The following is a 57,671-nucleotide window of genomic DNA, read 5'->3' as shown; positions in this document are numbered from 1 at the left end:
CGGTCCAGCCCGGCCACGCTCTCGTGCGCGGTCAGCACGCCGCCCTGCGGATCGGCGACGAACCCTAAGCCGTGCAGCCGCCCGTTGAGATCGCGGATCCGCAGCAGGTAGCGCCCCGGATCGCGCTCCAGAAACCCCGGCATGACTGGCCCCCTCGACCGTCGTTCGCTCACCGCCGGGAGCCTGCCCGCCGGGGCAGCGCCCCGACCGCGCCCGCGCCGCTCACCACGGGCGTTCACCTCGTGCGCTCCCCCGTGCGGGTGAGCGCCCCGGCCTGGTGCGGGTGTCCCCGGAAACGGCGAAACCCCCGCCGGACTCGACGGGGGTTCCGAGGCTCAGCCGACCGCGGCCGGGCTCAACCGATCTCGACCGGGCTCAGCCGACGAAGACCGCGACCGGCTTCGCCTGCCCGCCCGTCTCCTCGACCAGCGCGAGGAAGCGCCCGTCCGGCCCGAACACCGCGATCGGCCCGTCCACGCCCATCCCGGGCGCCTTGAGCCGGGCGCCGTGCGACAGCTTCTGCGCCGCCGCCTCGTCCAGGTCCCAGCGCGGGAAGGCGGCCGCCGCGGCCTCCCCGATCGGCAGCACCTGCAGCCCCTCGGCGGACTCGCCGGTCACGGCGGCCTCCAGCTGCTCCAGGGTGTGCGCCGACTCCACCGAGTACGGCCCGACCTTGGTGCGCCGCAGCGCGGTCAGGTGCCCGCCCACGCCCAGCCCGGCGCCCAGGTCCCGGGCCAGCGCCCGGATGTAGGTGCCGGAGGAGCACTCGACGGTGACGTCCAGGTCGATCACCGGCGTGCCGTCCTCGGCGACCGCCGCGCGCTGCTCGTGCACGGTGAAGGAGTGGATCGTGGTCGGCCGGGCGGCCAGCTCGAAGTCCTCGCCCTCGCGCACCCGGGCGTACGAGCGCTTGCCGTCGATCTTGATCGCGCTGACCTTGGACGGCACCTGCATGATCTCGCCGGTCAGCGCTGCGATCCCGGCGTCGATCGCCTCCCGGGTGACGCCGTCGGCCGGGGCCGAGGAGGTGACCTCCCCCTCCCGGTCGTCGGTGACGGTGGTCTGGCCGAGCCGGACGGTCGCCTCGTACGTCTTGGCGGTGAGCATCAGGTGGCCGAGCAGCCGGGTGGCCCGCTCGACGCCGATCACCAGTACGCCGGTGGCCATCGGGTCCAGCGTGCCGGCGTGACCGACCTTGCGGGTCCCGGCCAGCCACCGCAGTTTCGCGACGACCCCGTGCGAGGTGATGCCCTCGGGCTTGTCGACGATCACCAGGCCGTCCGGGCCGGTGCCTTTGCGCTTCATCGAGCTCTTTCTCTCAATAACGTCAGGAGACGGTCAACGCGGAATGATCAATTGTGGGGCCGCAGTGCGCCCCGGAACCGCTCGACCACCGCGGCCACATCCTCCCGGACGCTGAATCCGGCCGCGAACACGTGCCCCCCGCCGCCCAGTTCGGCACAGGCCGCGGCGACGTCCACCGCGCCCTTGGAGCGCGAGGAGCCGCGCAGCGTGCCGTCCGGGTCCTGCTTGAGCACCAGCGCCACCTCGGCCTCGGCCGGGCGGCGCAGGATGTCGATCAGCCCCTCGATCTCCTCGACCGTGACGCTGAACAGCGCCAGGTCCTGGTACGGCACCCAGGTCCACACCAGGCCCAGCCCGCCGGCCGCCTCGGGCTCGTAGACGGCCCGGTCGAGCGCGCCCGCAAGCACCTTGAGGTAGCCGAAGGAGGAGGTGTCCCACAGCTGCCGGGAGATCAGGTCGTGCCGGATGCCGGTGGCCAGCAGCCGGCCGGCCAGCTCGTGGGTGGCGGGCGTGGTCGCCCGGTACTTGAACGAGCCGGTGTCGGTGGCGACGCCGGTGTAGAGGCAGGTGGCCAGGGACTGGTCGAGCTCGACGCCGAGCCGGCGCAGCAGTTCGTCGACCAGGACGGCGGTGGCCGGCGCGGTCGGGTCGATCAGCTGGTGGGTGCCGAAGCCCGGGTTGGAGGCGTGGTGGTCGAACACCACCAGGACGGGCGCGGCGAAGGCCTTGTCGTGCAGCAGGCCGAGCCGGCTCTCCGCGGCCACGTCGAAGCAGAGCACCAGCTCGGGCACGTCCGGGACCTCGGCGGCCGGCACGATCAGCTCCTGGCCGGGCAGGAAGGCCAGCGACTCGGGCACGATCTGCGGGTCGTCGCCGAAGGAGACCCGCACCTGCTTGCCGAGCGCGCGCAGTGCCAGCGCGGCCGCCAGCGAGGAGCCCAGCGCGTCGCCGTCCGGGCAGATGTGGCAGATCAGGTCGATCGAGCGGGCCCGCCCGATCTCCGCCACCACCTGCTGCCAGAGCAGCTCGAAACCGCTCTCCTCGGCGCGTGGGCCCGGGAGCGCCGCGAGGGCACCCTCCACCGTGCTGGTGGAGGACGCCCCCGTGGTCGTTCCGGCTCGCGAGGCGGCCTGCGCCGGCTCACCCGCCATGACTACTCGTCCTCGTCGTCACGCTCGGACGCCGGAGCCCGGTACGGGTCCACGTCGCCGGCGTAGGTCGCCCCCGCGGCCTGCGTGCGCACCTCGGCGTCGGAGAGCCGGGCCCGGTCGAGCAGGTCGTCGATGTTCCGGGCGTTCTCCGGCAGCGCGTCCGCGACGAAGGTCAGCGACGGAGTGTGGCGCACCCCGGTCTGCTTGCCGACCTCGGAGCGGAGCACGCCCTTGGCGCTCTCCAGCGCGGCCGCGGTGGCCTGGCGCTCGGTCTCGTCACCGAAGACGGTGTAGAAGACGGTGGCCTCGCGCAGGTCGCCGGTCACCCGGGTGTCGGTGATGGTCACGAACCCCAGTCGCGGGTCCTTGATCCGCCGCTCCAGGGTCTGGGCGACGACCACCTGGATGCGGTCTGCGAGCTTGCGCGCCCTTGCGGTGTCGGTCACGTTGCCTCCTCGTGCAGTGGGCCCGGTACCCGGGCGAGTTGTGCACCCGTCGGGGCCCACGCCCCAAAGTACCGGCCCGCGCCCGGCCTTGCGGGCGCTCTGGGTCCTGATCCGTGTGAGAACGGCGACTTCCGCCGGTCCGCTCCACGGCTCTCATTCGTCGTCGTCGTTGTGGTACCTCCTCCTCGCGGAGAGGAGCTGCACCTCGGGGCGGCCGGCGACCAACCGCTCACAGCTGTCCAGGATCTCGGTGACGTACCCGGCTTCGCCGGACACCACCGCGAGGCCGATCTCGGCCCGGCGGTGCAGATCCTGGTTCCCGGTCTCGGCAGCGCACACGCTGTACTTGCGCTGCAGTTCGGCCACGATGGGCCGCACGATCGAACGCTTCTCCTTGAGCGAGTGGACGTCGCCCAGCAGCAGGTCGAAGGTGAGTGTTCCCACGAACATGTCATGACAGGTCTCGCCGACCTGAAGGCCTCGGGGAGCGGCCCCGAACAGGACCGCTCCCCGGACCCTACACAGCGAGACCGGGGCCGGTCGACGGAAATTCCACCCGTCGACCGGCCCCGGCTGACACCGACTAGGCTCGCGGCTTCTCGCGCATCTCGTAGGTCTCGATGATGTCCTCGACCTTGATGTCGTTGAACGACCCCAGGGTGACACCGGCCTCGAAGCCCTCGCGGACCTCGGTCGCGTCGTCCTTGAAGCGGCGCAGACCCTCGATGGTGAGGCTCTCCGCCACGACCTTGCCGTCGCGCAGCAGGCGGGCCTTGGCGTTGCGGCGGATGATGCCGTCGCGGACCAGGACACCGGCGATGTTGCCGAACTTGGAGGAGCGGAAGACCTCGCGGATCTCCGCGGCGCCGAGGCGCACCTCCTCGTACTCCGGCTTGAGCATGCCCTTGAGGGCGTTCTCGATCTCCTCGATCGCCTGGTAGATGACCGAGTAGTACCGGACGTCCACGCCTTCCTTGTCGGCCGCCGCACGCGCACGGCCTTCGGCGCGCACGTTGAAGCCGATGATGATGGCGTCCGAGCCCATCGCCAGGTCCACGTCGGACTCGGTGATGGCACCCACACCGCGGTGCAGGACCCGGAGCTCGACCTCCTCGCCCACGTCCAGCTTGACGAGGGCGTCCTCCAGGGCCTCGACCGAACCGGAGACGTCACCCTTGATGATGAGGTTGAGCTGCTCGATGGAGCCGGCGGCGATGGCCTTGTCCAGGTCCTCCAGGGACACCCGGACCCGACGCTGCGCGAAGGCGGCGTTGCGGTCGCGGGCCGAGCGCTTCTCGGCGATCTGGCGCGCGGTGCGGTCCTCGTCGACGACGATGAAGCTGTCGCCGGCGCGGGGCACCGAGGTCAGACCGAGCAGCAGCACCGGGCGGGACGGGCCGGCCTCGGCGAGGCTGTTGCCGTTCTCGTCCAGCATCGCGCGGACGCGGCCGTAGGCGTCGCCCACGACGATCGAGTCACCGACGCGGAGGGTACCGCGCTGGACCAGGACGGTCGCCATGGCGCCGCGGCCCTTGTCCAGGTGGGCTTCGATCGCAATACCCTGCGCGTCCTGCTCCGGGTTGGCCCGCAGGTCCAGCGAGGCGTCCGCGGTCAGGACCACGGCCTCCAGCAGCTGGTCGATGTTCAGGCCCTGGCGCGCGGAGATGTCGACGAACATGGTGTCGCCGCCGTACTCCTCGGCCACCAGACCGAACTCGGTCAGCTGACCGCGGACCTTGGTCGGGTCGGCGCCCTCGACGTCGATCTTGTTGACGGCGACCACGATCGGCACACCGGCGGCCTTGGCGTGGTTGAGCGCCTCGACCGTCTGCGGCATGACACCGTCGTTGGCCGCGACCACCAGGATCGCGATGTCGGTGGACTTGGCACCACGGGCACGCATGGCGGAGAACGCCTCGTGACCCGGGGTGTCGAGGAAGGTGATCGGGCGCTCTTCGCCGTTCACCATCGTCGCCACCTGGTAGGCACCGATGTGCTGGGTGATGCCACCGGCCTCGCCGGCCACCACGTTCGACTTGCGGATGGCGTCCAGCAGGCGGGTCTTACCGTGGTCGACGTGACCCATGACGGTGACGACCGGCGGGCGCGGGGCCAGCTGGTCCTCGTCGCCCTCGTTGGCACCGAAGTCGATGTCGAACGACTCCAGCAGCTCGCGGTCCTCGTCGTCCCGGCTGACGATCTCCAGGACGAAGCCCATCTCGTCCGCCAGCAGCTGCAGCGTGGCGTCGGAGACCGACTGGGTCGCGGTGACCATCTCACCGAGGTTGAACATGACGGAGACGAGCGCGGCCGGGTTGGCGTTGATCTTCTCCGCGAAGTCCATCAGCGAGGCGCCGCTCGACAGGCGAACGGTCTGGCCGTTGCCGCGAGGCAGCATCACACCGCCGACGGACGGGGCCTGCATGGCCTCGTACTCCTGGCGCTTCGCCCGCTTCGACTTGCGGCCGCGCGCCGGGCGACCGCCCGGGCCACGACCGAAGGCGCCCTGCGTGCCACCACGGGCACCCGGGCCGCCGGGACGGCCGCCGAAGCCGCCGGGACGCGGACCGAAGCCGCCGCCGCCACCCGGGGCACCGCCACCGGGACGCGGACCGCCGAAGCCACCGCCACCGGCCGGACGCGAGCCCGGACCGGCCGGACGGCCCTGGAAGCCCGGACGGGCGCCACCGGCACCCGGACCACCCGGACGGCCACCGGGGCCACCCGGACCACGGCCACCCGGACCCGGACGCGGGCCGGCCGGACGCTGCGGCATCATGCCCGGGTTCGGGCGCGGCATGCCGGACGGGGTCGGGCCACCGGGACGCGGCGCAGCCGGACGCGGCATGCCGTCGGGACGCGGGGCACCACCCGGACGGGGGGCACCGGCACCCGGAGCACCCGGACGCGGAGCGCCACCGGGACGCGGCGCACCGGCACCCGGAGCACCCGCACGCGGGGCACCACCGGGACGCGGCGCACCGGCACCGGGGGCACCGGCGGGACGCGGACGGTCGCCACCCGGACGGGGACGGTCGCCACCCGGGGCGCCCGCACCGGCCGGACGCGCACCCGGCGCGCCGCCCTGACGGCGGTCGCCGGGGCGGCCCATGCCGGTGGCGCTGCCCGAGGTGAACGGGTTGTTGCCCGGACGCGGGCCGGCCGGGCGCGGGCCCGGACGGGCGCCGCCGGCGGCCTGGCCACTCGGGCGCGGGGCCTGGGTGGACGGACGCGGGGCGTCACCGGCCGGAGCCGGCGAGGAGAACTCGGCCGCGGGCGCGGCCGGGGCCGCCGGAGCGGCGGGACGCGCGGCCGGGCGCGGGCCCGGAGCCGGCGCGCCGGCCGGCTTCGGCGCGGCGGGGGCGGCCGGGGCGGCGGGAGCCGCGGCGGCAGCCGGGGTCGGACGGGGACCAGGGGTCGCGCTGGGGCGCGGACCCGGGGTCGGGGCACCCGGCTTCGGGGCACCCGAGCCGGAGGGGGAGGGCGCCGCGGTCTTCCGCGGGCCCGGCTTGGCAGCGGAACCACCACCGGTGGGGGACACACCAAGCGCGTCAGTCAACTTGCGCACGACCGGCGCCTCGATCGTCGAGGACGCCGAACGGACGAACTCGCCGAGCTCGGTCAGCTTGGCCATGACGGCCTTGCTCTCCAAGCCAAGCTCCTTGGCGAGTTCGTAAACCCGGACCTTAGCCACTTCACTCCTGTCTATGAGTCCGGGGGTCTCGTCCGCCGGACTGTCGCTACTTCATGGGCGTACCCATCGCGTACTCATCGCGTACTCATCGAGTGCTCATCGCAATCTCGACCTACTTCCACATCGCGAGGTACCTGACTGGTGCACGGCGCGCGGCTGCCCGAGCGCTGTGCTTGTTGCGGTGGTTCTCCGCCGCGTGGAGCGGCGGCCGTCGCGGGAGGCGGCCCGACTACGAGGCCCCGCCTGCCCGCTCCCCGATGAACTCGCGGAGCCGCTCCGTGTCGAGCGTGCCCTGGAGCCGGAAGGCCCGGGGAAACGCCCGACGGCGGACCGCGAGGTCGAGGCAGGCCGGATCGGGGTGCAGGTGAGCGCCCCGGCCCGGCAGTGCGCCACGGGGATCGGGGACGCACTCGCCCTCGACCGCCGTGACACGCAACAGCTGGTGCTTGGCCGCGCGCTTGCGGCAGCCCACGCAGGTGCGTTCCGGGCGTGCTCGGACGTGCGTCCGGCCAGACGAAGGCAAGTCTACCCCTCCGAAGCGACATGGCGCCGCCCCACGGATCCCGGGGGACCCGTCGGGACGGCTACGACAACACCGATCACCGGTCGGCCGCCACCCATTTTTCTTACTGGGGGCGGTCAGCGTCCTCCGGCTGACCCTCGGTGTCGGGCCGGATGTCGATCCGCCACCCGGTCAGCCGGGCGGCCAGGCGGGCGTTCTGCCCCTCCTTGCCGATCGCCAGCGAGAGCTGGTAGTCCGGCACGATCACCCGGGCGGAGCGCTGGGCGGCATCCACGATCTCGACGCTGGTCACCCGCGCGGGGGACAGCGCGGCGGCGACCATCTCGCGGGGGTCCTCCGACCAGTCCACGATGTCGATCTTCTCGCCGTGCAGCTCGCCCATCACCGCGCGCACCCGGGCGCCCATCGGGCCGATGCAGGCACCCTTGGCGTTCAGCCCGGCACGGCGCGACCACACCGCGATCTTGGTGCGGTGGCCGGCCTCACGGGCGATGGCGGCGATCTCCACGCTGCCGTCCGCGATCTCCGGGACCTCCAGCGCGAAGAGCTTCTTCACCAGGCTGGGGTGCGTGCGCGACAGCGTCACCGAGGCCCCGCGGACACCGCGGCGCACCGCCACCACGTAGCACTTCAGCCGGGTGCCGTGCCGGTAGTCCTCGCCCGGGACCTGCTCCTGCGGCGGCAGGATGGCCTCCAGCTTGCCGATGTCGACCAGCACGTTCTTCGGGTCGTTGCCCTGCTGGACGACACCGGTGACGATGTCGCCCTCCTTGCCCGCGTACTCGCCGAAGGTCTGGTCGTCGGCGGCGTCGCGCAGGCGCTGCATCATCACCTGGATGCCGATGCTGGACGCGATCCGGCCGAAGCCGTTCGGGGTGTCGTCGAACTCCTTCGGCTCGACACCCTCCTCCAGCTCCGTCGGGTCCTCCATCGCCCACACGGTGACGTGGCCGCTCTTGCGGTCCAGGTGCACCCGGGCGCGACGGCGCGAGCCCTCGGTGCGGTGGTACGCGGTGAGGAGGGCGGACTCGATGGACTCGACCAGCAGGTCGAAGGGGATGTTCTTCTCGTTGACCAGCGTGCGCAGGGCACTCATGTCGATGTCCACGGCTACGCCTCCTCGTCTTTCGTCACGTTCGTCATGGTCGTACGGCAACCGAGGTCACTCGGTGCCGTCGTCCCCCTCGTCGAAGTCCGCGGCCTCGTCCAGGAGCTCGTCGTCCTTGCGGTTGAACTCGACCTGGACGCGCGCCCGGGCCACCTCCGCGTACGCCAGACGGCGCTCCTTCGGGCGGCCACGCCCCTTCACCGGCTGCACCTCGACCAGTGCGCCGTCCTCGTCGGCCTCCAGCACCCGGGCGACGATCTCCCCGCCGTCCGCCAGGTGGATCTTGGCCAGCCGACCCTCCGCGCGCTGCCAGTGCCTCGGCTGGACCAGCGGACGCTCCGCACCCGGCGAGCCGACCTCCAGCAGGTAGGGCTCGTCCCCCATCAGGTCCGACCCGTCCAGGGCCTCGCCGACCACCCGGCTGAACTCGGCGATGGCGTCCATGTCCACGCCGCCGTCGGTGTCGACGTCGATCTGCACCTGCCGGCGGCTGCCCGCCTTGGTGACCCGGACGTCTTCGAGGTCCAGTCCGGCCTGCGCGGCCAGCGGCTCCAGCAACTCGCGCAGCCGGTCGGTGTGGGTGGTGCTCATCCGGGTGGACTCCTCGGCCGCGTCTGCTGTTGTCAGAAGGTCGCCGCGCGCCCTCGGCGCCACACCGGGTCACGGCAGCTCGGCCCAAAGCCTATCCGGTGAAGACCCCAACCACCGATTCCGGACCACCCCCGGCCGCTCGCACACCACCCACTGCGAGCAAGCTCACACCTGCCGTACGTGAGGATTCTGTAATCATTCACGCCAACGAGGGCAGGCGGGGAGGCCGTCCTCCCGTACACGCCCCGGAGTGACCCCGATGCAGCCGCCCAGCCGACGGACCTTCCTGGCCCTCGGACTGTTCACCCTGACCGCCTGCACCACCGGCCACCCCGGCGCCACCCCGGGCACCACCGGCCCCCGCCCCGACCCGGACGACCCCGTCCGCCTCCGCGCGATCGCCGCCACCGACACCCTGCTCGCCGGCTACGACACCCTGCCGCCGGCCCCCGCCGCCCTCCGCGCCGAGACCGCCCGCCACCGCGCGGCCCTCGCCGAAGGCCTGCCCCCCACCGCGACCCCGGCACCCCCCGCGTCGCCCGCCCCCACCAGTCTGGCCGCCCTGGAACGGCAGACCGCCGCCTCCCACCTCGCCGACCTCGACACCGCGAGCCCACCCCTCGCCCGCCTGCTCGCCTCGATCGCCGCCGCCCACGCCCTCCACGCCACCACCCTCGGCGACCCCACCCTACCGACCACCACCCAACCCACCGGCAGCACCACCACCCCCACCCCCACAGCCGTCACCGCCCTCCAGAACGCCCTCACCGCAGAACACGCCACCATCTACGGCTACGGCATCGTCGGCGCCCGCCTCCCCGACGACCAACAACGCACCGACGCCCGCACCGCCCACGCTGCCCACCAGGCCCAACGCGACGCCTGGCAACGCCTCCTCACCTCCCTCGGCGCCACCCCCACCCCCGCCGCCGGCGGCTACCAACTGCCCTTCCCCGTCACCACCCCCACCGACGCCACCAGACTCGCCGCCCACCTGGAATCCCGCCTCACCACCGTCTACGCCGACCTGGTCGCCGCCGTCACCACCCCCCACCGCCTCCCCGCCGCCACCGCCCTCCGCGACTGCACCCTCCGCGCCCACCACTGGGGCGCCCCCGACACCCCCTTCCCCGGAATCCCCGACCCCGCCCCCTGACCCCAACGGGCGCGCAGGCCAAAGCCCGCGCGCCCGCAACACCCCCGCCCCCGACAATGGACCCATGTCGGCCCCCACACCCCCCTCCCCGTCCCCACCTGGCTGACGGAAACCGTCACCGCCACCCACGGCGAGGGCGGCCGCCAATGGCTGTCCACCCTCCCCGCCAGAGCCGCCGCCCACCTCGCCGCCTGGGACCTCACCCTGGAACGCGTCCTCGACCCCGGCGGCAGCCTCAGCCTGATCGCGTACGTCCACCGCGACGACCTGTCCCCCGCCGTCCTCAAGGCCGGCCTGCTCACCCCCGAGACCACCCACGAGCACGCCGCCCTCACCCACTGGGCCGGCCGCGGCGCCGTCCTCCTCCTCGCCGCCGACCCGGCCGAGGGAGTCCTGCTCCTGGAGCGTCTGCACGGCGAGATCCCGCTCCGTTCCCTCGCCGAGTCCAAGGCCATGCTGGAGGCGACCAGCCTGCTGCACCGCCTCTGGGTGGAGCTCCCCGAGGACCACCCCTTCCCCACCCTCGCCCAGCAGCTCGCCACCACCGAAGCCCGCCTCCAGGAGCACGGTTCCCACCCTGCCGCCACCGAAGCCGGTCCCCTGATCGCCGAAGCCCTGGACACCGCCCGCACCCTCGTCGGCTCCGCCGGCTCCGCCGCCGAGAACTTCCTCCTCCACGGCGACTTCCACCACGGCAACGTCCTCGCCGCCGACCGCGCCCCCTGGCTGGCCATCGACCCTCGCCCCGTCGCCGGCGAGCGCGCCTACGACCTGGCCCGCCTCGCCCTGGACCGCGCCGACACCCTGCTCGGCTCCCCCGGCGTCCCCGCCGCCCTCCGCCGGCGGCTCCACCAGCTCTCCGACGCCCTCGACGTCGACCGGGACCGCCTACGCGGCTGGACCCTCTTCCGAGCCGTCGACCTGGCCCTCCGCGCCCTCACCGCAGGCCGCCACCAAGACGCCGAACTCCACCTCGAACTCGCCGGCTCCCTCTGAAAACCCCCGCCGCCTGACCCCCTAGGCGCCCTGAGCCCCCCGCAAGGGCAACCGAGCCCCCATCACCGCATACAGCCGATCCGTCGCCGGAAACCGCACCGCCCGCGCCAGGTCCTGGTACCCCAACCCCCGGTACAACCGCCGCGCCGGCGTCTCTGCGTCGATCGCCGAGAGGATGCTCCGGTCCAGCCCCGACCGCTCGCACAGCGTCCGGATGATCCGCGAACCGACCCCCTGCCCCTGGAACTCCGGCAACACGTGCAGCTCGGTGATGGCGAACACCCCGTCCAGCCAGTCCTCGTGCCCCCGCGCGGTCAGGTACGGCTCGATCACCGTGCTCCACCAGTGCTCCCGCTGGTTGGGCATCCCGTACCCGAACCCGACCAGCCGCTCCCCGCTCATCGCCCCGAGCGCGATCACCCCCGGCTGCCGGGCGTGCCGCCCCACGATGTGCAGCCGTACCGCGACCTCCTCGGGCGTGAGCCCGAACGCCACCGCCTGGACCTCCAGCGCCTGCGGCGCCCAGGCCGCAAGGTCGATGGCCCCGATCGTCACCCCGGTCAGCTGATCCATGCTCCGGACGTTACTACCAGCCGCCGTTCACCGCGGCCGAAGATCGGAACAGCCCCCGAACCGGCTCCCGCACCGCCCCGCGAACCGACCCCTCAGAACAGAACGCTCATGAACGCCCCGACCTCCCGGAACCCCACCCGCCGATACGCCGCCCTGGCCCGCAGGTTGTAGTCGTTGACGTAGAGCGACACCACCGGCGCCACCTCCCGCAGCGCGATGTCCAGGACCGCCGCCATCCCCGTCTCGGACAGCCCCTGCCCCCGGTGCTCCGGCGCCACCCAGACGCCCTGGATCTGACAGGCCCCCTCCGTCACGGCCCCGATCTCCGCCTTGAAGACGACCTGCCCGTCCTCCCCGAACCGCGCGAACGAACGCCCGGTGGTGACGAGTTCGGCCACCCGCGCCTGGTAGAGGAGCCCTCCGTCCCCGGCCAGCGGCGACACCCCGACCTCCTCGGTGAACATCGCCACGCAGGCCGGCATCAGCGCCTCGACCTCGTTGCGTCGCACCCTCCGCACCAGCGGATCCGGCGCGATCTCCGCCGACGGCACCGCGGTGGCCAACAGCGGCTGGTGTGCCCGGACTTCGCGCGCCGGCCCCCAACTCCGCTCCAGCAGCGCCCAGAACGCGGCGGTGGACCCGGCCGGCCCGACGATCGAGGAGCAGCGCCGCCCCTGGCGGCGGGCCCGCTCGGCGAACGCCGCGACCGCCTCCGGCCCGGCGTCGACCAGGACGAGGTTCGCCCCGGCGTAGCAGAGGGCGTCCAGCGCGCCGTTCCCGTCGTACCAGCCCCAGATCTCCCCGCCGAGCCGCCACGGGTCCAGCCCGACGGCCTCGACCCTGGTGGCGACGAAGGCGTTGGCGACCGGGTCGCGGTGGAGGATCTCCAGGGCGTCCGCGAGGTCGGGCGGCTCCAGCACGCGGGTGGTGGCCAGGGCCCGGGCGGCCTGGAAGGAGCTCGGGAGCATCACACCTCGATCGAGCATCGAGACAGCACCTCACTGAGACGACTCTGGCCGCACCCTACTCCGTGGCCCCACCCGGCTACGGCCGCGGGGCCGTCCGCGAACGGACGGCCCCGCTTCCGGAATTCTTCACGCGGGCTTCCCCGCGCCGGCTACGAGGGCTTCACTCCCCCGCGACGACGGTCGGCGCCCCCGCCTCGACGCCCGCCGCCTGCATCTGCTCGGCGAGCTTGAGCGCCTCCTCGATCAGGGTCTCGACGATCTTCGACTCGGGGACGGTCTTGATGACCTCGCCCTTGACGAAGATCTGGCCCTTGCCGTTGCCGGAGGCGACCCCCAGGTCGGCCTCGCGGGCCTCGCCCGGGCCGTTCACGACGCAGCCCATGACGGCCACCCGCAGTGGCACCTCCATGCCCTCCAGCCCGGCGGTGACCTCCTCGGCGAGCTTGTAGACGTCGACCTGGGCGCGGCCGCAGGACGGGCAGGAGACGATCTCCAGGCCGCGCTCGCGCAGCCCGAGCGATTCGAGGATCTGGTTGCCGACCTTGATCTCCTCGGCCGGCGGGGCGGAGAGCGAGACCCGGATGGTGTCGCCGATGCCCTCGGCCAGCAGCGCGCCGAAGGCGACCGCCGACTTGATGGTGCCCTGGAAGGCCGGCCCGGCCTCGGTCACGCCGAGGTGCAGCGGGTAGTCGCAGGCGGCGGCGAGCTGGCGGTAGGCGTTGATCATCACGACCGGGTCGTTGTGCTTGACCGAGATCTTGATGTCGCGGAAGTCGTGCTCCTCGAACAGCGAGCACTCCCACAGCGCGGACTCGACCAGCGCCTCCGGGGTGGCCCGGCCGTACTTCTCCAGCAGGCGCTTGTCGAGCGAGCCGGCGTTGACGCCGATCCGGATCGGCACGCCCGCGTCCTTGGCGGCCTTGGCGATCTCGCCGACCTTGTCGTCGAAGGCCTTGATGTTGCCCGGGTTCACCCGCACGGCCGCGCAGCCGGCGTCGATCGCGGCGAAGACGTACTTCGGCTGGAAGTGGATGTCCGCGATGACCGGGATCTTCGACTTCTTGGCGATGATCGGCAGCGCGTCGGCGTCGTCCTGCGACGGGCAGGCGACCCGGACGATCTGGCAGCCGGACGCGGTGAGCTCCGCGATCTGCTGCAGGGTGGCGTTGATGTCCGCAGTCACCGTGGTGGTCATCGACTGCACCGAGACGGGCGCGTCACCGCCGACCGGCACGTTGCCGACCATGATCTGCCGGGAGTAACGACGCTTGGCGAGCGGCTTGAGCGGCAGGGACGGAATACCGAGCGAGATCGCGGTCATGTGCGCAGGGTTCCCCGGGGTTGAGGTGTGGTCGACCGCCCGGCCGCTGGGACGGCCGAGGCCGGGCGCGCTGACGATCGCGCACCCGGCCTCCACGGTACGGCACGGCAACGGCCCCCAGCACACCCGCCGTACCCGACCTGCTAGCTGATCTTCACCGGGTTCACCAGGTCCGCGACCATCACCAGCAGCGTGAAGCCGATGAAGATGCCGGCCACGACGTACGCCACCGGCATCAGCTTGGCGACGTCGAACGGGCCCGGGTCGGGCCTGCGGAACAGCTGTGCGAAACGGCGCCGGACGGACTCCCAGACCGCGCCGGCGACGTGGCCGCCGTCCAGCGGGAGCAGCGGCAGCATGTTGAAGAGGAAGAGCGAGAGGTTGATGCCGGCCAGCAGGTTCACGAAGAACGCGACCCGCTGGGTGCCGGGGATGTCGAGCGAGAAGACCTCGCCGCTCACCCGGGCGGCCCCGACCATGCCGATCGGCGAGTCCGGGTCGCGCGGGGCGTCGCCGACGATCGCGTTCCACAGCCCGGGGATCTTGCCGGGCAGGGCGGCCAGCGACTTCACCCCGCTCTCGGCCATGTCGTACATCCGGTCGACCGACTGCCCGAAGCCCAGCTGGACCACACCACTCGCAGGAGTGAATCCGAGGAACCCGGCCTGGACGGTCTGGCCCTTGATCGGGACGTTGTTGCCGTCGTACTTCTGGACGTCGTTGACGGCGATGGTCGGGTTGAGGGTGAGCTGCTGCCCCTCCCGTTCGACCACGACCGGCACGGTCCGGCCGGCCGAGCGGCGGATGTCCGTCTGGAGCTGGTCGTAGGTGCGGATCCGGTCGCCGTCGAAGGAGACGATCCGGTCCCCGGCCTTCAGCCCGGCCTGGGCGGCCGGGGTCTGCGGGGCGCCCTCCGGGCAGCTGTCGGTGGGCTGGCCCGCCTTGACGACGCACTGGGCGACGGTACTGACCGTCGGCACGTTCATCGAGACGCCGAAGCCCATCATGACGGTCAGGAACAGCCCGAACGCCAGGATCAGGTTCATGAACGGCCCGGCGAACATGACGATGACGCGCTTCCACGGCTTGCGGGTGTAGAAGAGCCGGTGCTCGTCACCCTCCTGGAGCTCCTCGTAGGAGGCCTCGCGGGCGTCCTCGATCATGGAGCGCCAGGGCGAGCTGCTGCGCTTGGTGATCCGCCCGTCGTCGCCCGGCGGGAACATCCCGATCATCCGGATGTACCCGCCGAACGGGATCGCCTTGATGCCGTACTCGGTCTCGCCCTTCCGGCGCGACCAGAGCGTCGGACCGAAGCCGACCATGTACTGCGGCACCCGGATGCCGAACAGCTTGGCCGTGGAGAGGTGGCCGAGCTCGTGCCAGGCGATCGAGATGAGCAGCCCGATGACGAAGACCAGGATGCCGACCACCGTCAAAACCGTTGCCACCGCTGGTCCTCCGTCATTCCGCTCCGCTCATCGTCTCGTCCTACCGGAATCGCGGCCGTCAGTCCGCCCTCGGCCGACCGTCAGCCCGCCGCCAGCTCGCGGGCCCGGGCACGCGCCCAGTCCTCCGCGTGCAGGACGTCCTCGACGGTCAGGGAAGTTCCCGCCACCGGCGTCCCGTGCTCGGCCACGACCTTGGCAACAGTGTCCACGATTCCGGTGAAGGCGAGGCGGCCCTTCAGGAAGGCCTCCACGCACTCCTCGTTCGCCGCATTGAACACCGCCGGAGCGGTTCCGCCCAGGGTGCCCACCTCGCGGGCCAGCTCGACCGCCGGGAAGGCCTCGTCGTCCAGCGGGAAGAACTCCCAGGTGGCGGCCTTCGTCCAGTCGCAGGCGGGGGCGGAGTCCGGCACCCGGTCCGGCCAGCCGATCCCCAGCGCGATCGGCATCCGCATGTCCGGCGGGCTGGCCTGCGCCAGGGTCGAACCGTCGGTGAACTCCACCATCGAGTGCACCACCGACTGCGGATGGACCACGACCTCGATCCGGTCGAACGGCACGTCGTACAGCAGGTGCGCCTCGATCACCTCCAGGCCCTTGTTGACCAGGGTGGCCGAGTTGATCGTGACGACCGGGCCCATCGCCCAGGTCGGGTGCGCCAGCGCCTCCTGCGGGGTCACCCCGGCCAGCTGGTCACGGGTCCGGTTGCGGAACGGGCCGCCGCTGGCGGTGACCACCAGCTTGCGCACCTCGGCCCGGGTCCCGCCGGCCAGCGCCTGGAACAGCGCGGCGTGCTCGGAGTCCACCGGCACGATCTGCCCCGGCTTGGCCACCGCCTTCACCAGCGGGCCACCGACGATCAGCGACTCCTTGTTGGCCAGCACCAGCACCCGGCCCGCCTGCAGCGCGGCCAGCGTCGGCCGCAGCCCGATCGACCCGGTGATGCCGTTCAGCACCGAGTGGCACTCCATCGCGGCCAGCTCGGTCGCCGCGTCCGGCCCCGCCAGCACGGCCGGCAGCGGAGCACCCGCCGCCTTCGCGGCCAGCGCCTCGCGCAGCGCCGGCTCGGCCGCCGGGTCGGCCACCGCCACGGTGTGCACACCCAGCCGCAGCGCCTGCTCGGCCAGCAGCTCCACCCGGCCGCCGGCCGCCGACAGCGCGACCACCCGGAAGCGGTCCGGATGGCGGAGCACCACGTCGATGGCCTGGGTGCCGATCGAACCCGTGGAACCGAGGATCACCAGCTCCCGGGGGCCGGAGGGGTCCGCCACGGTGGGCGTGAAACGCAGCTGCGGGTGGGCGAGCGAAGTCATGCGCCCATTGTGACCTGTCCGCGACCGCTCCCCGGACCTCCCCGGACCTCCCCCCAGGGACGCTCAGGCTCTCGCCAGGACGATCCGGCACCCCCGGGCTACCGTCTGAGCCATGCGTACCGTCATCGCCGGAGGCCACGGACAGATCGCGCTGAAACTGGAACGGCTGCTCGCCGACCGCGGCGAGCGCCCCGCCGGGATCATCCGCCGCCCCGAACAGGCCCAGGACCTGCTCGACGCCGGAGCCGAGCCGCTGCTGCTCGACCTCGAAGCCGCCACCGCCCCGCAGCTGGCCGAGCTGCTGACCGGCGCCGACGCGGTGGTCTTCGCCGCCGGCGCCGGACCGGGCAGCGGCGCCGACCGCAAGAACACCGTCGACCGCGACGCCGCCGTGCTCCTCGCCGACGCCGCCGAACTCGCCGGCGTCCGCCGCTACGTGATCGTCTCCTCGATGGGCGCCGACGCCGACGCCCACCACCCCGCCGACGAGGTCTTCCAGACCTACCTGCGGGCCAAGGGCGCCGCCGACGACGCGGTCCGGGCCAGGACCACGCTCGACTGGACGGTGCTGCGCCCCGGGCAGCTCACCGACGGCCCCGGCACCGGCCTGGTCCGGCTGGCCCCCTCCGTCGCACGCGGCGCGGTCGACCGGGCCGACGTCGCCGCCGTCCTGGCCGCCCTGCTGCGCGAGCCCGCCACCGCCGGACTCACCCTGGAGCTGGTCGCCGGGAACGCCACCGTCGAGGAAGCCGTCGCCGCCGCGGCCGGACACGACGGCTGAAACGCCCGCAGGGCCCGGTCCGAGGCGGACCGGGCCCTGCGTCGACCGGTCTCCGGGAGACCGTTCTCCCGGAGGGTGTCTCAGAGGTCGAGGCCGGTCAGGACCAGGACCTTCTCGACGGTGTAGTCGTCCATCGCGTACTTGACGCCCTCACGGCCGACACCGGAGTCCTTGACGCCGCCGTACGGCATCTGGTCCGCGCGGTAGGACGGCGCGTCGCCGATGATCACACCGCCGACCTCCAGCTCCCGGTGGGCGCGGAAGGCGGTCTGCAGGTCGTGCGTGAACACGCCCGCCTGCAGGCCGAACGCCGAGTCGTTGACGGCCGCGAAGGCCTCGTCCACGCCGTCCACCTTGTGCAGCGACAGCACCGGGCCGAACACCTCGGCCTTGGCCAGGATCGCGTCCGAGGGCAGCTCGGCCAGCACGGTCGGGGCGTAGGTCGCGCCCTCGCGGGTGCCGCCGGTCAGCACCTTGGCGCCCTTGGCGACCGCGTCCTCCACCCAGGACTCCACCCGCTTCGCGGCGTTCTCGTCGACCAGCGGGCCGACGTCCGTCGCGTCGTCGTTCGGGTCACCGGTGACCTGGGCCTTCACCTTGGCCACGACCTTCTCCACCAGCGCGTCGTACACCGACGCGTCGGCGATCACCCGCTGCACCGAGATGCAGGACTGGCCGCCCTGGTAGTTGGCGAACATCGCGATCCGGGTGGCCGCCCAGTCCAGGTCGGCCTCCGAGGACCAGTCGGCGAGCACCACGGCCGCGGCGTTGCCGCCCAGCTCCAGGGTGCAGTGCTTGCGCGGCACCGAGTCCATGATCTGGTAGCCGACCTTGTCCGAACCGGTGAACGAGATCACCGGCAGACGGCCGTCCTGCACCAACGCCGGCATCCGGTCGTTCGGCACCGGCAGGACCGACCAGGAGCCGACCGGCAGGTCGGTCTCGGCCAGGATCTCGCCCAGCACCATCGCCGACAGCGGCGTCGCCGGAGCCGGCTTCAGGATGATCGGGGCGCCGACCGCGATCGCCGGGGCGACCTTGTGGGCGACCAGGTTCAGCGGGAAGTTGAACGGGGCGATGCCCAGCACCACACCGCGCGGGAAGCGGCGCACCACCGCGAAACGGCCCACGCCGCCCGGGTCGGTGTCCAGGCGCATGGTCTCGCCGTTGGTGCGGCGCGCCTCCTCGGCAGCCCAGCGGAACACCGACACCGCACGGCCGACCTCACCGCGCGCCCACTTGATCGGCTTGCCGTTCTCCGCGGTGATCAGCCGGGCGATCTCCTCGGTGCGCTCGGCCAGCCGCTTGGCCACGTGCTCCAGGGCGGCGGCACGCTGGTGCGCCGGAGTCGCGGCGAACACCGGCAGCGCGGCGACGGCGGCGTCCAGCGCCTCCTCGACCTGGGCCTCGGTCGGGATGCTCACCTTGCCGACCAGACGGCCGTCCCAGCTGTTGTGCACCTCGAAGTCGGCGTCACCGCTCGCCCGGCGGCCGGCGAGCCAGAAATCGTACGTGGTGGTCACCGTGGTACCGGCCCTCTCCTCGTCGTCGTACGGCCCGCACGGACGTGGGACCAGAACCCGAGGGTAGGGGCGTCGGCGCGCCGACCGGATTGGCCGACTAGGAGCGTTCCGCCCCCAGCCCACTCCACCGCGTCCAGCCGGGCGTCCGCGGAGTCCTACTCCTCGCCGGAACGCAACGCCAGCCACAGCTCCATGCGCACGTCCGTGTCGTCCAGCGAACGGCCCAGCAGCTCCTCCACCCGCCGCATCCGGTAGCGCAGCGTGTGCCGGTGCACACCCAGATCGGCCGCCGCCGCGTCCCACTGCCCGTGCCTGGACAGCCACGCCCGCAACGACGCCACCAGATCGCCGCGGGCCGTCCGGTCGTGCTCGCGCAACGGCCGCAACAACCCCTCCGCGAACGCCGTCACCGCCTCCTCCCCGAGCAGCGGCAGCAGCGAACCCGCGCCGACCTCCTCGTGGTCCACCGACCGGCGACCGCCGCGCAGCGCCACCGCCAACGCCCGCTCCGCCTGCGCGTACGCCGTCCCGGCCTCCTCCAACGCGGCCGGCGCCGACACGCCCAGGGACACGCCCTCGTGCTCCTCCACCGCGCCCAGGCACGCCCGGTGCACCGCGCCGTTGTCCAGCGCCAGCACCATCAGTCGCGGCCCGTGCACGCCGTCCTCCCGTGCCACCAGCAGCTTCTCGCCCACCCGGGCACCCGCCTGCTCCGCCCGGTCGCCCAACTCCCCGAGCGACTCCGCGGTCTCCGCGTTGGCCGGCCCCGTCCCGGCCACCAGGACCCGTATCGTCCCCTCCGGCAGACCGCCGAACAGCCCCACCGCCACCTGCCGGGCCGTCGCCACCTCACCCGCCAGCACCATCCGCAGCAGCGCCGCGCCCATCCGCTCCTCCGCCTGCCGCAGCTCGCGCGAACGCTCCAGCGTCAGGGTCAGCAGCGCCACCGCCGCGTTCAGCACGTACCGCTCGGTCGGCGTGATCCGGTCCTCGGTCCCGACCGCCAGGAAACCCCGGGCCCGCCGGTCCGCCCCCAGCGACTGGACCACCACGTAGTCCTCGTCCGCCGTGTCTATCCCCGGCGCCCGCCCCTGCAACGCGGCACTCGACGGCGCCGGCCGCCGACGCAGCCGGTCCACCTCCGCCGCCAGCCGCCCGGCCCGCCGCGCCGCCCAGTCCGGCGCCACCACCGACAGCGCACCCGACCCGTCGTACAGCGCCGCCCAGCCCCCCAGCCGCGCCGCCAGCCGACGCACCACGGCCGTCGTACCGTCCTTGCCCAGAGCGGCCCTGGTCAGCTCCTCCTGCGCCTCGAAGCTGGTCGTCACCGCCTCGTACTGCTCCGCGGCCAGCGCCGCCGACACCACCTTGCTGATCGCGATGAACGGCGTCGGCTCCGGCACCCGCAGCAACGGCAACCCGCGCTGCGCCGCCGCGTCCACCAACGGCTGCGGCACCTCGGTGTGCGACAGGCCCACCCCGAGCCCCAGCCCCACCACCCCGGCATCCGCCAACCGGTGCACGTAGGCCTGCAACTGCGCCGCCGTACGGCCCAGCTTGATACCGGTGGTGAGCAGCAGCTCGCCACCCTCCAGGAACGGCGTCGGGTCGTCCAGCTCACTGGTGTGCACCCAGCGGACCGGCCGCTCCAGATGGTCCGCGCCGGCAAGGACCGTCAGATGGAGCGAACTGTTGCGGACGACGGAGGCGAGTGTGGGGGGCATGGCACCTTCGGGGGATCGACCTGACCGCGCCATTGCGGCCGGGCGAGGAGAGGGGCGTGGGACTGGTGAGGGTCTCTCCCCTTCATTATGGACGCCCCGGACAACCGGCACTGCCGAATCCACCTCGAAGGCGACTTCCGCCCCGGCCCCCCGCCGGCCCCGTCTCAGCCCCGGAGATCCACCAACAACGGCGGCACCTGCTCCCCCGACACCGCCGTCAACGACACCACCGCATGCCCCGCCGGCAACGCGTGCGCCAGATCCGACGGCGACCACCGCAACCGCTCCACATCCCGCGTCGTCACCGACTCCGTCTGCGCCGTCGTCCCCGACAACGCCTTCCGCCCCACCCGCCCCACCCGCCGGATCACCCCACCGGAGGTGTCGGGGGTGTGGGTGACCTCGGTTTCGTGGACGACGTGTGTGCCCCACGCCTCGGAGAAGAACTTCCCGTCCCACGGGGCGATGCCGGGGAAGACCATGCGGCAGCCCACGGCTCCGAAGAGAGGGATCCTCAACGCCTCCGGCAGATCCATCAGCGTCCGCAGCAGCAGCACCGAGCCCGCATTGGCGGCCCGCATCCGTTGGAGACCTCGGACGGTGTTCGCGTCGAGCGCGGTGGACGCATCGTCCACCACCAGGCCGGCGAACAAGGAGCGGTCCTCGCGGGCCGCCGCCGCCACGACGAACTGTCCCACCACCAGACGCGACAGGATCCGAGCGGCCTCCGGGTGACTCCGCTCGGGGAGCTTCACCCGGACTCGCAGCGGATGATCGAGCGCGCGCATGGCGAAGGGCAGGCGCCCCGTACCGTCCGTGGCGAACGCCCCCTCAAACGCCGGACGATCGAGCAGTGACAAGCGGTCCGCCAGCAGAGCGCCCGGATCGTCGGCACGTTCCTGCTGCCGCTGTCGGTACTCCAGGTCCCGCTCGTAAACTGCCAACCGACCGGCTTCACGAAGGGCCTTGACGAGCGGCTCCATCACGTCCGGCTCGCCCGAGAGCAGCGCTCTCAGTTCACGGACCCCGGGGTAGCGACCGTAGGCAGTGTGGAAGGGTCCGATCACTTGCTGCAACGTCGTCCGGGCGCTCTCCGCACGCGCGATCAGCTCGTCCGGAAGCAGGGCGTCAGCAAGTCTGGCCGCCCCCTCGTCCGGGTCCTGGGTGGCTCCGTAGAGGTCCAGACCGTAGGCGGACCCCGGCTCGCCTGGTGCGATCACCACGTCGTACCAGCTGTCCGGGCCGAGATCCGCATCAGCTGCACCGACCACCACGACGCATGCTGTCCCGGCCAATGCCTGCAGACACAAGGCTTCCGTGACTGGTCGGGCGAGCCGAGCCGTCTTGCCGGTTCCCGCAGGGCCGACGGCGAGCAGCGACGTCCCCAGGACAGTGGGGTCCACAGCGAACCCGGTCGACCGATGGCTGTGCGGGTTCTTCACCACGTCCTGCGTGGTCCCTAGCCGCACCTGCCGCAGCAGGAGGTCGTGCCAGGCCTTCCGGGTTGCGAGGTCCCGGGCCTCTGAGGGGTGCGAGAAGGCTGCCGCACCCCGTGCAAGCACCTGATCGACGAAGGCGGGGAGAAAGACGGCATCCGCCTGCGCAGACTCCCACGCCCGCTGGATCCGGACGTAGTCGACATCCCCGGCCTTCGACCGGTCCAGCTTCTCCGCCGCCGCCGACGCTCCGCCCGATCGCTGGGCGAACCACGGATCGACGGTGGGCGCCGCCTCGGAGCCGACGGCAGGCCCGGCCGGAGCAGGTCCCTCGTGGGTGATGGCGCGAGCGAGGACTGGAGCGACGTTCTTCCGCCATCCGGAACGCGTGAGGAACCGACGGCCGACCTCACGCCACCGTCCGGTCCGCCAGAACACCGCGGCCGCACAGCCGATAGTGACCAAGTTGATGAGGATCTGCACGGTGTTGAACTGTTCCGGGGAGGTACCGGCGAACCAGCCGAGAAGCCCCGCCGCCCACACGAGCACGAACGTGCCGATGTAGTACGTCGCGACGGTCGCGATGAGGTTCAGCACGGCACGCCACAACAGTTGTCCGGTGGGGACCTTCGCTTCCTCCGCCTCCGTGGGATCAGTCCGCTTGTATCCCTGACGGAAGATGCCCGGGGCAGCCTCCGGCCGCGGGACCGCCACCCACGCCGCGAGGTCGAAGGACCCGTCCGCTGCCGCGCCGGGCCGTTGGTGGGGTAGGGGGCTCGGGGGTCTGGTGGTGGTGCGCTCGCCGTGGTGGTGTGACCCGTCGTGTGCCATGTACGGCCCCGCTCCCTCGCCCGCCCGCCCGGCCCGACCGCCGTCGGTGCCGCCATACCCATGCCGCCGTACCGGCGACACGCCCGCGCTCAGGGTAGTGGAGCGGGGCCTGCGGGTAGTCGTGGCGCCCGTGCTGGCCGGGGAGGACAAGTCGGACGGCGCAGTGCTACCGAGTGGCGCATGCCCGGCCGGGGAGGGCGGCCGTAGCCTGCGAAGCACCGAGCCGAGAAGTCTGGAGAAACCCCATGAGCGCCGCAACGCCGCTCCCGCAGGAGCGCCGCCTGGTCACCGCGATCCCCGGTCCGAAGTCGCAGGAGCTGCAGGCCCGCAAGCTGGGTGCGGTGGCGGCCGGCGTCGGCACCACCCTGCCGGTGTACGTGTCCCGTGCCAACGGCGGTGTGCTGGAGGACGTGGACGGCAACTCGCTGATCGACTTCGGCTCCGGCATCGCCGTGACGAACGTCGGCAACAGCGCCGAGGCCGTGGTGGCCAAGGCGTCCGAGCAGCTGGCCGCCTTCACCCACACGTGTTTCATGGTGACCCCGTACGAGGGTTACGTGGCCGTCGCCGAGCAGCTGAACGAGCTGACCCCGGGCGACCACGCGAAGCGCACCGCGCTGTTCAACTCGGGCGCCGAGGCGGTCGAGAACGCGGTGAAGATCGCCCGCGCGTACACCAAGCGCACCGCCGTCGTGGTGTTCGACCACGGCTACCACGGCCGCACCAACCTCACCATGGGCCTGACGGCGAAGAACATGCCGTACAAGCAGGGCTTCGGTCCGTTCGCTCCGGAGATCTACCGGGTGCCGGTGGCCTACCCCTACCGCTGGCTGACGGGTGCGGAGAACTGCGCCGCAGAGGCCGCCGCGCAGGCGATCGACATCATCAACAAGCAGATCGGCGCCGAGAACGTCGCGGCGATCATCATCGAGCCGATCCAGGGCGAGGGCGGCTTCATCGAGCCGGCCAAGGGCTTCCTGCCGGCGATCGTGGAGTACGCGAAGGCGAACGGCATCGTGTTTGTCGCGGACGAGATCCAGACGGGTTTCTGCCGCACCGGCCAGTGGTTCGCCTGTGACGACGAGGGCATCGTCCCGGACCTGATCACCACCGCCAAGGGCATCGCCGGCGGTCTGCCGCTGGCCGCGGTGACCGGCCGCGCCGAGATCATGGACGCCGCGCACGCGGGCGGCCTGGGCGGCACCTACGGCGGCAACCCGGTGGCGTGCGCTGCCGCGCTGGGCGCCATCGAGACGATGAAGGAGCAGGACCTCAACGGCAAGGCGCAGCGGATCGGCGAGATCATGCTGGGCCGCCTGCGGGCGATGCAGGAGAAGTTCGAGGTGATCGGCGAGGTCCGCGGCCGCGGCGCGATGATCGCGATCGAGCTGGTGAAGCCGGGTTCCAAGGAGCCGAACCCGGAGCTCACCGCCGCCGTGGCCAAGGCCTGCCACGCCGAGGGCCTGGTGGTCCTCACCGCCGGTACCTACGGCAACGTGCTGCGCTTCCTGCCGCCGCTGGTGATCCCGGAGCACCTGCTCGACGAGGGTCTGGACATCATCGAGGGCGCCTTCGCGCTCCAGGGTGTCACCGCCGCCTGATCCAGGCGCCACCTGCCCGCCGGAGGGATGTCCGGACAGCGCTGAACGGCCCGTGGGGACCTCTGGTCCCCGCGGGCCGTTCGGTTGTGTGCGGGGGCGCGGACGCCCCGGTACGGCGGCCGGCGCGCGGGCCGCCGCGGCGGCCGGGCATGATCGACGGGGCGCCTCCGAGGTTGCCCGGCGCGGGGTGAAGATGATGTGCGGAATCGCTGAAGGCGCTCGGCGCGGAAGGGCTGTTGACGTAGTGTCATCGCAGATGGACAGCGAGCCTCAGCCATTGGCGGAGCCGTCCGCGGAGCCGTCCTCGGGGGCGGGTCCGCGCGCGCCCCGCGAGGACAACCAGGCCGCCCCGCGAGGGTCGGCGCACACCGAAGGCCGATCGACCGACCGTCCGACCCACACCCCCCGGGGCGCACGGAACGGCGATCATCAGAGCCGCCCCGGAGCTCTCCCCCCTGCTCCGGGGCGGCTGTCCGTCGTCCCGGGCCGGGCGGCCCGGTCGGTGGCCGTGCCGGTGGTGGCCGCGGTGGTGCTGCTGGTGGTGTCCTGGCAGGTGGTGGTGGACGGGCCGCTGCTCGGGGTGGACCGGTGGGTCCGCGGGTCCGTGCACACGGTCCGGCGGGAGTTCCCGAGCACACTGCTCGACGGCCTCGGCCACGTCCTGTCGGACCTGGGCAGCAGCGTCCCGGCGATCCCGGTGCTGCTGCTGGCGGGTGCGCTGGCCGCCTGGCGGTGGCGTCGGGCCGGAGCGTCTCGTTGGTGGCTGCCGCTCCCGGTGGCGGTGCTGACGACGGGGCTGATCCCGCTGCTGGTGGTCCCGGCGAAGTCGGCCTTCGCCCGGCCGGGCCCGCTCGGCGAGCCGCTGACGCCGGGGCAGTGGGGCTGGTACCCGTCCGGGCACACCGCGACGGCGGCCATCTCCTACGGGGTGGCGGCCCTGCTGCTGGCCCGGGTGGCGGGGCCGGGCGCCGCCCGGGTGCTGGCGGCGGGCGCGGCGCTGACGGCCGTCGGGGTGGGCGCGGGCCTGGTGTGGAGCGACTTCCACTGGCTGTTGGACGTGGTGGCCGCCTGGTGCCTGGCGGTGTCGGTGCTGTGGGCGCTCGATCGGTGGCTGCCCCGGCCGGGCGCCGGGGGGCGTCAGGCCTCGGGGTCGTCGTTGCGGTGAACCAGGCCGGCCTCGCCGTTGTCGCGCTGCCATGCGATGAGGAGTTCGTCGCGGGCGCCGAAGCGGACGAGGTGGCGGCCGACGACGTCCTCCAGGCCGGGCAGGTTCTCGTGCTCGCCCTCGACGGTGAGCAGCAGCGCGTCGGGCTGCGCCTCCAGGGTGGCGGTGCCGGCGGTGAAGACCAGCGTGCCGCGGCCGGTCTCCTCGGAGTAGGAGGCCTCGATCTTGCGCCCCATGTGGGCGGCGAGCTGCTTGGCGTAGCGGCCGGGGCGGTCGGTGGCGACGCGGGCGGTGGAAATGGGCATGGGTGCTCCAGGGTCGGGAGAGAACTTAGGGTCCCCTCACTGGCGACTACGCTAACCCAGATACTGAGTTAGGCTCAACATATTTCCCGGAGCCTCCTCGGCCGCCGCCCGAGCGCCCCGGACCCGGTCGCTACGCTTGGCCGGACACCTGCCGAGGAGACCGCCGATGACCACCACGCCGACCGACGATCCGGCGGACCCCTCCCCCGTGCCCGGCAATCCGGGCACCGCAGGCGCCCTCGGCGTGCCGGCCGGTTCAGGTACGCCCGGCACCGCCGCCGAACTGGCCGACGCGATGACCAGGGCGATCAAGCGGATCCGCCGGCAGACCGGCTGGCGGCTGGAGCCGTACGGCATCACCCCCGGCCAGGCCCGGGCACTGCGCATGCTCGCCCACGTGCCCGGCTGCGAGACGCCGGACCGGGCGATGCGGCTGAGCGACCTCGCCGACAAGCTGCACATCGCCCCGCGCTCGGCCACCACCGTGGTCGACGCGCTGGAGGAGGCCGGCCTGGTCGAGCGCAGCCCCGACCCGGCCGACCGGCGGGCGGTACGGATCCTGCTGACCGAGGCCGGCCGGGCGGCGGTGGAGCGGATCGGGCAGGTCCGGGACGAGGTGGCGCAGGAGTACTTCGGCGAGGTCAGTGCCGCGGACGAGGAGGTGCTGCTGCGAGTGCTGCGCTCCGCCGAGGCGCGGTTCCTCGCAGCCGGGCCGCCACGGCGCTCGGCGTCCCCGGACGCAGCGCGGTGACCCCGATCCCGACGATCACCAGCAGCGCGGCCGCGGCGGCCGTCGCGCTGACCCGCTCGCCGAGCAGCAGCCAGGCCGAGGACATCCCGAACACCGGCACCAGCAGCGAGTAGGGCGCCACGGCCGTGGCGTCGTAGCTGCGCAGCAGGAAGCTCCAGGCGACGAAGCCCAGCAGGGTGGAGACCAGCCCGACGTAGCCGATCGCGCCGAGCCCGGCGGGAGTGATCTCGCGCAGCGCCCGCAGGTCCGCCTCCGGGCCCTCGACCAGCAGGGACAGGCAGAGCAGCGGCAGCGGCGGGACGGCGCTGACCCAGACCATCCAGCGCAGCGCGTCCGGCGGCGCGGCCTTGCGGGTCAGCACGTTGGCCAGCCCCCAGGCGACGGCGGCCAGCACGACCAGGGCGAAGGCACCGAGCGGGCCGCCCCCGCCCTGGTCGTACGCGCACAGCGCGATGCCCGCGAAGGCGATCGCCAGGCCCACCAGCCGCCGGCCGCCGGGGCGTTCGCGCAGCAGCACGGCGGCGAACAGGGCGGTGAAGCCGGCCTGCCCCTGGAGCGCCAGCGAGGAGAGGCCGGCCGGCATCCCCGCGTGCATGCCGAGGAAGAGCAGCCCGAACTTGACCACCCCGAGCACCACGCCGACCGCGACCACCCAGCGCCAGGCCACCCTGGGCGGCCCGACGAAGAAGACCGCCGGGACGGCGACCACGGCGAACCGCAGCGCACAGAAGAGCAGCGGCGGCAAGTTCGCCAGGCCGACGTGGATGAGGACGAAGTTGAGGCCCCAGATCGCGGCCACCAGGACGGCCAGCGCGATGTGCGGCGCACTCATGCCGTTCTTGCTGGTCACGGGGCTCGTGCCGATCGGGGCGGCGGTGGGTGTCGCGGTCATGGGTCGAGCATGGCGGCGCCGGACCGTGTAGCACCAGCGATGAATATTGAAGGGGACACTTTAGTATCGCTGCATGATGGATCTGGGGCGCCTGCGGGCGCTGCACGCGGTGGCGGTGCACGGCTCGGTCGGCGGGGCGGCGGCCGCGCTCGGCTTCACGCCCTCGGCGATCTCGCAGCAGATCGCCAAGCTGGAGCGGGAGACCCGGACGGTGCTGCTGGAACGGCAGGGCCGCGGTGTGGTGCTGACCGACGCGGCGCGGGAGCTGGCCGCCACCGCACAGACCGTACTGGGGCTGGTGGAGCAGGCGGAGGTGCGGCTGGAGGAGCAGCGCGGCCAGGCGGTCGGGCGGCTGCTGGTCGCCGCCTTCCCCTCCGGCGCGCGCGGACTGATGCCCGCGGTGCTGGCCGATCTGCGGCGGCGCTGCCCGGAGCTGGACGTACGGCTGCTGGAGCGCGATCCGTACCCGGCCGCCGAGCTGGTGGCCCGGGGCGAGGTGGACCTGGCGCTGGTGCAGGACTGGCCGACCGTACCGCTGCCGGTGCAGGACGGGGTCACCCGGCTGGACCTCGGGACCGACCCGGTGGACCTGCTGCTGCCCGTCGACGACGAGCTGGCCGCACTCGACCGGGTGCCGGTGGAGCGGTTGCGCGGGCAGCGCTGGATCAGCGTGCCGCCGGGGAACATCTGCCACGACTGGCTGGTCCGCATGATGCGCGAGGCCGGCGAGGAGCCGGACGTGCTCTACCAGGTAGACGAGTTCGAGACGCAGATCGCGCTGGTCGCGGCCGGGCTGGGGATGGGCCTGGTGCCCAGGCTCGGGCGGGGGCCGCTGCCGCCCGGGGTGGCCGCCCGCCCGGTCACGCCGGAGCCGACCCGGCGGGTGTTCGCGCTCTGGCGGTCCCAGGCCTCCCGGCGGCCGGCCATCACCGAGGCGCTGGCCTCGATGCGGGAGTGCTGGGGGCGGCTGGGGGCCTGAGGCCACGGTCGGGACGGGCTCGCCTCGGTCGGGGCGGGCTCGCCTCAGTCGGGACGCGCTTCGCCTCGGTCGGGACTGGCCTCAGGTGGCGAAGCCGATCACCAGCCACATGAGGCCGACCCCGGCGACGGTGCACAGCAGGGTGCTGCGCGAGGGGTGCGGGCTGTGGGCCTCGGGGAGGATGTCGGAGGTCGCCAGGTAGAGCAGGAAGCCGGAGAAGAAGCCCAGGTAGAGGCCGAGCAGGTGCTCCGGGATGGTGAACGCCAGGGTGATCGCGGCACCGGACACCGGGGCCAGCGCGTCCGCCGCGAGCAGGGTCAGCGCCCGCCGCCGGTTGTTCCCGTACAGCCGGGTGATCGTGTACGTGTTGAAGCCGTCGGCGAAGTCGTGCGCGACCACCGCGATGGCCACCACGGTGCCGACCGTGGTGCCGGCCTGGAAGGCGGCGCCGATCGCGAAGCCGTCCATCACGCTGTGCCCGACCAGGGCCAGCGCGGCGGTCATCCCGACGCCCTGGTGACCGGCGGTGCGGCCGTGCCCGTGGTGGTGCCCGTGGGTGTGCTCGGCGTACTCGCCCTCGTGGCCGCGGTGGATGGCGACCGCGCGTTCGACCACGTGGATGGTGAGGAAGCCGGCCGCGAACATCAGCAGCGCCTGCGGCACGCCGTGGACCTCGCCCGGCGCCTGCTGGATGGCCTCGGGCAGCAGGTCGAAGGCGACCACGCCGAGCATCAGTCCGGCGGCGAAGCCGAGCACCAGGTGGCGGCGGTCTCCGGTGCGCTGGGCGACGAAGCCACCGATCAACGTCATCAGGAACGCCCCGGCGGCGACCAGGACGGCGGTCATCGGGCCGCCTCCGCCGCGGGTGCGGCCGGACGGCCGGTGCTGCCGGGTGGTCTGCCGAGCGCTCTGCCCATTCCTCTCCCCCTGGGATCCGCCCGTGGCCGGGCCGACCGCTGACCGTACCGGACGGCCGTTCGAGGGTCTTCGGCCGGGGTGCCGGGCCCGGCCCGGGGCCCGCTTTCCCAGCCTCGGTCCGGGCGTGGCGGGACGCCCGCCGGATGGGCTGTCGGGGTGAGCTCCGGGCGGGAGCGGTCGCAGGACGTCGGCGAGCGGCCGGAGGCCGGCGACCGGCGATCAGCGGCCGGCGGCGAGCGGCAGGCCGAGGTGGGTACGGGCGAGTTCGCGCACGCCGTCGCCGTCGACCAGGTGGATGTGCCGGTGGCTCTCCTCGGCGGTGAGGTCCAGGGCCTCGTCGGTGAAGTGCCCGGTGGTCAGCCGCAGGCCGCGCTCGGCGGACTCCTCGCCGACCGCCTCGGCCAGCGTGGCGATCTGCTCCGCCGTGACCGGCGCGGCACCCCGGGAGGCCCAGACCACCCAGCGGCCGGGCAGCGCGCTGCCCGGCGCGCCCTCGCCGGTTGCGACCAGCCCGGCCGGGCTGCGCAGCCGCACGCTCCACTCGGCCAGCCCGCCCCGGGTGAGCAGGTCGCGCACCAGCTGGGCGAACTCGTTGGCGGACAGGTCGGGTGCGGCCGGCACGGCGGCCCCGGCCTGGGCGGCCGGCTCGACGCCCACCCGCTCGTACGGATCCGGGGTGACGGCGGCGCCGAGCTGACGCAACCGGACCAGCGCCTCGTCCTGTTCGGCGTCGGCGTAGACGCCCTCGTCGTCGCGCTCCTCGTACGGGGTCTCCGGTGGCAGCAGCCGGGTGCGGGCCAGCGCGTCGCGGTCGGCGTCCACGCTGACCAGGCAGAGCGGCTCGGCCGTACCGGGCTCGCGCAGCCAGCCGTTGAGGACGACGCCGGCGAGTATCTCCTCGGTGTCGACGGCGTCGGCGGCCTGCAGGACGCGCAGGGCGAGCCGGGCGACCAGCCGCAGGTAGTCGGTGGCCCGGTCGGCCGGCGGACGCGGCACCGGAAGGATCTCGCCGTCCGGGTCGAGCCGGTAGCCGCTGAGCGAGGGCACCAGGTCGAGCGGCGGGAGGTCGAGGTCCAGGACGGCGGTGCGGGTGAGCGGGCGGAAGACCGCCCGGCAGGGGGCGGGCAGGTCCTGGGTGGCGGTCTCGGCTGCGGCCAGGGCGCGCTCCAGCAGCGACTCCACGGCGGCCGGCTCGGCCAGCCGGTAGGCCCGCCGGCACTCCTCCAGGCTGTCGTTGTACTCGCGCACGGCGCGGGCGCGGGCCTCCTCGGCCGCCTCGTGGGCGCGCCTGGACTCGTCGGCGGCCGGGCGGCCGGCCTCGGCCCGCCGGGTGCGCCACTCGCGCAGGGCGCGCTGGTGGGTGAGCCGGGCCTGGGCCAGTTCGCGCTGGTACCCGGAGTCGAGCAGGCGGCGGGCCGGGCCGCCCTCGGGGTCGGCGGCGGCGGGCTCGGCGGGCGCGAAGTCCACCCAGCGGGGTTCCGGCTCGTCGGGGGCGGCTCCGCCCGGGCCGTCGGCCTGGTAGGGGCGGGGCTCGTAGTGGCGCAGCTGGCTCTCGAAGTCCATGGCCGACACGGGCAGGGCGGCCCGGCGCAGCAGGTCGGCCAGCCGGTCGTGCTCGGCCTGGACGGCGACCGTGCGGTGGTGGGTCAGGGCGGCGGCCCTGGCGTGCGCCGCGATCGCCTCGTCCGGATCGACGGCGGCCTGGTCGGCGGTGCCGCGGGGCGGGGTGCTCGGGGGCGGGGTTCTCCGGTCCGCACCGCCGGGGGTGACGGGGCCGGCAGGGGCCGGGACGGACGGGCCGTCACCGTCGCCGGCCGCGCCCCGACCGGGGTGTCCGGTGACAGCACCGTCCGGTCGCTCCGGCCCGTCCGGCCCGTCCGATCGCTCCGGCTCGTCGGCGCCGAGGTCGCGGAAGACCGAGGCGAGGAAGCCCGGGCGGGGGAACCGGACGGTGGCGGTGCCGTCGGACTGGCCGTCTGCTGAGTGCTGCATCGGTCGTCGTTCCCCCATGCTCGTCCGGCGCGCTGCCCGGGGCGGTCGGCGGCCGTGCGGCCCCACCCCTGCCGGACATTGTCCCCCGAACGGGCAAGGCGGTCAGCCAAGCCGGTCAGTTGGTACGGGTGTTGGTCAGGTGCAGGCCGATGTAGCCGACGTAGATCCGGCCGCTGCCGGAGCAGTCGTCCAGGTAGTGCAGCCGGGGTGCGGTCCGGCCGCCGCCTATCCGCAGGTGCGCGCCCATGAAGGCGCGCCGGGAGGTGTCCACGCATTCGGGCACCGGCAGCATCCGCTCACGCTTCCACTTGGCGTGGCTGAACACCGTCCGGGACTCCCCGCGCACGGCCTTGCGGGGCGGGAAGCGGTGGCAGCCCTCGGGCGTGTGCTCGCACCACTGCTTGAAGTCCCCGCCGGCCGCGCCGCGCACCGCTGCCTCGGCGTACTCCTGAAGGGCGGTCAAGCCGTCCCAGGCGAGCCGGGCCCAGCCCGCTCCGGTGCGCTGGAGCCCGTCCAGGGCGAGCGCGCTCTTCTGGTCCCCGGTGAAGGTCAGCAGCGGGAACTCGCCCAGTCTGGCCATGAGTTCGGTGAAGGTCTCGGGCTTGCCCCGGCGGCCGGCGGGCCGGCCGGCGAGGTGCTGCCCGGCGGACGGGCCGCCGTTCGGCGCGGTGCAGTGGCGGCCGGTCAGGGCGCGGGCGCCGGAGCGGGGGCGGCCCTCCCGGGCGTCCCGGGCGTCCCGGGCGTCGCGGCCCTCCCGGCCCTGGCCCCGCTCGCGGTGGTCACGGCGCTCCAGGCGAAGGGTGCGCCGGACCCGCTCCAGCTCGTCGGCCCTGGCCTGCTGCTCGGCGCGGTCCTGCTGCTCCTCGTGCGCGAGCGCGGCCAGTTCGGCGCGGACGGCGGCCCGGTCCGTTCCCGGGGGTGTGGCGGTCGGACCGACGGCCGTACGGCCGGCCGGGTCGGCGTCCGGATCGACGGCCGGACCGACGGGCCGACGGAGCTGCGGCGCGGGGACGCGCAGCACCGGGACGGCGGCCAGCGAGGGCGGCAGCGGCTGGTCGGCAGCCAGGCGGCGCGGCTCGCGGGCGAGCAGCCCGGCGGCGCGGCGCGGGTCCTGCTCTATTCGGCCTCGGGCGAGCACCGGATGCCGGGCGCCGTCGTACCGGGAGGCCGGGTCGACCTCGGGCAGATAGGTGCGCACCGCCCCGCCGTAGACGGTGTGGTACTCCAGCGCGACGTTGAATCCGGTGCGGGCGGCGGGATCCAGCACGTAGGCGGTGGCGAGGCCGGGCAGCTGGTGGCAGAGCGGGCCGACCACGTCCTCCGCCCAGCGGTCGGGCGGGAGGTTCACCGGGACGCTGGCGACCACGATGGGCAGCCGGCGCTCCGGGTCGCACAGCTCGTCGATCAGGGTGTCCACCTGGTCGGCCGTGATCACCCGGGGCGCCAGGTGGACGGCGGCCGGGCCGTCGGTGGCGTCGAGCAGCGGGAGGAGCGTGCGGGCGAGCTCGGGCACCGGCACCCGGCACGGGGTGCGCACGCCGCTGCCGGTGCTGTGCGTCTCGGCCTCCAACCGGACCCAGGTGGGGCCGCCCGCTCCGGTGGCCACGGTGAGGGTGAGCTGCTGGGTGCCGTGCGGGGCCGGGGTGCGCAGCCGGCGGCGGTCGTAGTGGCCGGCGCCGGGGCCACCGCGCAGCGGGCCGTGGTCGCGGTCGAGCAGGACCCGGTCGCCCAGGCGGAGGCGCTCGGCGAGGCCCGGTGCGGCGGGCGCTTCGCCGGCCTGCCCGGGGCGGGTGCGGAGGGCCGAGGGGGGCTCGTCGCAGCCCTCCCGTTTCAGCCAGGAGGCGAGTTGTTCGTCGGCCAGGGCGATGGCGTCGGCGTGCGGGAGCGCCGTGGTGACGGTCATCCGGTAGGGCGTGGCGGGACCGCGGGGGCCGGGCAGGTCGCCACCGGCGTGCGGGCGGGGGCGGTTCGAGGCCGGGGCCGAAGTCGGGGCCGAAGTCGGGCTCGGGGCCGAGGTCGGGGCGTTCGAGGTCGAACGGGCTGAGGTCATGCGCATACCTCCGTGGTGCGGGGTGGGGTCCTGTGTCCTCCATCGATGGTTTCGTCCGGTTCTGCCGGATCCTTGCCCAGGAAACGCCACGGCCCCGAGCGGAAGTTCCAACTCGGGGCCACGACACTACGTTCGGGTGAATCTCCTCAAGCCGCCTTCCGCGCGGCGCGGCGGCTCGGCTACGAGGACCCGGGGCGGCGCCCCGCCCGGACGCTCAGACCGGGACCTCGACATGGGTGCGGCCGGCCGGGACCGCCACCGCGGTGCCGCCGGTCGCCTCGGCCAGCCAGGTGTGGAAGTCCGCCACCTCGGGCTCCGGCACGCCCACCTCGATCCGCACCCCGGCTGCCTCGTAGGCGAGATCGCTCACCGCGTACCCGGCCGCCCGCAGGTCGTTCTCCACCCGCCCGGCCCGGACGTGGTCCACCGCCACGGCGAGCAGCGCGACCGGCCGCCGCTCCAGCAGGCCGATCCCGTCCAGCGCCTCCGAGACCGCGCTCCCGTACGCCCGCACCAGGCCGCCCGCGCCGAGCTTGATCCCGCCGAAGTAGCGGGTGACCACGGCGACGGTGTCGGTCAGGCCGCGCCGGCGCAGCACCTCCAGCATCGGCACCCCGGCCGTGCCGCCGGGCTCGCCGTCGTCGCTGGAGCGCTCGCGGCGCTGCTCGTCGCCGACCACGAAGGCGGTGCAGTTGTGCCGGGCGTCCCAGTACTGCTTGCGGATCCCGGCGATGAACGCCTGTGCCTCGTCCTCGTCGGCGACCCGGCCGAGGTGGCAGATGAACCGGGACTTCTTGATCTCGATCTCGTGGCTGCCGGCCCGCCGGATGGTGAGGTACGGCCTGGCACTGGGCTCCGGCGTGGCGGACATGACGCGGTGGTTCTCCCGGGAACGGCGAAGGCTGGCGGCGCACACACCCGGGTCACCGGGGCGGCACTGCCAGCCTAGCCAGTTGGCGCCTGGTCGAAGGGGTCGGCGGGGATCGGCGGGCCGACCGGGGGCAGCAGGAGCCCGCAGGTGGAGGGGTCAGCGGCCGGCCAGGGTGTCCAGCCGCTCGCGGTCCAGGCCGGTCAGCGCGGTGACCTCGGTGAGGTCGACGGCGCCGCAGTCCAGGCCGCGCAGCAGGTAGCCGCTGAGGGCCCGGGCGGTGGCCGGCTCGTCCATCACGTCGCCGCCCGCCTTGGCGACGTAGGCGGCCAGCCGGGCGGCGGCGGCTGCCAGGCCCTCGCGGTAGAAGGAGTAGACGGCGACGTAGCGGGTCGGCAGGTGCGCCGGGTGCATGTCCCAGCCTTGGTAGTAGGCGCGGGCCAGGGAGCGGCGGACCAGGTCGTGGTGGAGCTTCCAGGCGGCGTGCACCTGCTCGGTGGAGCCGGTCGGGATGACGTTGGTGGAACCGTCGGAGAGCCGGACCCCGGTGCCGGCCGCGGCCACCTGCATAACGGCCTTCGCGTGGTCGGCGGCCGGGTGGTCCATGCTCTGGTACGCCGCACTGACCCCGCAGGAGGCGCTGTAGTCGAAGGTGCCGTAGTGGAGGCCGGTGGCGCGGCCCTCGGAGGCCTCGATCATCCGGGCCACGGTGGCCCGGCCGTCCGGGCCGAGGATGGCCTGGGTGGTCTCGATCTGGATCTCGAAGCCGATCCGGCCGGCGGGCAGCCCGGCCCGGCGCTCGAAGTCCGCCAGCAGTCGGACCAGCGCGGTGACCTGCTCGGCGTAGGTCACCTTGGGCAGGGTGAGGACCAGGCCCTCCGGAAGGCCGCCGCCGGCCAGCAGGGTGGCGAGGAACAGCTCCAGGGTGCGGATGCCGCGGGCCCGGACCGGCGCCTCCATGCACTTGATCCGGATGCCGACGTACGGCGGGGCGCTGCCCTCGGCCACGGCGGCGGTGATCAGCTCGGCCGCGCGGACGGCGGCGGCGTCCTCCTCGGCGTCGGGGCGGGGGCCGTAGCCGTCCTCGAAGTCGATCCGCAGGTCCTCGACCGGCTCGCGCTCCAGCTTGGCGCGGACCCGGGCGTGCACGTCGGCGAGCAGGTCGTCGTCGGCGATGCCGAGGGCGCGGGCCAGCTCGGCCGGCGTGCCGGCGTGGGTGTCGAAGGCCGTCAGGGCCTGGCGGCCCCATTCCCGTACGGTGTCGGCGGCGAAGGCGTCGGCCGGGACGTAGACGGTGTGCACCGGCTGCCTGGTCCCGGAGTCGCCCGGGTAGCGGCGCGCCAGGTCGGCGTCGACCGGGGCGAGCAGCGCCTCCACCGCGGCGCGGGCGGCGGTGGAGAAGGACGCCCCGTCCGCCGGCCCGTTTCCGTCGACCTCGACCTGAGACATCCGCACTCCTCCGTGCCGAACCGGCGATTCAACAATTTGTTGAGGCGAAGGTAGCTCCGGCACGGTCGGGCGTCAATGACCGACCGAGCGCTGGACGGCGGCCGGCCCGGTCAGTCCCTCCCGGCGGCGATGTAGCGGTCGCGCAGCTCCGGGAAGAGCTCGGCGACCTCCTTCGGGTGGACCGAGCCGTCGTGGCCCTTGCCGGTGACGCCGTACTCCCTGGTCAGCCAGTCGGCGAGGCGCTGCGGGTCGGGCTGGTGACCGTGGCCGTCGATGTACGAGACCAGGGCCTCGTAGGCCAGGTCCGGGTCGAGGCGCGCGGGAGCCGGGAGGGGTGCGGGCTGCTCGGCTTGGACGGGCTCCTCGGCCGGAACCGGCGCCTCGGAGCGGGACGGCTGGGCCGACTGCTCCGACGGCCGGGCCTCGCGGGGCTGCTGGTGCTGCTGGTGCTGCGGTTCGACGGGCGGCTGCGAGTGCTGCGGCGCGGCCGGGGGCTGGGACGCAGGAGGCTGCGGCACCGGGTGCTGGGCCTGCGGCTGGGGCGCGCCGGCGGGGGCCGGTCCGGCAGCGGGCTCGTCGGCCACCGGGCGCGGCGGCTTGAACCAGGGCGAGGCCTGGCCGGGCACCCGGCCACCAGGGGCGGCATCGGTCGGGTGGCCGGTGGTGCGGACCGGGCGCTCGGTCCAGACGTTCAGTTCCTCCCCGCGCGGCTGCGCGGCCACGACCGCCTCGTCCTCCGGCTCATGCGCGGCACGCAGCCGGACGGCGGCCAGCTTGGCCAGCATCGGCGCAGCGACCTCGGCGGGCAGCGGCGCGACGGCGGGGGTAACGGGAGCGGGGGTGGTCGCGGCAGCGGCCTGAGCCGGGTCCGGCGCCTGAGCTGCGGCCTGGACGGGCCCGGGCTGGACCGGTCCGGCCGGAGCTTGAGCCTGGGCCTGGGCCTGGGCCTGGGCCTGGGCCTGGGCCTGGGCCTGGGCCTGGGCCTGGGCCTGGGCCTGGGCCTGGGCCTGGGCCTGGGCCTGGGCCTGGGCCTGGGCCTGGGCCTGGGCCTGGGCCTGGGCCTGGGCCTGGGCCTGGGCCTGGGCCTGGGCCTGGGCCTGGGCCTGGGCCTGGGCCTGGGCCTGGGCCTGCTGGGTCGGTACCACCTGCTGCTGAGGCTGACCGGCCGGGGCGCCCGCGGCCGGGCCGATGGCGGCGGTGCGGCCCGCCTGGATACCGAACTCCGGCGCGTCCGGCCGGCCCGTCAGTGTCTCCTCGGCCTCGCGCTCGCGGGCCTCCTCGTCCAGCCGGTCGAGCAGCGACGGGTCCAGCGGAACGCCGAACTTGGCGAGCTTGAGCGGCAGCAGCGCCTGGATCGGCGCCGAGCGGCGCCAGCCGCGGCCGTAGCGGAAGCGCAGCTGGGCCCGGTAGACCAGGCGGTTCTGCTCCAGCCGGATGACCTCGTCGTAGGAGCGGAGCTCCCAGAGCTTCATCCTGCGCCAGAGCCGGAAGGTCGGCACCGGGGAGAGGAGCCAGCGCATCACCCGGACCGACTCCATGTGGCGGTCCGCCGTGATCGCCGCGATCCGGCCGACCGCGTGCCGCGAGGCCTCGACCACGACGACGAAGAGCACCGGGATGACGGCGTGCATGCCCATGCCGAGCGGATCGCCCCAGGAGGCGGCCGCGTTGAAGGCGATGGTGGCGACGGTCAGCAGCCAGGCGGTCTGGCGCAGCATCGGGAAGGGGATCCGCAGCCAGGTCAGCACCAGGTCGAGCGCGAGGAGTACGACGATGCCCGCGTCGACGCCTATCGGGAAGGCGTAGGAGAAGGCGCCGAACCCCTTCTTCTCGGCCAGCTCGCGCACCGCGTTGTACGAGCCCGCGAAACCGATGCCCGAGATGATGCAGGCGCCGGCCGCGACCAGGCCGAGCAGGCCGCGATGAGCCTTGGTGAGCGTTGGGCGTGCCATTACGTCTATCAACCCCTGGATGTCGGCTGCGGCCGTACGCTGCCTCGACTGCCGGGTCCCGCTGGTCGGGCCACCGGACGGCTGAGCAGCCTCCGGGCTCGGCCCACCGGAGTTTACTCGTACACCTGTTTAAGCGTTTCCGCAGCCTGGGGTGGAACGGTACCGGCGCGCCGCACGGAGGCTCGGCGGCGGCCGCGGTGAGGACGGCCCGGTCCGCGGTCCGGCCCGCGGTCCGGCCGGACCGTCAGCGGCTTTGCTCCGCCGTGCCGTTGAGGTAGGTCAGCACGGCCAGCACCCGGCGGTTGGCGTCCTCGTCAGGGGCGAGTTCGAGCTTGGTGAAGATGTTGGCGATGTGCTTGGCGACCGCACCGTCGCTCACCGACAGACGGGCGGCGATCGCCGAGTTGGAACAGCCTTCGGCCATCAGCTCCAGCACCTCGCGCTCGCGCGGGGACAGGCGCAGCAGCGGGCCGGGTCGGCGCGAGGTGGTCTGCATCAGCTTCGCGATCACGTCCGGGTCCATCGCCGTGCCGCCCGCCGCCACCCGCCGGACCGCGTCGATGAACTGCTCGGCGTTGAACACCCGGTCCTTCAGCAGGTAGCCGATCCCGCCGGTGCCGTCGGCCAGCAACTCCCGCGCGTACAGCTGCTGGACGTGCTGCGAGAGCACCAGCACCGGCAGGCCCCGGATCTCCCGGCGAGCCTTGAGCGCGGCCTGCAGGCCCTCGTCGGTGAGCGTCGGAGGCAGCCGGACGTCGACCACGGCCACGTCCGGTCGGTGGGTCAGCAGCGCCTCCAACAGCTCGGGCCCGGTCTCCACCGCCGCGGCAATGGTGAAGCCGTGCGCTTCCAGCAGCCTGATCAGGCCTTCGCGAAGGAGGTAGAGGTCCTCGGCGAGGACAACTCGCACGGCAACTCCAAGGTGATGGTGGTCGGACCGCCCGACGTGCTGTCGATGGCGAGGACACCGTCGAAGGTACCCAATCGCTTCTCGATCCCGCGCAGTCCGGTCCCCCGCGAGGGGTCCGCCACGCCCACGCCGTCGTCCGTCACCGTGACCCGCAGGAAGCCGGCGCGGTACAGGATGTCCACCCACACCTGCTCCGCCTCCGAGTGCTTGGCCGCATTGGCCAGCAGCTCGCAGATGCTGAAGTACACGGCGGCCTCCACCGGCGCCGGCGGCCGGTCCGGCAGGCTGACGACGACCTCGGTCGGGAGCGCGCAGTCCAGCGCCAACGCACGGACGGCGTCGCCCAGTCCGCGCTCGGCGAGCACCGGCGGGTGGATGCCGCGCACCAGGTCCCGCAGCTCCTGCAGGGCCCGGGCCGACGACTGCCGGGCCTCGGCGAGGAGCTCGCGCGCGGCGGCCTGGTCGGTGTCCAGCAGGTGCTCGATGGTGCCCAGCGTCATCCCGATCGCGACCAGCCGCGCCTGGGCGCCGTCGTGCAGGTCCCGCTCGATCCGCCGCAGCTCGGCCGCCTGGTTGCCCGCCGCGTCCGCCCGCGTCTCGGTCAACTCGGCCACCCGCCTGGTCAGCTGGGCGTGCGTCGCCCGGCCGTCCTGGTCCAGCACCCGGCGGGCCACCTCCGCGTACGCGCGCACCGCGAACGGTGCCACGAGTATCCCGGCGACGATCATGGCGGCCCCGAACGCGACGCCCAGCAGGGCGGACACCATCTGCCCGCTCAAGGGACCGAAGCCCTCGCTGGGCGGCACCGGCCCCGACAGGGCGTAGGCGGTGCCCAGCCCGAGCAGGCCCAGCACCGGGCCGGCCAGGGCCAGCGTCAGGAACGGGGTCACCGCGAGCCAGGCCAGCTCGGCGCGGGTGGTCCGGTCCCGCAGCCCCCAGTGGGCCAGCTGCGCGTACTTCGCCACCGTCCGCGAGCGGTGGTAGGAGTACCCCGTCCACCAGTGCCCACGCCCGTCCAACTCCAGCCCTGGCTGCGGCTCGTAGCTGGCCGGCAGCCGTGCGCCGAACCAGCGCGCCAGCTGCCCGCGCGTACGGTTCGCAGTCCGGTGGACGTTGGCCGCGGCCACCACGGCACCGACGGCCGCCGCCACGAGGAGGGCGAGGAGGAGCCCCGGCCCGGACTGCTGCAGGAGCCGGGCCGTGATCACCCCCGAGATGACCGCCGCCATCACCGGCAGCACGAACCCCGGCACCGCCGACACCACCAGGACGACCAGTCGCGCCAGCCCCTGACCGCCGGCCGCGAAGGCCGCCTGGGTCTGCGCACGTACGGACGTGCCGCTCGCACGACTCGCTGTTGTCACGGGAAACTCCTGATGCCGCCGGTAACCGATCGTTCTCCATCAGTGTTCACGAACCCTCCACTCCCCACACTGGCCATGACACCCCAATTCCGAGGTGGACCTAGGTCCACCTGCAGTGGGGTGCAGCACCACTGACCCGGGCCGACTGATCCCGGCCGGCACTGACGCAAGTCCTGAGCAGTTCATTCAGGTCCGGAAATACGAAGAACCCCCATCCGGGATCCGGATGGGGGTTCTTCAGAAGAATTGTTCGGCGGCGTCCTACTCTCCCACAGGGTCCCCCCTGCAGTACCATCGGCGCTGTGAGGCTTAGCTTCCGGGTTCGGAATGTAACCGGGCGTTTCCCTCACGCTATGACCACCGAAACACTATGAAACTATCGACCCGCCGGCAGGGCGGTCGTTGTTTCAGAACAACACAGTGGACGCGAGCAACTGAGGACAAGCCCTCGGCCTATTAGTACCGGTCAACTCCACCCCTCACAGGGCTTCCATATCCGGCCTATCAACCCAGTCGTCTACTGGGAGCCTTACCCTCTCAAGGAGGTGGGAGTGCTCATCTCGAAGCAGGCTTCCCGCTTAGATGCTTTCAGCGGTTATCCCTCCCGAACGTAGCCAACCAGCCATGCCCTTGGCAGGACAACTGGCACACCAGAGGTTCGTCCGTCCCGGTCCTCTCGTACTAGGGACAGCCCTTCTCAACACTCCTACGCGCACAGCGGATAGGGACCGAACTGTCTCACGACGTTCTAAACCCAGCTCGCGTACCGCTTTAATGGGCGAACAGCCCAACCCTTGGGACCTACTCCAGCCCCAGGATGCGACGAGCCGACATCGAGGTGCCAAACCATCCCGTCGATATGGACTCTTGGGGAAGATCAGCCTGTTATCCCCGGGGTACCTTTTATCCGTTGAGCGACGGCGCTTCCACAAGCCACCGCCGGATCACTAGTCCCTACTTTCGTACCTGCTCGACCCGTCAGTCTCACAGTCAAGCTCCCTTGTGCACTTACACTCAACACCTGATTGCCAACCAGGCTGAGGGAACCTTTGGGCGCCTCCGTTACCCTTTAGGAGGCAACCGCCCCAGTTAAACTACCCACCAGACACTGTCCCTGATCCGGATCACGGACCCAGGTTAGACATCCAGCACGACCAGAGTGGTATTTCAACGACGACTCCACAACAACTGGCGTTGCCGCTTCAAAGTCTCCCACCTATCCTACACAAGCCGAACCGAACACCAATATCAAGCTATAGTAAAGGTCCCGGGGTCTTTCCGTCCTGCTGCGCGAAACGAGCATCTTTACTCGTAATGCAATTTCACCGGGCCTATGGTTGAGACAGTCGAGAAGTCGTTACGCCATTCGTGCAGGTCGGAACTTACCCGACAAGGAATTTCGCTACCTTAGGATGGTTATAGTTACCACCGCCGTTTACTGGCGCTTAAGTTCTCAGCTTCGCCCCACCGAAATGGAGCTAACCGGTCCCCTTAACGTTCCAGCACCGGGCAGGCGTCAGTCCGTATACATCGCCTTACGGCTTCGCACGGACCTGTGTTTTTAGTAAACAGTCGCTTCTCGCTGGTCTCTGCGGCCACCCCCAGCTCAAGGCGCAAGGCCCGTCACCAGGAATGGCCCCCCTTCTCCCGAAGTTACGGGGGCATTTTGCCGAGTTCCTTAACCATAGTTCACCCGAACGCCTCGGTATTCTCTACCTGACCACCTGAGTCGGTTTGGGGTACGGGCCGCCATGAAACTCGCTAGAGGCTTTTCTCGACAGCATAGGATCATCCACTTCACCACAATCGGCTCGGCATCAGGTCTCAGCCTTAATGTGAGGCGGATTTGCCTACCTCACGGCCTACACCCTTACCCCGGGACAACCACCGCCCGGGCTGGACTACCTTCCTGCGTCACCCCATCGCTCACCTACTACAGACTTGGATCGGCGGCTCCACCACGTCCCATTGTCCGAAGACTCCGGGCCGGCTTCACGGCCTTAGCATCACCTGGTTCAGCGTTGGCGCTTCAAAGCGGGTACGGGAATATCAACCCGTTGTCCATCGACTACGCCTGTCGGCCTCGCCTTAGGTCCCGACTTACCCTGGGCAGATCAGCTTGACCCAGGAACCCTTGGTCAATCGGCGCAAGAGTTTCCCACTCTTGTATCGCTACTCATGCCTGCATTCTCACTCGTATACCGTCCACGACTGGTTTCCACCGCCGCTTCACCCGGCACACGACGCTCCCCTACCCATCACAGCAGGCGTTGGCCCTCAATGCTGCAATGACACGACTTCGGTGATGTGCTTGAGCCCCGCTACATTGTCGGCGCGGAATCACTTGACCAGTGAGCTATTACGCACTCTTTCAAGGGTGGCTGCTTCTAAGCCAACCTCCTGGTTGTCTCTGCGACTCCACATCCTTTCCCACTTAGCACACGCTTAGGGACCTTAGTCGGTGTTCTGGGCTGTTTCCCTCTCGACCATGGAGCTTATCCCCCACAGTCTCACTGCCACGCTCTCACTTACCGGCATTCGGAGTTTGGCTAAGGTCAGTAACCCGGTAAGGCCCATCGCCTATCCAGTGCTCTACCTCCGGCAAGAAACACGTGACGCTGCACCTAAATGCATTTCGGGGAGAACCAGCTATCACGGAGTTTGATTGGCCTTTCACCCCTAACCACAGGTCATCCCCCAGGTTTTCAACCCTGGTGGGTTCGGTCCTCCACACGGTCTTACCCGCGCTTCAACCTGCCCATGGCTAGATCACTCCGCTTCGGGTCTTGGGCATGCAACTCAGACGCCCTATTCGGACTCGCTTTCGCTACGGCTACCCCACACGGGTTAACCTCGCTACACACCGCAAACTCGCAGGCTCATTCTTCAAAAGGCACGCAGTCACGGCCCACCAGCAAGCTGATGAACGACGCTCCCACGGCTTGTAGGCACACGGTTTCAGGTACTATTTCACTCCGCTCCCGCGGTACTTTTCACCATTCCCTCACGGTACTATCCGCTATCGGTCACCAGGGAATATTTAGGCTTAGCGGGTGGTCCCGCCAGATTCACACGGGATTTCTCGGGCCCCGTGCTACTTGGGAGATGAGCAAGCAAGCCGTACAGATTTCGTCTACGGGGGTCTTACCCTCTACGCCGGACCTTTCGCATGTCCTTCGACTACCCATACGGTTTCTGACTCGCCCAGCCGCCGGCAGACGACTGAAGCTCATTCCCACAACCCCGCAATGGCAACCCCTGCCGGGTCTCACACCAAAACGGTTTAGCCTCATCCAGTTTCGCTCGCCACTACTCCCGGAATCACGGTTGTTTTCTCTTCCTGCGGGTACTGAGATGTTTCACTTCCCCGCGTTCCCTCCACACTGCCTATGTGTTCAGCAGCGGGTGACAGCCCATGACGACTGCCGGGTTTCCCCATTCGGAAACCCCCGGATCAAAGCCTGGTTGACGGCTCCCCGGGGACTATCGTGGCCTCCCACGTCCTTCATCGGTTCCTGGTGCCAAGGCATCCACCGTGCGCCCTTAAAAACTTGGCCACAGATGCTCGCGTCCACTGTGCAGTTCTCAAACAACGACCAGTCACCCACCTGAACAAGCATGGGACCGGCAACCACTGAGACAACGGTTACCCGTTCCCTCAGGACCCAACAACGTGCCCGACACACCCGATCAACAACCCGCCTTCCACGCCGAAGCAGTACTAACGGATGCCAACCAAGTGTGCCGAATAGTCAACGTTCCACCCATGAGCGAGCACTCCGGGACATTCGCCCGAAGCTGCTATGTGCTCCTTAGAAAGGAGGTGATCCAGCCGCACCTTCCGGTACGGCTACCTTGTTACGACTTCGTCCCAATCGCTGGTCCCACCTTCGACGGCTCCTCCCCTTACGGGTTAGGCCACCGGCTTCGGGTGTTACCGACTTTCGTGACGTGACGGGCGGTGTGTACAAGGCCCGGGAACGTATTCACCGCAGCATGCTGATCTGCGATTACTAGCAACTCCAACTTCATGGGGTCGAGTTGCAGACCCCAATCCGAACTGAGGCCGGCTTTTTGGGATTCGCTCCGCCTCACGGCATCGCAGCCCTTTGTACCGACCATTGTAGCACGTGTGCAGCCCAAGACATAAGGGGCATGATGATTTGACGTCGTCCCCACCTTCCTCCGAGTTGACCCCGGCAGTCTCCTGTGAGTCCCCATCACCCCGAAAGGCATGCTGGCAACACAGAACAAGGGTTGCGCTCGTTGCGGGACTTAACCCAACATCTCACGACACGAGCTGACGACAACCATGCACCACCTGTATACCGACCACAAGGGGGCACCTGTCTCCAGGTGTTTCCGGCATATGTCAAGCCTTGGTAAGGTTCTTCGCGTTGCGTCGAATTAAGCCACATGCTCCGCTGCTTGTGCGGGCCCCCGTCAATTCCTTTGAGTTTTAGCCTTGCGGCCGTACTCCCCAGGCGGGGAACTTAATGCGTTAGCTGCGGCACCGACGACGTGGAATGTCGCCAACACCTAGTTCCCAACGTTTACGGCGTGGACTACCAGGGTATCTAATCCTGTTCGCTCCCCACGCTTTCGCTCCTCAGCGTCAGTAATGGCCCAGAGATCCGCCTTCGCCACCGGTGTTCCTCCTGATATCTGCGCATTTCACCGCTACACCAGGAATTCCGATCTCCCCTACCACACTCTAGCCTGCCCGTATCGAATGCAGACCCGGGGTTAAGCCCCGGGCTTTCACATCCGACGCGACAGGCCGCCTACGAGCTCTTTACGCCCAATAATTCCGGACAACGCTCGCACCCTACGTATTACCGCGGCTGCTGGCACGTAGTTAGCCGGTGCTTCTTCTGCAGGTACCGTCACTTGCGCTTCTTCCCTGCTGAAAGAGGTTTACAACCCGAAGGCCGTCATCCCTCACGCGGCGTCGCTGCATCAGGCTTGCGCCCATTGTGCAATATTCCCCACTGCTGCCTCCCGTAGGAGTCTGGGCCGTGTCTCAGTCCCAGTGTGGCCGGTCGCCCTCTCAGGCCGGCTACCCGTCGTCGCCTTGGTAGGCCATTACCCCACCAACAAGCTGATAGGCCGCGGGCTCATCCTGCACCGCCGGAGCTTTCCACCCGAGAGCATGCGCTCCCGGGTCATATCCGGTATTAGACCCCGTTTCCAGGGCTTGTCCCAGAGTGCAGGGCAGATTGCCCACGTGTTACTCACCCGTTCGCCACTGATCCACCCCGAAGGGCTTCACCGTTCGACTTGCATGTGTTAAGCACGCCGCCAGCGTTCGTCCTGAGCCAGGATCAAACTCTCCGTGAATGTCTACCCGTAATCGGGTGGCACTCGCGTTGAGCGGCACGGCAACCACCGGAATAGGGTGATCCCGCGCACTGCGTCCTCGCTAGTGTTATTTCAAAAGGAATCTCCAACCCCAGGAAACCTGAGGCCGGGGATGTCAACATATCTGGCGTTGACTTTTGGCACGCTGTTGAGTTCTCAAGGAACGGACGCTTCCTTCGGACCGCCTTCCAGCGGACCCTCCGGGCTTCGTTCATTCGTGTTCCCAGCTTATCAGATGATTTCCGCTCCGTTTCCGGGGCTTCGTTCATCCAACTCGCCGGTGTCTTCCGGGGTTTGACGCCCCGTCCGACGTTCCAAACTCTAGCCGATCCCCGCTCCGAGAAGCGAATCCAGCCGCAATCCGATAAAACGAACACGCCGAATAACGCCGAGCCGCTGAGCGTAAAACGCAGACGCGACCCAGCCCGAGCCGGAAAGTGGTGTTTCAAGGGATTGGCCGCCCCGGGACCGTCCGCGCCGATGCGTGTCCGGTGCTCCCTGCCGAGCGACTAGAGAACACTACCCCTGTCTGGTGCCGGAGGCAAACCGGTCCCGGGGACGGTCCGGGTGCAGAGTGCGCGGCCGGGCTTCACGTACTCGCCGTTGGGGTGGTCGTTGCCGGTGACCCAGTGGCGGGCGGTGGCCTCGTCGCGGCCGCCGTCGCGGTGGCGGCCGAGCAGGCGTTCCTCGCGGACGGCGTCGTCGGTGTGCACGTACCAGAGTTCGCGCAGCAGGCGGCGGGCCTCCGGCCACGGGGTGTCGGAGGAGGCGAGGTAGTTGCCCTCGGTGATGACGAGGCGGGTGTGGGGCCGGATCACGTGGCGGGCGGCGACCGGTTCGTCCAGCGTTCGGTCGAAGTCCGGGACGTAGATGTCCTGGAAGCGGTCGGCGGTGACGCGGCGCAGCAGGGCGACGTAGCCGTGGGCGTCAAAGGTGGCCGGGGCTCCCTTGCGGTGGGTCAGGCCGAGGCGGTGGAGCTGGGCGCCGGAGAGGTGGAAGCCGTCGAGCGGGAGGTAGGCGGCGGTGCCGGGTCCTTCGATGCGCTCGACCTGGGCCACCAGGTGGCGGGCCAGGGTGGACTTGCCGGCGCCGGGCGGGCCGGCAAGTCCGAGGATCGTACGGGCGTTGCTGCCCGGGCCGCGGAGGAAGCCGAGGGCAAGGGCGGTAAGGCGGTCCTCGTTCATGGCCGCACCCTACTCACCGGGCGGGCGCCCGGACCCGCCCCAGCCGGGCCCGGGGTGCAGTGGTCAGCGAAGCCGCTCGGCCAGTGGTCAGCGGGGCCGCTCGGCGAGGGCGGGACGGTCCAGGGTGAGCGTGCCGGCGTCCGCGTCGAGGAGGGCGGGGAGGCCCAGCGGGACGGTGAGGGTGGAGGGGCAGTGGCCGAAGCCCAGTTCCCAGAGCACCGGTACGCCGAGTCCGCCGAGCCGGTCGAGCATCACCTCGCGGACCCGCTCGGGCCGTCCGCAGCCCTCCCAGGAGCCGAGGGCTATGCCGGCCACGCCGTCGAGGGCGCCGGAGCGCAGGAACTGGGTGAGGAGGCGGTCCAGTTGGTACGGGTGCTCGTTGACGTCCTCCAGCACCAGGATGCTGCCCGCGTACGAGGGCCGGGCGGCGGGTGTGCCGCGTTCGGCGGCGAGGACGTGGACGCAGCCTCCGGCCGTGACGCCACGGGCCCGGCCGGGGACGAGCGGTTCGGCCGTGGGCGAGGTGAGGACGGTGGTGGCGGCGGGGTCGAAGAGGGTGCGGCGCAGGTGCTCGGCGGTGGGGCCGTCGGAGACGAAGGAGGCGCCGGTGGCCAGCGGACCGTACAAGGTGGCGAGGCCGAGGTGCCGGGCGAAGGCCTCGTGCAGGGAGCTGACGTCGCTGAAGCCGATGAAGGGCTTGGGCCGTGCGGCGCGCATGGCCGTCCAGTCGAGCAGGTCGACCATCCGGTGCACGCCGTAGCCGCCGCGGGCGCAGATGACGGCGTCGACGGTGGGGTCGAGCCAGGCGGACTGGAGGTCGGCGGCGCGGTCGGCGTCGGTGCCGGCCAGGTAGCCGAGGGTGGGGTGGGTGTCGAGGACGTGCGGCGCGACCGTGACGCGCAGCCCCCAGGAGCGGAGGATCGCGCAGCCGGCGGTGAGGCGTTCGGGTTCGATCGGGCCGCTGGTGGCGACGACGACGATGTGGTCGCCGGGGCGCAGCTGCGACGGGCGGGTCAGCCCCTGGCCGGGAGTGGTCGGGTGCTGGTCCATGGGCCGGGCCGCCTTTCGGGCGCGGGGGGGGAGGGGTTCACGGGCGGCCGCGGCGTGTTCGCGGCCGCCCGTGACGATATGCCCCCGCGTCAACCGGCCGATGTCTGCGGGTCGGTGTCCCACGGCCGCCTGGGGCGGCGGGGAAGCCGGCGGGTGCGGCGGGGCAGGGGCTCTTCAGACCGCCCCCATCACCTCCCGTACCTCGGCGAGGGTGGCGTCGGCGACGGCGTTGGCGCGCTCGGCGCCGTCGTGCAGGACCCGCCGCAGGTGGCCGCGGTCGGCGGCGAGTTCGGTGCGGCGGGCGCGCATCGGGCGGAGGTACTCGTTGACGGACTCGGTGACGGTGCGCTTGAGCGCGGCGGCGCCGTCACCGATCTCCTCGGCGACGGCCTCGGGGGCGCGGTCCTGGCAGAGCGCGGCGAGCAGGACGAGGCCGGAGACCCCGGGGCGGTCGACCGGGTCGTAGCCGATGTGCCGGTCGGTGTCGGTCCTGGCGCCGCGGATGATCCGGGCGGTCTCGTCCGCGGTGGCGCCGAGGGGGATGGCGTTGCCCCGGCTCTTGCTCATCTTGCCGCCGTCGGTGCCGAGCAGCATCGGGGCCTCCGAGAGCAGGGCCTGCGGGAGGGGGAAGACGGTACTGCCGTCGGCGTGCGGGTAGCGCTCGTTGAAGCGGCGGGCGACGGTGCGGGCCACTTCGAGGTGGGGCAGCTGGTCCTGGCCGACCGGGACGAGGTCGGCCTTGCAGAAGAGGATGTCGGCGGCCTGGTGGACGGGGTAGGTGAACATCAGCCCGCTGACGGAGGACTGCCGGGAGTGGGCGATCTCGTCCTTGACGGTGGGGTTGCGGTTCAGTTCGGCGACGCTGACCAGGCTGAGGAAGGGCAGCAGCAGCTGGTTGAGGGCGGGGACGGCGCTGTGCGCGAAGATCGTGGCCCGCTCGGGGTCGAGGCCGGCCGCGAGGTAGTCGAGGACGAGGCTCTCGGTGTGTTCGGCCAGCCGGTCGGCGATGTCGCGGTCGGTGATGACCTGGTAGTCGGCGACCACGACGAACATCTCGACGCCCTGGTCCTGCAGGAGGACGCGGTTGCGCAGGGTGCCGAAGTAGTGGCCGAGGTGGAGCGGGCCGGTGGGGCGGTCCCCGGTGAGGACGCGGTGGGCGGTCGGGTCGTCGATGCGGACGGGACCGGCGGCGGCAGGGGCAGTGGTGGCGGCAGCAGCACGGGCAGCGGCGGTGATGGTCTCGGCGGTCAAGGGTCCTCCTCGGTACGGCGGTGGTCGCGGCCGTCCGGGGCGAGGGGCCCTTTCCCGCGGGGAGCGGGGGAAACGCGACAGGGCCGTCCATCCCGGACGGCCCTGGTCAGGCGAGTGCTGGTGGCCGTCCTAGGACGGCCACCAGCTCAGGCCCACGAAGCGCTTCATGCGGGCAAGCGTACGTCAGTCCTCCGCGCCGCTGTCGTAGTCGGGGCCAGGCGTCGGTGGGGGTCTCACGGTCAGGCAGGGGTCCCAGATACCCCGGCACGGCGCCATCGAGATAGGTTTGCCTCACCTAAGTTTGATGGACGCTGATCCGCCGACCCACGAAGGAGCGTCGCGTGGCCCCCACCCCCGACGACCTGGCCCTCGCCACCCGCACCACCGGCCGCCGCAGGTTCCTCACCGCCGGGATCGCCGGCGGGGCGGTGCTCGGCCTCGGCGGACTGCTCACCGCCTGCGGCAGCTCCGGCGACTCGGGTGGGTCGGGCCGGTCGGGCGGCAGCGGCGGGTCGGCCGCCGGCGGCGGCTCCACGCCCGACCAGAAGTCGGTCAAACAGGGCGGCGACGACTACGCCACCGTGATCGAGAAGATGAAGGGCTTCGGCACCGACGCCGCCCCCGGCGTCTACCCGCGCACGGTCAAGCACGCGATGGGCGAGACCGTCATCCCCGCCAAGCCCACCCGGGTCGTGGTGCTGGACACCGGCGAACTCGACAACGTCGTCGCACTCGGCATCCAGCCGGTCGGCGTCGTCCACACCGACGCCTCCAAGTCCATGCCGTCCTACCTCAAGGACAAGGCCGGCAACCCGGCCGCCGTCGGCACCACCAACAGCCTCAACCTGGAGGCGATCGCCGCGCTCAAGCCGGACCTGATCCTCGGCAGCCAGCTGCGCGCCCAGGACCAGTACGCGCAGCTGTCCAAGATCGCGCCGACCGTCTTCTCGCTGCGCCCGGGCTACCCGTGGAAGCAGAACTTCCTGCTCAACGCGAGCACCTTCGGCCTGGAGGCCGAGGCCAAGGCGCAGTTGGACGCGTACCAGGCCGCGGCCTCCGCGATCGGCGCCGGGCTCGGCGACAAGCGGCCCGCCATCACGCCGCTGCGCTTCATGCCGGGCCGGACCCGGCTCTACGCCGAACTCTCCTTCATCGGCACCATCCTCACCGACGTGCCGCTGCCGCAGCCCAAGATCGAGCAGGTCAGGGAACTCGCAGTGGAGGTCAGCCCGGAGCAGATCGACAAGGCCGACGCCGACTGGATCTTCTACGGCGTGTACGGCAGCCCCAGCTCGACCAACCAGGACGCGGTCCTGGGCGGCGCGCTCTGGAAGACGCTCGGTGCGGTCAAGTCCGGTCAGGCCCGGCCGGTTTCGGACGAGACCTGGTTCCTCGGGCTCGGGGTCATGGCGGCAAACGCGGTGCTCGCCGACCTCAAGGGGTTCGTCGCCGCCGGGAGTTGATCCGGCGGCCGCTCGGTGGCCGCCGGTGGTGCGGCGGTGTTCCCCGGCGGTGTTCCCCGGCGGGGGTCCATGGCGGGGGTCCATGGCGGGGGTCCATGGCGGGGGCCCTTGGCGGTGGTCCGGCGCTCACCGCCGGGTTCGACGCTTGGAGCTGATCGCGCGGTGCGGCAGGATCGTCGGGACCGTCCCCCGAAGGGCCCGCCGATGACCTCGCTCCACCCCGCCCCGACCGACCCCTCCGTGCCCGGCCCGCCCGGGGACAACGCCGGGTCCTCGCCCCCGCCCGCCGTCTCCGGGCCGACGGCTGTGCCCGGCCCGGTCTGCTCGATCGCGACCGCCGCCGAGGCCGGACCGGCCGTGCCCGGCCCCTCCGACGGGGTGATCCGCCAGGGCTGCGCCTCCCGCCACGACTCGGTGCCACAGCCGCGCAGCAAGGACGACGCGGAGACCCGCGGGCTCGCCAGGACGACGGGCACAGCGGAACCGGGTACGGGCTCCGGTGCGGGCTCGGGCACGGACGCGGTCTCGGCTGGGGCGGCCGAAGGCCTGGCGGCGGACGGCGGTCCGACCGCGGCGCGCTTGCGGGCAGCGTTCGCCGAACGGCTGCGCGCCGCACGTGCCCAGGGCCGTTCGGTCACGGAGCTGGCGGACGCGTGCCGGCGGCCGGTCGCGGAGGTACGGGAACTGCTCGGCGAGGAAGCCGAGCTTCCCGAACTGCCCGCGCTGCCCGGGGTAGCTGCGGAGGCCGGAGGCGGGAACGGAGCCGGGAACAGCCCCGGCGTCGGCTTCGTCCGGTTCCAGCCGTCCACCGTGCCGCCGCCGGTGGCCGGACCGTCCGTACCGGCACCGCGTACGGCGCGCGAGGAGCTCCGGCCCCTGGGATCCCGGCGGCCGTCACCCTCGCGCCGACTGCGCCGGATGCACCCGCAGACCGCCCCGACCGGGCAGGAGGCGACCGCACGGGAGACGGCCGCGACCGGCCCCACCGGGGCTGGACCGCGGTCCGCCGTCACCTGGGCGGGTGAACTCGCCGGTGCGCCGGGGAGGGTGGCGGATCAGGCGCCGTACGGGGCCGGGACCGGTGCCGCCGCGGTCGCCCCCGACGCCGAGGCCTCCCGGGCCGAACCGCCGCTCGGCATCCTGATCGGCGGCAGCCCCGGCCAGCCCGAGGCCGTCGGCCGGCCGGAGGAGCGCGCGCCGGTCCGGGTTTCGGCCGAGCCGATCCGGGTCGGGCGGGGCACCAGCCTGGTGGTGCTGCCCTCCTGGCGCCCCGCCATCGCCGTGTCCGTTCCGACCGAGCAACTGCTGTCCGCGACCGGGCTCCGCTACGAGCAACTCGCCGGCAGCCGGCTGACGGTGCTGATGAACCCCAGTGCGCTGCACGACCGCGAACTGGACCTGCACGGCTGGGAGCCCGGTCCGACCGGGCGCGCCCGACGCGCCGGGCGTCCCTAGGGCGGCTCCTTCGGCCGGCGGTCAGCGGTCGGTGGTCGGTGTCGGTGGTCGGTGGTCGGTGGTCAGCAGTCAGCGGCCAGCGGTCAGCGGACGGCCGGGGTGTTCGGGATGTACCCGAGCGCGACGGGCACCGGTGGGCGTCCGTCGACCGCCCAGCCCGCGCGGACGGCGTCCAGCAGCTCCGGCAGTCGGGGCGGCCAGAGCGCGTCGGCGTTCTCGTCGGCGAGGTCGGCCGGGGTCCACCAGCGCCAGTCGAGGATGCGGTCCACGGCGTGCACCACGCTGACGTCCCCGACCGGACCGCGGTGCGGTCCGCGGGTGAGGTAGATGTGCTCGTGCTGGCGCACCGGGGTGCCGTGCCAGGTGAAGTCGTGTTCCCAGGTGCAGAGCAGCGGGCCGGGTTCGAGGTCGGTCCAGCCGGTCTCCTCCCAGAGCTCGCGCCGGGCGCCCTCCCACGGGGACTCGCCCGGGTCCAGTCCGCCGCCCGGCATGGTCCAGTGGACGCCGACCTCGTCGTTGTCCGAACGCAGCAGGAACACCGAGCCGTTGTCGTCCAGGACCACCGTGCGGGCGGCCTGCCGGGGTACGCGCTTGCGGGGACGCAGCAGATTTCGCATCGGGTCACTCTCGCAGCGGCCGCCCGGGGCGTCGAGCGGATTCGTCGCGGAGACCCGCGGCGGGTCCGGCGTCCGACGGGCGCCCGACGGGCTCGCGGGCCGTACCCTGACGGCCATGCCCGTACCCGCGATCATCTTCCCCGCCGATCCGCTCAACCCGCGCCGGCCCGACCCGCACTTCGCCTGGGAGGCCCGGCTGCTGCGGGAGTTGGGCGGCGATCACCACCTGGTCGACCATGACGCGCTGCTCTCCGGCCGGGCCGAGGAGGCGGTGCGACGCGTGCCGCAGGACAGCGGCCCGCTCTGGTACCGGGGTTGGATGCTCCCCTGTGCCCGGTACGCCGAGTTCGCCGCCGCGCTCGCCGCCCGTGGCGGCAACCTGCTGACCAGCCCGCCCGGGTACGCAGCGGCACACGAACTGCCCGGCTGGTACGGCGTGTTCGAGGGGGCGACCCCGGCCAGCGCGTGGATCCCCTCCGACGGGACGGCGGCACCCGGACCGCAGGAGCTGGCGGCGGCCGCGGCCCGGCTCGGCGGGAGCGGGCCGGCGATCGTCAAGGACTACGTGAAGTCGCGCAAGCACGAGTGGCACGAGGCCTGCTTCGTACCCGAGTTGGCTGACCTTGCGGCGGTCGGACGGGTGGTGGAACGGTTCGTCGAACTGCAGGGCGAGTTCCTGACCGGCGGGGTGGTGCTGCGGCGGTACGAGGAGTTCGAGGGCCCCGGCGGCGGGGCTGGCGCTGCGGACGCTTCGGGCGCTCCGGACGCCTCGGATGCCTCGGATGCCTCGGACGTGCAGGGTGCGGGCGGGCGGGCCGTGGAGGCGCGGGTGTGGTGGTTGGACGGTCGGCCGGTCCTGGTCGGGCCGCACCCGGACGCCCCGCACCGGACGGTCGATCCCGACCTCACCGAGGTCCGGGCGCTGGTCCGGACGCTCGGCTGCCGCTTCGTCACCACCGACCTCGCCAGCCGGGCCGACGGCTCCGGCTGGCGGGTGGTCGAGGTCGGGGACGGGCAGGTCAGCGAACTGCCACACGGGATCGACCCGTCCGGCCTGCTGTCCTCGCTGATCGCCGCCTGAGCTGCGCTTCCCTGGCCCGCCCGTGCCACCCGAGCCGCCCGTGCCGCCCGACGGCGATCGTGGGCCCGACGGGCGGCGCGGTACGGGGCGGCGCCGGTCGGGTAGCGGTCCGCGGCCCGCCCGGCAGCGTGCGGCCCCGCGCCCTACCCGGCGGCGACGGTCTCGACCGCCGGGTGGCCGTCCGCGATGAACGCCTGCCAGAGCCGGGCGTACGTCCCGCCCCGGGCGAGCAGTTCGGTGTGGGTGCCGTCCTCGACCACCCGGCCGTGGTCCAGCACGATCACCCGGTCGGCGCGCTCGGCGGTGGTCAGCCGGTGGGCGATGACCAGGGTGGTGCGGCCGCCGCTGAGCCGGTCCGCGGCCTGGTTGACCGCCGCCTCGGTGGCCAGGTCGAGCGCCGCGGTGGCCTCGTCGAGCAGCAGGATGTCCGGGTCGACCAGTTCGGCCCGGGCCAGCGCGATCAGCTGGCGCTGACCCGCCGACAGGTTGCGCCCGCGGCCCGCCACCTCGTGGTCGTAGCCGCCGGACAGCCGGACGATCATGTCGTGCGCGCCGACCGCCCGGGCCGCCGCCTCGACCTCGGCCGCCGAGGCCTCCGGCCGGCCGTACGCGATCGCCTCGCGGATCGTGCCCGCGAACAGGTACGCCTCCTGCGGCACCACGCCCAGGCGGTGCCGGTACTGCGCCAGGTCGTAGCGGGCGAGGTCGACCCCGTCCACCCGGACGGTGCCCTGCGTCGCGTCGTAGAACCGGGCGACGAGCTTCACCAGCGTCGATTTTCCTGCGCCGGTCTCACCGACCAGTGCCACCGTCTGCCCCGCCGGGATGTGCAGGTCCACCCCGGTCAGCACGTTCGGGGCGCCGTCGGCGCCGCCGTTGTAGGCGAAGCCGACCCCCTCGAAGCTGATCTCGCCGCGCAGCCCCTTGGCCACCGGGACCGGGTCGGCCGCCTCGGCCGTGGTGGTCGGGGTGCGCAGCAGCTCGCGGATCCGGCCGAGGCCCACGGAGGCCTGCTGGTAGCCGTCGAAGACCTGGGACAGCTGGTTGACCGGCGCGAAGAACAGGTCGATGTAGAGCAGGTACGCGACCAGCGCGCCGACCGTCAGCGTCCCGGCGTCGACCCGGGCGGCACCGACGATCAGCACCAGCGCGGCGGCCACGCTGGAGAGGAACTGCACGAAGGGGAAGTACAGCGAGATGTACAGCTGTGCGCGGACCCGGGCCTCGCGGTAGGCGATGCCGCGCGCCACGAAGCGGTCGGTGTTGGTGTCCAGGCGGCGGAAGGCCTGGACGATCCGCATGCCGGCCACGTTCTCCTGCAGGTCGGCGTTGACGACGCTGATCAGGTCGCGGGAGCGCTCGTACTGGTCCCTGGACTTCCTGCGGAACACCAGCGTGGCGATCACCAGCAGCGGCAGCACGGCGAAGACCACCAGGGCCAGGCCGGCGTCGATGATCAGCAGGGCGGCGAAGATCCCGGCGAAGGTCAGCAGGCTGACCACGGCGGTGACCATGCCGGTCTGCAGGAAGGACGTCAGGGAGTCCAGGTCGGTGGTCATCCGGGTCATGATCCGACCGGTCAGCTCGCGCTCGTAGTAGTCCAGGCCGAGCCGGTTGAGGTGGGCGAAGATCTTGAGCCGGAGCGTGTAGAGGACCCGCTCACCGGTGCGGCCGCTGACCCGGTTCTCGGCGCCCTGCACCAGCCAGTCCAGCAGGACCACGACCAGCGCGGTGAGCGCGGCCACCGCGACACCGGACATCAGGCCCTTGCGGACGCCCTCGTCGATGCCGTGCCGGATCAGCACCGGCAGGACCAGGCCGGACCCGGCGTCCAGGGCGACCAGCAGGAGGGCGATGAGCAGCGGGACGCGGAAGGGGCGCAGCAGGCGGCGCAGGGTGAAGTCGGGGTCTCCGGCCTCGGCCTCGGCGCGGGGGACGGCCGGGGTGTCGGTGGCGGGCGGGAGGGCGGCGACCTTGGCCAGCAGGTCGGGGTCGGCGGTGCGGGCGGCCTTGGTCAGGGCGGGGGTGGGGAGGTCGGGGACCGGGAGGACCGGGGTGGGGAGGTCCGGGGTGGGGGCGGCGGGGTCCGGCCTCGGCCCGGCGGGCGAGGAGGACGGGGAACCGGTTCGGGGCTCGGCATTCGCCTCGGTCGGCGTCCCGGGCGCCGGGTGCAGGACGGCGCGTCCCGCCTCGGGGTCGGTGATCAGGGCCCGGTACTGGGGACATCGGGCTTCGAGTTCCTCGTGTGTCCCGATGTCCAGCAGGCGGCCGCGCTCCAGGACGGCGATCCGGTCGGCGAGCTGGAGCGTCGAACGGCGGTGGGCGATCAGCAGCGTGGTGCGGCCGGTCATCACCGAGCGCAGCGCGTCGTGGATCTCCGCCTCGACCTGCGGGTCCACGGCCGAGGTGGCGTCGTCGAGCAGCAGGATCCGGGGGTCGGTGAGGATCGCCCGGGCCAGGGCGATTCGCTGGCGCTGCCCGCCGGAGAGGGTCAGGCCCTGCTCGCCGACCTTGGTCTCGTAGCCGTCCGGGAGGGCGCGGACGAACTCGTCGGCCTGCGCGGCGCGGGCGGCGGCGACGATCTGCTCGTCGGTGGCGTCCGGACGGCCGTAGGCGATGTTGGTACGGACCGACTCGGAGAAGAGGAAGCTCTCCTCGGGGACGATGCCGACCGCCGCACGGACCGAGTCCAGGGTGAGCTCGCGCAGGTCGTGACCGTAGAGGCGGACGGTCCCGGCGGCCGGATCGTAGAACCGGGGCACCAGCTGGGCCACCGTCGACTTGCCGGAGCCGGAGGCCCCGACCAGGGCGAGCGTCTCGCCGGGGGCCAGCTTCAGGCTCAGGCCGTGCAGGACGGGGGCGGGGTGCTCGGGGTCGTAGCGGAACTCGACCCGGTCGAACTCCAAGGCGACGTCGAGGGTCCGGGGGCCGACGGGGCTGCCGTACGGGGTGGCTCCCTGCGGGGTGGTTGCGTCGGTCGTGCTGTCCTGCGCAGTGGTGTCCTTCCCGGTGTCCTCGCACGGGAGGTCGAGGTCCAGGGTGTGCGCGTCGGGGCGTTCCTGGACCACCGGGCGCTCGTCGACCAGCTGCAGGACGCGTTCCACGCCCGCCCGGGCCTGCTGGCCGACCGTGATGACCATGGTCAGCATCCGCACCGGGCCGGTCATCTGCGCCACGTAGGTGGAGAAGGCGACGAAGGTCCCGAGCGAGACCTGGCCGTCGACGGCCAGCCAGCCGCCGAAGGCCAGGACGGCGACCTGGGCCAGGGCCGGGATCGCCTGCATGGCCGGGTTGTAGCGGGCGTTGAGCCGGATCGACCGGAGCCGGGCGGCGAACAGGTTCTGGGAGGCCCGCTCCAGCTTGTCCACTTCCTGGGCCTCCTGGCCGAAGCCCTTGACCACCCGGACGCCGCCGATCGCGCCGTCCACCACGCCGGCGACGGCGGCCGCCTCCTGCTGGGCGGCCCAGGTGGCCGGGAACAGGCGCTTGCGGCTGAGCACCGAGACCCACCACAGCGCGGGAGCCATGACCAGCGCGACCAGGGTGAGCGGCGGGGACAGCCAGACCATCACAACCAGCGACATGACGAACATCAGCAGGTAGCCGGTCATCATCGGCAGCATCGAGAGCAGGCCGTTGACCAGCTGGAGGTCGGAGGTCGCGCGCCCGACCACCTGACCGGTGTCCAGCCGGTCCTGGCGGTGGCCGTCGAGCCGGCCGAGCGAGCGGAACAGGTCGCTGCGCATGTCGTGCTGGACGTCGAGAGCCAGCTGACCGCCGTAGTAGCGACGGACCTGGGTGCAGCCGAAGACCACGACGGCGGCCAGCAGCAGCACCACCGCCCAGGGGGTCAGCGAGCGGGTGTGGGCGACGATGACGTCGTCGATGATCAGCTTGGTGACCAGCGGCACCAGCGCGGTGACGGCCATGCCGAGGAGCGAGGCGCCGAACGCGAACAGCAGGCTCCGGCGGGACCGCCAGCTGTAACCGACCAGGCGGCGCAGCCAGCCTGCGCGGCTGGCGTCCGTCTGGTCGGGGTCCGTCCGGTCGGCGTCCGTCTGGCCCCCGCCCGTCTGGCTGGCGCCGCTCTGCTCGGCAGCCGCGTGCCCGGCCGCCGGGGTCGAGCCG

Annotated in this window: 42 protein-coding genes and 3 rRNA genes (2 of these 45 only partly in view); 10 read left to right on the top strand and 35 right to left on the bottom strand. The window is 72.2% G+C overall.

All coding sequences use genetic code 11. The features are described from left to right. The 9 genes from BX285_RS37240 to rimP form a co-directional block, all read right to left on the bottom strand. On the bottom strand, window positions 1–143 hold the 5' portion of the coding sequence (locus BX285_RS37240) for a serine protease (protein WP_183107052.1). It extends 3,553 nt beyond the left edge of the window; 143 of the gene's 3,696 nt are visible here — the first part of the coding sequence; the start codon lies at window positions 141–143; the stop codon falls past the left edge of the window. A gap of 232 nt (window positions 144–375) precedes the next feature. After that, complete coding sequence (truB, locus tag BX285_RS11340; RefSeq protein WP_097237855.1) at window positions 376–1,305, bottom strand: tRNA pseudouridine(55) synthase TruB; 930 nt, start codon at window positions 1,303–1,305, stop codon at window positions 376–378. Between the two features lie 47 nt (window positions 1,306–1,352). Next, window positions 1,353–2,456: a bifunctional oligoribonuclease/PAP phosphatase NrnA gene (locus tag BX285_RS11335; protein ID WP_097237854.1), complete on the bottom strand. Its 1,104-nt coding sequence runs from the start codon at window positions 2,454–2,456 to the stop codon at window positions 1,353–1,355. Between the two features lie 2 nt (window positions 2,457–2,458). Beyond that, window positions 2,459–2,902 carry a 30S ribosome-binding factor RbfA gene (gene rbfA / locus BX285_RS11330; protein ID WP_097237853.1) on the bottom strand — a complete coding sequence of 148 codons (444 nt, stop codon included), beginning with the start codon at window positions 2,900–2,902 and terminating at the stop codon, window positions 2,459–2,461. Window positions 2,903–3,055: 153 nt separating this feature from the next. Next, entirely contained in the window at window positions 3,056–3,352 is a 297-nt protein-coding gene (locus BX285_RS11325) for a DUF503 domain-containing protein (protein ID WP_030397729.1), read from the bottom strand. A gap of 133 nt (window positions 3,353–3,485) precedes the next feature. Further along, complete coding sequence (gene infB, locus BX285_RS11320) at window positions 3,486–6,596, bottom strand: translation initiation factor IF-2 (RefSeq protein ID WP_097237852.1); 3,111 nt, start codon at window positions 6,594–6,596, stop codon at window positions 3,486–3,488. Between the two features lie 229 nt (window positions 6,597–6,825). Beyond that, entirely contained in the window at window positions 6,826–7,068 is a 243-nt protein-coding gene (locus tag BX285_RS11315) for a YlxR family protein (RefSeq protein WP_030062501.1), read from the bottom strand. 154 nt (window positions 7,069–7,222) lie between these two features. Further along, window positions 7,223–8,227 (bottom strand): transcription termination factor NusA, encoded by a 1,005-nt coding sequence (nusA, locus tag BX285_RS11310; RefSeq protein WP_097237851.1) that lies wholly within the window; start codon window positions 8,225–8,227, stop codon window positions 7,223–7,225. Window positions 8,228–8,281: 54 nt separating this feature from the next. Continuing rightward, window positions 8,282–8,818 carry a ribosome maturation factor RimP gene (rimP, locus tag BX285_RS11305; protein WP_097237850.1) on the bottom strand — a complete coding sequence of 179 codons (537 nt, stop codon included), beginning with the start codon at window positions 8,816–8,818 and terminating at the stop codon, window positions 8,282–8,284. 259 nt (window positions 8,819–9,077) lie between these two features. Here rimP and BX285_RS37235 point away from each other — a divergent pair, with 259 nt between their 5' ends. Beyond that, complete coding sequence (locus BX285_RS37235; RefSeq protein ID WP_183107168.1) at window positions 9,078–9,974, top strand: ferritin-like domain-containing protein; 897 nt, start codon at window positions 9,078–9,080, stop codon at window positions 9,972–9,974. 102 nt (window positions 9,975–10,076) lie between these two features. Then, on the top strand, window positions 10,077–10,970 hold the full coding sequence (locus tag BX285_RS11295; protein ID WP_121175047.1) for an aminoglycoside phosphotransferase family protein: 894 nt from the start codon (window positions 10,077–10,079) through the stop codon (window positions 10,968–10,970). A 21-nt stretch (window positions 10,971–10,991) separates the two neighbouring features. Here the strand turns inward: BX285_RS11295 and BX285_RS11290 are convergent, their stop codons facing one another. The 5 genes from BX285_RS11290 to dxr form a co-directional block, all read right to left on the bottom strand. Next, a complete protein-coding gene (locus BX285_RS11290) occupies window positions 10,992–11,543 on the bottom strand; it encodes a GNAT family N-acetyltransferase (RefSeq protein ID WP_097237848.1) in 552 nt (183 codons plus the stop codon). 92 nt (window positions 11,544–11,635) lie between these two features. After that, window positions 11,636–12,511, bottom strand: a complete 876-nt coding sequence (locus tag BX285_RS11285; protein WP_121175046.1) for a GNAT family N-acetyltransferase — start codon at window positions 12,509–12,511, stop codon at window positions 11,636–11,638. Window positions 12,512–12,671: 160 nt separating this feature from the next. Further along, window positions 12,672–13,832, bottom strand: a complete 1,161-nt coding sequence (ispG, locus tag BX285_RS11280) for a flavodoxin-dependent (E)-4-hydroxy-3-methylbut-2-enyl-diphosphate synthase (RefSeq protein WP_030060613.1) — start codon at window positions 13,830–13,832, stop codon at window positions 12,672–12,674. Between the two features lie 143 nt (window positions 13,833–13,975). Further along, entirely contained in the window at window positions 13,976–15,280 is a 1,305-nt protein-coding gene (locus BX285_RS11275; protein ID WP_121175045.1) for an RIP metalloprotease, read from the bottom strand. Window positions 15,281–15,360: 80 nt separating this feature from the next. Continuing rightward, window positions 15,361–16,590, bottom strand: a complete 1,230-nt coding sequence (gene dxr / locus BX285_RS11270) for a 1-deoxy-D-xylulose-5-phosphate reductoisomerase (RefSeq protein ID WP_121175044.1) — start codon at window positions 16,588–16,590, stop codon at window positions 15,361–15,363. 112 nt (window positions 16,591–16,702) lie between these two features. On the opposite strand from dxr, the gene BX285_RS11265 reads away from it, so the two are divergent. After that, a complete protein-coding gene (locus tag BX285_RS11265; protein WP_121175043.1) occupies window positions 16,703–17,371 on the top strand; it encodes an NAD(P)H-binding protein in 669 nt (222 codons plus the stop codon). Between the two features lie 80 nt (window positions 17,372–17,451). On the opposite strand, the gene BX285_RS11260 is transcribed toward BX285_RS11265, so the two are convergent. The 3 genes from BX285_RS11260 to BX285_RS39190 all read right to left on the bottom strand — a co-directional run bounded on the left by BX285_RS11260 (window position 17,452) and on the right by BX285_RS39190 (window position 22,651). After that, the gene (locus BX285_RS11260) at window positions 17,452–18,894 is read right to left on the bottom strand and encodes an aldehyde dehydrogenase family protein (RefSeq protein WP_121175042.1); all 1,443 of its coding nucleotides are present in this window, start codon (window positions 18,892–18,894) and stop codon (window positions 17,452–17,454) included. Between the two features lie 155 nt (window positions 18,895–19,049). After that, window positions 19,050–20,618 (bottom strand): PucR family transcriptional regulator, encoded by a 1,569-nt coding sequence (locus BX285_RS11255; protein ID WP_097237842.1) that lies wholly within the window; start codon window positions 20,616–20,618, stop codon window positions 19,050–19,052. 164 nt (window positions 20,619–20,782) lie between these two features. Continuing rightward, entirely contained in the window at window positions 20,783–22,651 is a 1,869-nt protein-coding gene (locus tag BX285_RS39190; protein WP_183107051.1) for an ATP-binding protein, read from the bottom strand. A 479-nt stretch (window positions 22,652–23,130) separates the two neighbouring features. On the opposite strand from BX285_RS39190, the gene gabT reads away from it, so the two are divergent. Continuing rightward, window positions 23,131–24,486, top strand: coding sequence for a 4-aminobutyrate--2-oxoglutarate transaminase (gabT, locus tag BX285_RS11245; RefSeq protein ID WP_097237840.1), 1,356 nt, complete (start codon window positions 23,131–23,133; stop codon window positions 24,484–24,486). A 502-nt stretch (window positions 24,487–24,988) separates the two neighbouring features. Further along, a complete protein-coding gene (locus BX285_RS11240) occupies window positions 24,989–25,651 on the top strand; it encodes a phosphatase PAP2 family protein (protein WP_179852872.1) in 663 nt (220 codons plus the stop codon). Here BX285_RS11240 and BX285_RS11235 read toward each other — a convergent pair. Further along, window positions 25,624–25,956 (bottom strand): DUF2218 domain-containing protein, encoded by a 333-nt coding sequence (locus BX285_RS11235; protein WP_121175041.1) that lies wholly within the window; start codon window positions 25,954–25,956, stop codon window positions 25,624–25,626. The two genes, BX285_RS11240 and BX285_RS11235, sit on opposite strands and share 28 nt — an antisense overlap. 166 nt (window positions 25,957–26,122) lie before the next feature. Between BX285_RS11235 and BX285_RS11230 the strand changes: the two genes are divergently transcribed. Further along, window positions 26,123–26,707, top strand: a complete 585-nt coding sequence (locus BX285_RS11230) for a MarR family winged helix-turn-helix transcriptional regulator (RefSeq protein ID WP_220783907.1) — start codon at window positions 26,123–26,125, stop codon at window positions 26,705–26,707. Here the strand turns inward: BX285_RS11230 and BX285_RS11225 are convergent. Beyond that, window positions 26,598–27,539 (bottom strand): EamA family transporter, encoded by a 942-nt coding sequence (locus tag BX285_RS11225; RefSeq protein ID WP_121177433.1) that lies wholly within the window; start codon window positions 27,537–27,539, stop codon window positions 26,598–26,600. The two genes, BX285_RS11230 and BX285_RS11225, sit on opposite strands and share 110 nt — an antisense overlap. Window positions 27,540–27,672: 133 nt before the next feature. Here BX285_RS11225 and BX285_RS11220 point away from each other — a divergent pair, with 133 nt between their 5' ends. Beyond that, window positions 27,673–28,578, top strand: a complete 906-nt coding sequence (locus BX285_RS11220; RefSeq protein ID WP_121175040.1) for a LysR family transcriptional regulator — start codon at window positions 27,673–27,675, stop codon at window positions 28,576–28,578. Window positions 28,579–28,659: 81 nt separating this feature from the next. Here the strand turns inward: BX285_RS11220 and BX285_RS11215 are convergent, their stop codons facing one another. The 14 genes from BX285_RS11215 to trpS form a co-directional block, all read right to left on the bottom strand. Beyond that, a complete protein-coding gene (locus BX285_RS11215) occupies window positions 28,660–29,424 on the bottom strand; it encodes a ZIP family metal transporter (protein ID WP_097237836.1) in 765 nt (254 codons plus the stop codon). 291 nt (window positions 29,425–29,715) lie between these two features. After that, entirely contained in the window at window positions 29,716–31,488 is a 1,773-nt protein-coding gene (locus tag BX285_RS11210; RefSeq protein ID WP_121175039.1) for a restriction endonuclease, read from the bottom strand. A 115-nt stretch (window positions 31,489–31,603) separates the two neighbouring features. Beyond that, window positions 31,604–33,391 (bottom strand): hypothetical protein, encoded by a 1,788-nt coding sequence (locus BX285_RS11205; protein WP_147465141.1) that lies wholly within the window; start codon window positions 33,389–33,391, stop codon window positions 31,604–31,606. A 361-nt stretch (window positions 33,392–33,752) separates the two neighbouring features. Continuing rightward, a complete protein-coding gene (locus BX285_RS11200; protein WP_097237833.1) occupies window positions 33,753–34,409 on the bottom strand; it encodes a YigZ family protein in 657 nt (218 codons plus the stop codon). A gap of 156 nt (window positions 34,410–34,565) precedes the next feature. Further along, window positions 34,566–35,855, bottom strand: a complete 1,290-nt coding sequence (locus BX285_RS11195; RefSeq protein WP_121175037.1) for a DUF6986 family protein — start codon at window positions 35,853–35,855, stop codon at window positions 34,566–34,568. Between the two features lie 110 nt (window positions 35,856–35,965). Beyond that, window positions 35,966–37,807, bottom strand: a complete 1,842-nt coding sequence (locus BX285_RS39185; protein WP_310794197.1) for a DUF2637 domain-containing protein — start codon at window positions 37,805–37,807, stop codon at window positions 35,966–35,968. Window positions 37,808–38,051: 244 nt separating this feature from the next. Then, window positions 38,052–38,717: a response regulator transcription factor gene (locus BX285_RS11180; protein WP_097237830.1), complete on the bottom strand. Its 666-nt coding sequence runs from the start codon at window positions 38,715–38,717 to the stop codon at window positions 38,052–38,054. Beyond that, complete coding sequence (locus tag BX285_RS11175; protein WP_259470499.1) at window positions 38,669–40,081, bottom strand: sensor histidine kinase; 1,413 nt, start codon at window positions 40,079–40,081, stop codon at window positions 38,669–38,671. The genes BX285_RS11180 and BX285_RS11175 overlap by 49 nt, the downstream gene beginning before the upstream one ends. 248 nt (window positions 40,082–40,329) lie before the next feature. Then, window positions 40,330–40,446 (bottom strand): 5S ribosomal RNA (gene rrf / locus BX285_RS11170). Between the two features lie 71 nt (window positions 40,447–40,517). Further along, window positions 40,518–43,638: ribosomal RNA gene (locus BX285_RS11165) — 23S ribosomal RNA — on the bottom strand. 259 nt (window positions 43,639–43,897) lie between these two features. Continuing rightward, a 16S ribosomal RNA gene (locus BX285_RS11160) occupies window positions 43,898–45,421 on the bottom strand. Together the 16S, 23S and 5S rRNA genes form the textbook arrangement of a ribosomal RNA operon. Before the next feature lie 530 nt (window positions 45,422–45,951). Continuing rightward, window positions 45,952–46,626, bottom strand: a complete 675-nt coding sequence (locus BX285_RS11150; protein WP_097237829.1) for a nucleoside/nucleotide kinase family protein — start codon at window positions 46,624–46,626, stop codon at window positions 45,952–45,954. 87 nt (window positions 46,627–46,713) lie between these two features. After that, window positions 46,714–47,676, bottom strand: a complete 963-nt coding sequence (locus tag BX285_RS11145) for an LD-carboxypeptidase (RefSeq protein ID WP_097237828.1) — start codon at window positions 47,674–47,676, stop codon at window positions 46,714–46,716. A 174-nt stretch (window positions 47,677–47,850) separates the two neighbouring features. Further along, the gene (trpS, locus tag BX285_RS11140; protein WP_121175035.1) at window positions 47,851–48,927 is read right to left on the bottom strand and encodes a tryptophan--tRNA ligase; all 1,077 of its coding nucleotides are present in this window, start codon (window positions 48,925–48,927) and stop codon (window positions 47,851–47,853) included. 341 nt (window positions 48,928–49,268) lie between these two features. Here trpS and BX285_RS11135 point away from each other — a divergent pair, with 341 nt between their 5' ends. Together BX285_RS11135 and BX285_RS11130 are read left to right on the top strand one after the other, a co-directional pair. Further along, on the top strand, window positions 49,269–50,390 hold the full coding sequence (locus tag BX285_RS11135; RefSeq protein WP_257032776.1) for an ABC transporter substrate-binding protein: 1,122 nt from the start codon (window positions 49,269–49,271) through the stop codon (window positions 50,388–50,390). A gap of 204 nt (window positions 50,391–50,594) precedes the next feature. Next, on the top strand, window positions 50,595–51,845 hold the full coding sequence (locus tag BX285_RS11130; protein ID WP_121175034.1) for a hypothetical protein: 1,251 nt from the start codon (window positions 50,595–50,597) through the stop codon (window positions 51,843–51,845). A gap of 83 nt (window positions 51,846–51,928) precedes the next feature. Here BX285_RS11130 and BX285_RS11125 read toward each other — a convergent pair whose 3' ends face one another. Then, window positions 51,929–52,462, bottom strand: coding sequence for an NUDIX hydrolase (locus BX285_RS11125; RefSeq protein WP_121175033.1), 534 nt, complete (start codon window positions 52,460–52,462; stop codon window positions 51,929–51,931). A gap of 115 nt (window positions 52,463–52,577) precedes the next feature. On the opposite strand from BX285_RS11125, the gene BX285_RS11120 reads away from it, so the two are divergent. Beyond that, window positions 52,578–53,543 (top strand): ATP-grasp domain-containing protein, encoded by a 966-nt coding sequence (locus BX285_RS11120; protein WP_121175032.1) that lies wholly within the window; start codon window positions 52,578–52,580, stop codon window positions 53,541–53,543. A gap of 143 nt (window positions 53,544–53,686) precedes the next feature. Here BX285_RS11120 and BX285_RS11115 read toward each other — a convergent pair whose 3' ends face one another. Continuing rightward, window positions 53,687–57,671, bottom strand: partial view of an ABC transporter transmembrane domain-containing protein gene (locus BX285_RS11115; RefSeq protein WP_121175031.1) — the 3' portion only. 56 nt of this gene lie beyond the right edge of the window; only the last 3,985 of its 4,041 coding nucleotides appear in the window; its start codon lies beyond the right edge, outside the window — the gene reads right to left on this strand; it ends in the stop codon at window positions 53,687–53,689.

The organism is Streptomyces sp. 1114.5 (genome assembly GCF_003635085.1).
In the GTDB taxonomy this organism is placed as follows: Bacteria; Actinomycetota; Actinomycetes; order Streptomycetales; family Streptomycetaceae; genus Kitasatospora.
The sequence above is the reverse complement of the archived record's forward strand: the minus strand, read 5'-3'. Positions and strand labels throughout refer to the sequence as shown.

Bases quoted from the DNA above. Each gene is read 5' to 3' on its own strand.
- rimP (WP_097237850.1), bottom strand. From the start codon at position 8,818: ATGAGCACCACCCACACCGACCGGCTGCGCGAGTTGCTGGAGCCGCTG.
- BX285_RS11225 (WP_121177433.1), bottom strand. From the start codon at position 27,539: ATGAGTGCGCCGCACATCGCGCTGGCCGTCCTGGTGGCCGCGATCTGG.
- BX285_RS11335 (WP_097237854.1), bottom strand. From the start codon at position 2,456: ATGGCGGGTGAGCCGGCGCAGGCCGCCTCGCGAGCCGGAACGACCACG.
- BX285_RS37235 (WP_183107168.1), top strand. From the start codon at position 9,078: ATGCAGCCGCCCAGCCGACGGACCTTCCTGGCCCTCGGACTGTTCACC.
- BX285_RS11145 (WP_097237828.1), bottom strand. From the start codon at position 47,676: ATGGACCAGCACCCGACCACTCCCGGCCAGGGGCTGACCCGCCCGTCG.
- BX285_RS11120 (WP_121175032.1), top strand. From the start codon at position 52,578: ATGCCCGTACCCGCGATCATCTTCCCCGCCGATCCGCTCAACCCGCGC.
- BX285_RS11215 (WP_097237836.1), bottom strand. From the start codon at position 29,424: ATGACCGCCGTCCTGGTCGCCGCCGGGGCGTTCCTGATGACGTTGATC.
- BX285_RS11285 (WP_121175046.1), bottom strand. From the start codon at position 12,511: ATGCTCCCGAGCTCCTTCCAGGCCGCCCGGGCCCTGGCCACCACCCGC.
- BX285_RS39185 (WP_310794197.1), bottom strand. From the start codon at position 37,807: ATGGCACGCCCAACGCTCACCAAGGCTCATCGCGGCCTGCTCGGCCTG.
- BX285_RS11130 (WP_121175034.1), top strand. From the start codon at position 50,595: ATGACCTCGCTCCACCCCGCCCCGACCGACCCCTCCGTGCCCGGCCCG.
- dxr (WP_121175044.1), bottom strand. From the start codon at position 16,590: ATGACTTCGCTCGCCCACCCGCAGCTGCGTTTCACGCCCACCGTGGCG.
- ispG (WP_030060613.1), bottom strand. From the start codon at position 13,832: ATGACCGCGATCTCGCTCGGTATTCCGTCCCTGCCGCTCAAGCCGCTC.
- BX285_RS11200 (WP_097237833.1), bottom strand. From the start codon at position 34,409: ATGTCCGCCACGCCGGAGCCCAGTGCCAGGCCGTACCTCACCATCCGG.
- BX285_RS11230 (WP_220783907.1), top strand. From the start codon at position 26,123: ATGACCACCACGCCGACCGACGATCCGGCGGACCCCTCCCCCGTGCCC.
- truB (WP_097237855.1), bottom strand. From the start codon at position 1,305: ATGAAGCGCAAAGGCACCGGCCCGGACGGCCTGGTGATCGTCGACAAG.
- BX285_RS11265 (WP_121175043.1), top strand. From the start codon at position 16,703: ATGCGTACCGTCATCGCCGGAGGCCACGGACAGATCGCGCTGAAACTG.
- BX285_RS11220 (WP_121175040.1), top strand. From the start codon at position 27,673: ATGATGGATCTGGGGCGCCTGCGGGCGCTGCACGCGGTGGCGGTGCAC.
- BX285_RS11195 (WP_121175037.1), bottom strand. From the start codon at position 35,855: ATGTCTCAGGTCGAGGTCGACGGAAACGGGCCGGCGGACGGGGCGTCC.
- BX285_RS11325 (WP_030397729.1), bottom strand. From the start codon at position 3,352: ATGTTCGTGGGAACACTCACCTTCGACCTGCTGCTGGGCGACGTCCAC.
- gabT (WP_097237840.1), top strand. From the start codon at position 23,131: ATGAGCGCCGCAACGCCGCTCCCGCAGGAGCGCCGCCTGGTCACCGCG.
- BX285_RS11255 (WP_097237842.1), bottom strand. From the start codon at position 20,618: ATGCCCCCCACACTCGCCTCCGTCGTCCGCAACAGTTCGCTCCATCTG.
- BX285_RS11235 (WP_121175041.1), bottom strand. From the start codon at position 25,956: ATGCCCATTTCCACCGCCCGCGTCGCCACCGACCGCCCCGGCCGCTAC.
- BX285_RS11150 (WP_097237829.1), bottom strand. From the start codon at position 46,626: ATGAACGAGGACCGCCTTACCGCCCTTGCCCTCGGCTTCCTCCGCGGC.
- BX285_RS11125 (WP_121175033.1), bottom strand. From the start codon at position 52,462: ATGCGAAATCTGCTGCGTCCCCGCAAGCGCGTACCCCGGCAGGCCGCC.
- BX285_RS11290 (WP_097237848.1), bottom strand. From the start codon at position 11,543: ATGGATCAGCTGACCGGGGTGACGATCGGGGCCATCGACCTTGCGGCC.
- BX285_RS11205 (WP_147465141.1), bottom strand. From the start codon at position 33,391: ATGACCGTCACCACGGCGCTCCCGCACGCCGACGCCATCGCCCTGGCC.
- BX285_RS11210 (WP_121175039.1), bottom strand. From the start codon at position 31,488: ATGCAGCACTCAGCAGACGGCCAGTCCGACGGCACCGCCACCGTCCGG.